The organism is Bacillus sp. ISL-51, assembly GCF_018613535.1.
Classification (GTDB): Bacteria; Bacillota; Bacilli; order Bacillales; family Bacillaceae; genus Bacillus.
Map to the genome: position 1 here is coordinate 1 of NZ_JAGGQB010000007.1, position 57,671 is coordinate 57,671.

General features: G+C 47.5%; 55 protein-coding genes, 2 pseudogenes and 1 other annotated feature (1 of these 58 running past the window's edge). Of the genes and pseudogenes, 14 read left to right on the forward strand and 43 right to left on the reverse strand.

Annotation, left to right across the window (positions count from 1 at the left end; translation table 11 throughout):
- Window positions 1-42 precede the first annotated feature (42 nt).
- Window positions 43-861, reverse strand: a complete 819-nt coding sequence (nadE, locus tag J7E26_RS11610) for an ammonia-dependent NAD(+) synthetase (RefSeq protein WP_214804112.1) — start codon at window positions 859-861, stop codon at window positions 43-45.
- Between the two features lie 131 nt (window positions 862-992).
- Entirely contained in the window at window positions 993-1,589 is a 597-nt protein-coding gene (locus J7E26_RS11615) for a DUF1989 domain-containing protein (protein WP_214804113.1), read from the reverse strand.
- Window positions 1,590-1,711: 122 nt separating this feature from the next.
- Here J7E26_RS11615 and J7E26_RS11620 point away from each other — a divergent pair, with 122 nt between their 5' ends.
- Window positions 1,712-3,043, forward strand: a complete 1,332-nt coding sequence (locus J7E26_RS11620; protein WP_214804114.1) for an amino acid permease — start codon at window positions 1,712-1,714, stop codon at window positions 3,041-3,043.
- A gap of 1 nt (window position 3,044) precedes the next feature.
- On the opposite strand, the gene J7E26_RS11625 is transcribed toward J7E26_RS11620, so the two are convergent.
- The 3 genes from J7E26_RS11625 to J7E26_RS11635 all read right to left on the reverse strand — a co-directional run bounded on the left by J7E26_RS11625 (window position 3,045) and on the right by J7E26_RS11635 (window position 5,028).
- The gene (locus J7E26_RS11625; protein ID WP_214804115.1) at window positions 3,045-3,806 is read right to left on the reverse strand and encodes a YqcI/YcgG family protein; all 762 of its coding nucleotides are present in this window, start codon (window positions 3,804-3,806) and stop codon (window positions 3,045-3,047) included.
- 67 nt (window positions 3,807-3,873) lie between these two features.
- On the reverse strand, window positions 3,874-4,503 hold the full coding sequence (locus J7E26_RS11630) for a LysE family translocator (protein WP_214804116.1): 630 nt from the start codon (window positions 4,501-4,503) through the stop codon (window positions 3,874-3,876).
- Window positions 4,504-4,566: 63 nt separating this feature from the next.
- Complete coding sequence (locus J7E26_RS11635; protein ID WP_214804117.1) at window positions 4,567-5,028, reverse strand: MarR family transcriptional regulator; 462 nt, start codon at window positions 5,026-5,028, stop codon at window positions 4,567-4,569.
- A 114-nt stretch (window positions 5,029-5,142) separates the two neighbouring features.
- Here J7E26_RS11635 and J7E26_RS11640 point away from each other — a divergent pair, with 114 nt between their 5' ends.
- On the forward strand, window positions 5,143-6,675 hold the full coding sequence (locus J7E26_RS11640) for an MDR family MFS transporter (protein WP_214813327.1): 1,533 nt from the start codon (window positions 5,143-5,145) through the stop codon (window positions 6,673-6,675).
- A gap of 40 nt (window positions 6,676-6,715) precedes the next feature.
- On the opposite strand, the gene J7E26_RS11645 is transcribed toward J7E26_RS11640, so the two are convergent.
- The 3 genes from J7E26_RS11645 to J7E26_RS11655 all read right to left on the reverse strand — a co-directional run bounded on the left by J7E26_RS11645 (window position 6,716) and on the right by J7E26_RS11655 (window position 9,976).
- Entirely contained in the window at window positions 6,716-7,669 is a 954-nt protein-coding gene (locus J7E26_RS11645; protein WP_214804119.1) for an L-lactate dehydrogenase, read from the reverse strand.
- A 307-nt stretch (window positions 7,670-7,976) separates the two neighbouring features.
- Window positions 7,977-8,450 carry a DUF6773 family protein gene (locus tag J7E26_RS11650; RefSeq protein ID WP_214804120.1) on the reverse strand — a complete coding sequence of 158 codons (474 nt, stop codon included), beginning with the start codon at window positions 8,448-8,450 and terminating at the stop codon, window positions 7,977-7,979.
- Window positions 8,451-8,542: 92 nt separating this feature from the next.
- Window positions 8,543-9,976: a YfcC family protein gene (locus J7E26_RS11655; protein WP_214804121.1), complete on the reverse strand. Its 1,434-nt coding sequence runs from the start codon at window positions 9,974-9,976 to the stop codon at window positions 8,543-8,545.
- A 133-nt stretch (window positions 9,977-10,109) separates the two neighbouring features.
- Between J7E26_RS11655 and J7E26_RS11660 the strand changes: the two genes are divergently transcribed.
- A complete protein-coding gene (locus J7E26_RS11660; RefSeq protein ID WP_214804122.1) occupies window positions 10,110-11,231 on the forward strand; it encodes a M20 peptidase aminoacylase family protein in 1,122 nt (373 codons plus the stop codon).
- A gap of 30 nt (window positions 11,232-11,261) precedes the next feature.
- Here J7E26_RS11660 and J7E26_RS11665 read toward each other — a convergent pair whose 3' ends face one another.
- The 10 genes from J7E26_RS11665 to J7E26_RS11710 form a co-directional block, all read right to left on the reverse strand.
- Window positions 11,262-12,143, reverse strand: a complete 882-nt coding sequence (locus J7E26_RS11665) for a glycine betaine ABC transporter substrate-binding protein (RefSeq protein ID WP_214804123.1) — start codon at window positions 12,141-12,143, stop codon at window positions 11,262-11,264.
- On the reverse strand, window positions 12,143-12,991 hold the full coding sequence (gene opuAB, locus J7E26_RS11670; RefSeq protein ID WP_214804124.1) for an ABC transporter permease: 849 nt from the start codon (window positions 12,989-12,991) through the stop codon (window positions 12,143-12,145). Before opuAB ends, J7E26_RS11665 begins: the two co-directional genes overlap by 1 nt.
- A complete protein-coding gene (opuAA, locus tag J7E26_RS11675) occupies window positions 12,992-14,248 on the reverse strand; it encodes a quaternary amine ABC transporter ATP-binding protein (RefSeq protein WP_214804125.1) in 1,257 nt (418 codons plus the stop codon). It lies immediately after the preceding gene.
- Window positions 14,249-14,830: 582 nt separating this feature from the next.
- Complete coding sequence (locus J7E26_RS11680) at window positions 14,831-16,036, reverse strand: MFS transporter (protein ID WP_214804126.1); 1,206 nt, start codon at window positions 16,034-16,036, stop codon at window positions 14,831-14,833.
- Between the two features lie 116 nt (window positions 16,037-16,152).
- Window positions 16,153-17,244: a toxic anion resistance protein gene (locus J7E26_RS11685; protein ID WP_214804127.1), complete on the reverse strand. Its 1,092-nt coding sequence runs from the start codon at window positions 17,242-17,244 to the stop codon at window positions 16,153-16,155.
- A gap of 6 nt (window positions 17,245-17,250) precedes the next feature.
- Complete coding sequence (locus J7E26_RS11690) at window positions 17,251-18,873, reverse strand: YceG family protein (RefSeq protein WP_214804128.1); 1,623 nt, start codon at window positions 18,871-18,873, stop codon at window positions 17,251-17,253.
- A gap of 72 nt (window positions 18,874-18,945) precedes the next feature.
- A complete protein-coding gene (locus J7E26_RS11695; RefSeq protein WP_214804129.1) occupies window positions 18,946-19,719 on the reverse strand; it encodes a TerC family protein in 774 nt (257 codons plus the stop codon).
- A gap of 39 nt (window positions 19,720-19,758) precedes the next feature.
- A complete protein-coding gene (locus tag J7E26_RS11700; protein WP_214804130.1) occupies window positions 19,759-20,337 on the reverse strand; it encodes a TerD family protein in 579 nt (192 codons plus the stop codon).
- 32 nt (window positions 20,338-20,369) lie between these two features.
- Complete coding sequence (locus tag J7E26_RS11705) at window positions 20,370-20,951, reverse strand: TerD family protein (protein WP_214804131.1); 582 nt, start codon at window positions 20,949-20,951, stop codon at window positions 20,370-20,372.
- Between the two features lie 22 nt (window positions 20,952-20,973).
- Window positions 20,974-21,573 (reverse strand): TerD family protein, encoded by a 600-nt coding sequence (locus tag J7E26_RS11710; protein ID WP_214804132.1) that lies wholly within the window; start codon window positions 21,571-21,573, stop codon window positions 20,974-20,976.
- Between the two features lie 250 nt (window positions 21,574-21,823).
- Between J7E26_RS11710 and J7E26_RS11715 the strand changes: the two genes are divergently transcribed.
- On the forward strand, window positions 21,824-22,819 hold the full coding sequence (locus J7E26_RS11715; protein WP_214813330.1) for an LLM class flavin-dependent oxidoreductase: 996 nt from the start codon (window positions 21,824-21,826) through the stop codon (window positions 22,817-22,819).
- Between the two features lie 58 nt (window positions 22,820-22,877).
- Here the strand turns inward: J7E26_RS11715 and J7E26_RS11720 are convergent, their stop codons facing one another.
- From J7E26_RS11720 to J7E26_RS11740, 5 genes are all read right to left on the reverse strand, one after another.
- Window positions 22,878-23,717, reverse strand: a complete 840-nt coding sequence (locus J7E26_RS11720) for a metal ABC transporter permease (protein WP_214804134.1) — start codon at window positions 23,715-23,717, stop codon at window positions 22,878-22,880.
- Complete coding sequence (locus J7E26_RS11725; RefSeq protein WP_214804135.1) at window positions 23,675-24,370, reverse strand: metal ABC transporter ATP-binding protein; 696 nt, start codon at window positions 24,368-24,370, stop codon at window positions 23,675-23,677. Before J7E26_RS11725 ends, J7E26_RS11720 begins: the two co-directional genes overlap by 43 nt.
- 55 nt (window positions 24,371-24,425) lie before the next feature.
- Window positions 24,426-25,376: a metal ABC transporter substrate-binding protein gene (locus J7E26_RS11730; protein WP_214813333.1), complete on the reverse strand. Its 951-nt coding sequence runs from the start codon at window positions 25,374-25,376 to the stop codon at window positions 24,426-24,428.
- A gap of 319 nt (window positions 25,377-25,695) precedes the next feature.
- A complete protein-coding gene (locus tag J7E26_RS11735; RefSeq protein ID WP_214813335.1) occupies window positions 25,696-26,475 on the reverse strand; it encodes a glucose 1-dehydrogenase in 780 nt (259 codons plus the stop codon).
- Between the two features lie 115 nt (window positions 26,476-26,590).
- Window positions 26,591-27,712: a response regulator aspartate phosphatase gene (locus tag J7E26_RS11740; RefSeq protein ID WP_214813336.1), complete on the reverse strand. Its 1,122-nt coding sequence runs from the start codon at window positions 27,710-27,712 to the stop codon at window positions 26,591-26,593.
- 108 nt (window positions 27,713-27,820) lie between these two features.
- Here J7E26_RS11740 and J7E26_RS11745 point away from each other — a divergent pair, with 108 nt between their 5' ends.
- Entirely contained in the window at window positions 27,821-28,324 is a 504-nt protein-coding gene (locus J7E26_RS11745; protein WP_214804139.1) for a M15 family metallopeptidase, read from the forward strand.
- Here J7E26_RS11745 and J7E26_RS11750 read toward each other — a convergent pair.
- From J7E26_RS11750 to J7E26_RS11780, 7 genes and pseudogenes are all read right to left on the reverse strand, one after another.
- A complete protein-coding gene (locus tag J7E26_RS11750) occupies window positions 28,321-29,679 on the reverse strand; it encodes a YcdB/YcdC domain-containing protein (protein ID WP_214813337.1) in 1,359 nt (452 codons plus the stop codon). The two genes, J7E26_RS11745 and J7E26_RS11750, sit on opposite strands and share 4 nt — an antisense overlap.
- 197 nt (window positions 29,680-29,876) lie before the next feature.
- A complete protein-coding gene (locus tag J7E26_RS11755) occupies window positions 29,877-31,265 on the reverse strand; it encodes a YcdB/YcdC domain-containing protein (protein WP_214813338.1) in 1,389 nt (462 codons plus the stop codon).
- A gap of 71 nt (window positions 31,266-31,336) precedes the next feature.
- Window positions 31,337-32,269, reverse strand: coding sequence for an aldo/keto reductase (locus tag J7E26_RS11760; protein ID WP_214813340.1), 933 nt, complete (start codon window positions 32,267-32,269; stop codon window positions 31,337-31,339).
- A 145-nt stretch (window positions 32,270-32,414) separates the two neighbouring features.
- Entirely contained in the window at window positions 32,415-33,473 is a 1,059-nt protein-coding gene (locus J7E26_RS11765) for a helix-turn-helix domain-containing protein (RefSeq protein WP_214813341.1), read from the reverse strand.
- 160 nt (window positions 33,474-33,633) lie between these two features.
- Window positions 33,634-34,278, reverse strand: coding sequence for an esterase/lipase family protein (locus J7E26_RS11770; protein ID WP_214813342.1), 645 nt, complete (start codon window positions 34,276-34,278; stop codon window positions 33,634-33,636).
- 426 nt (window positions 34,279-34,704) lie between these two features.
- Complete coding sequence (gene estA / locus J7E26_RS11775; protein WP_214813344.1) at window positions 34,705-35,349, reverse strand: lipase EstA; 645 nt, start codon at window positions 35,347-35,349, stop codon at window positions 34,705-34,707.
- Window positions 35,350-35,543: 194 nt separating this feature from the next.
- Window positions 35,544-35,987: pseudogene (locus J7E26_RS11780) on the reverse strand (L-asparaginase family protein); the annotation flags it as partial.
- A gap of 206 nt (window positions 35,988-36,193) precedes the next feature.
- On the opposite strand from J7E26_RS11780, the gene lmrA reads away from it, so the two are divergent.
- Both lmrA and lmr(B) read left to right on the forward strand, forming a co-directional pair.
- Entirely contained in the window at window positions 36,194-36,760 is a 567-nt protein-coding gene (gene lmrA / locus J7E26_RS11785; RefSeq protein WP_214804146.1) for a transcriptional regulator LmrA, read from the forward strand.
- A 38-nt stretch (window positions 36,761-36,798) separates the two neighbouring features.
- Window positions 36,799-38,238, forward strand: coding sequence for a lincomycin efflux MFS transporter Lmr(B) (gene lmr(B) / locus J7E26_RS11790; RefSeq protein WP_214804147.1), 1,440 nt, complete (start codon window positions 36,799-36,801; stop codon window positions 38,236-38,238).
- A gap of 34 nt (window positions 38,239-38,272) precedes the next feature.
- On the opposite strand, the gene J7E26_RS11795 is transcribed toward lmr(B), so the two are convergent.
- Window positions 38,273-39,403, reverse strand: a complete 1,131-nt coding sequence (locus J7E26_RS11795; protein ID WP_214804148.1) for an aminotransferase class V-fold PLP-dependent enzyme — start codon at window positions 39,401-39,403, stop codon at window positions 38,273-38,275.
- Between the two features lie 69 nt (window positions 39,404-39,472).
- Here J7E26_RS11795 and pcp point away from each other — a divergent pair, with 69 nt between their 5' ends.
- Window positions 39,473-40,120: a pyroglutamyl-peptidase I gene (gene pcp, locus J7E26_RS11800; RefSeq protein WP_214804149.1), complete on the forward strand. Its 648-nt coding sequence runs from the start codon at window positions 39,473-39,475 to the stop codon at window positions 40,118-40,120.
- Here pcp and tatC read toward each other — a convergent pair.
- The 4 genes from tatC to J7E26_RS11820 all read right to left on the reverse strand — a co-directional run bounded on the left by tatC (window position 40,117) and on the right by J7E26_RS11820 (window position 43,558).
- Window positions 40,117-40,842, reverse strand: a complete 726-nt coding sequence (gene tatC / locus J7E26_RS11805) for a twin-arginine translocase subunit TatC (RefSeq protein WP_214804150.1) — start codon at window positions 40,840-40,842, stop codon at window positions 40,117-40,119. The genes pcp and tatC overlap by 4 nt on opposite strands.
- Before the next feature lie 63 nt (window positions 40,843-40,905).
- The gene (locus tag J7E26_RS11810; RefSeq protein ID WP_014469689.1) at window positions 40,906-41,103 is read right to left on the reverse strand and encodes a twin-arginine translocase TatA/TatE family subunit; all 198 of its coding nucleotides are present in this window, start codon (window positions 41,101-41,103) and stop codon (window positions 40,906-40,908) included.
- Between the two features lie 12 nt (window positions 41,104-41,115).
- Window positions 41,116-42,867, reverse strand: coding sequence for an alkaline phosphatase D family protein (locus J7E26_RS11815; protein WP_214813346.1), 1,752 nt, complete (start codon window positions 42,865-42,867; stop codon window positions 41,116-41,118).
- Between the two features lie 262 nt (window positions 42,868-43,129).
- Complete coding sequence (locus J7E26_RS11820; protein ID WP_214804152.1) at window positions 43,130-43,558, reverse strand: cell wall hydrolase; 429 nt, start codon at window positions 43,556-43,558, stop codon at window positions 43,130-43,132.
- Window positions 43,559-43,720: 162 nt separating this feature from the next.
- Between J7E26_RS11820 and J7E26_RS11825 the strand changes: the two genes are divergently transcribed.
- Window positions 43,721-44,104 carry a DUF2512 family protein gene (locus tag J7E26_RS11825; protein WP_214804153.1) on the forward strand — a complete coding sequence of 128 codons (384 nt, stop codon included), beginning with the start codon at window positions 43,721-43,723 and terminating at the stop codon, window positions 44,102-44,104.
- 188 nt (window positions 44,105-44,292) lie between these two features.
- On the opposite strand, the gene J7E26_RS11830 is transcribed toward J7E26_RS11825, so the two are convergent.
- The 4 genes and pseudogenes from J7E26_RS11830 to glnK all read right to left on the reverse strand — a co-directional run bounded on the left by J7E26_RS11830 (window position 44,293) and on the right by glnK (window position 47,470).
- The gene (locus J7E26_RS11830) at window positions 44,293-44,454 is read right to left on the reverse strand and encodes a tryptophan RNA-binding attenuation protein (protein WP_214804154.1); all 162 of its coding nucleotides are present in this window, start codon (window positions 44,452-44,454) and stop codon (window positions 44,293-44,295) included.
- Between the two features lie 90 nt (window positions 44,455-44,544).
- Window positions 44,545-44,792 (reverse strand) — a binding site (T-box leader).
- Between the two features lie 48 nt (window positions 44,793-44,840).
- Window positions 44,841-44,978, reverse strand: a pseudogene (locus tag J7E26_RS18295) (hypothetical protein); the annotation flags it as partial.
- 250 nt (window positions 44,979-45,228) lie between these two features.
- Entirely contained in the window at window positions 45,229-46,176 is a 948-nt protein-coding gene (gene glnL / locus J7E26_RS11835; protein ID WP_214804155.1) for a glutamine utilization two-component system response regulator GlnL, read from the reverse strand.
- Window position 46,177: 1 nt separating this feature from the next.
- Window positions 46,178-47,470 (reverse strand): two-component system sensor histidine kinase GlnK, encoded by a 1,293-nt coding sequence (glnK, locus tag J7E26_RS11840; protein ID WP_311379537.1) that lies wholly within the window; start codon window positions 47,468-47,470, stop codon window positions 46,178-46,180.
- Window positions 47,471-47,715: 245 nt separating this feature from the next.
- Here glnK and J7E26_RS11845 point away from each other — a divergent pair, with 245 nt between their 5' ends.
- From J7E26_RS11845 to mmuP, 4 genes are all read left to right on the forward strand, one after another.
- A complete protein-coding gene (locus J7E26_RS11845; protein ID WP_214804156.1) occupies window positions 47,716-48,699 on the forward strand; it encodes a glutaminase in 984 nt (327 codons plus the stop codon).
- Window positions 48,700-48,723: 24 nt separating this feature from the next.
- Window positions 48,724-50,157, forward strand: a complete 1,434-nt coding sequence (locus tag J7E26_RS11850) for an alanine/glycine:cation symporter family protein (RefSeq protein ID WP_214804157.1) — start codon at window positions 48,724-48,726, stop codon at window positions 50,155-50,157.
- A gap of 120 nt (window positions 50,158-50,277) precedes the next feature.
- Entirely contained in the window at window positions 50,278-51,225 is a 948-nt protein-coding gene (mmuM, locus tag J7E26_RS11855) for a homocysteine S-methyltransferase (RefSeq protein WP_214804158.1), read from the forward strand.
- Between the two features lie 112 nt (window positions 51,226-51,337).
- A complete protein-coding gene (mmuP, locus tag J7E26_RS11860) occupies window positions 51,338-52,753 on the forward strand; it encodes an S-methylmethionine permease (protein ID WP_214804159.1) in 1,416 nt (471 codons plus the stop codon).
- A gap of 40 nt (window positions 52,754-52,793) precedes the next feature.
- Here the strand turns inward: mmuP and J7E26_RS11865 are convergent, their stop codons facing one another.
- On the reverse strand, window positions 52,794-53,861 hold the full coding sequence (locus J7E26_RS11865; RefSeq protein WP_214804160.1) for a branched-chain amino acid aminotransferase: 1,068 nt from the start codon (window positions 53,859-53,861) through the stop codon (window positions 52,794-52,796).
- Window positions 53,862-54,231: 370 nt separating this feature from the next.
- On the opposite strand from J7E26_RS11865, the gene gltP reads away from it, so the two are divergent.
- Window positions 54,232-55,482 (forward strand): dicarboxylate/amino acid:cation symporter, encoded by a 1,251-nt coding sequence (gene gltP / locus J7E26_RS11870; RefSeq protein ID WP_214804161.1) that lies wholly within the window; start codon window positions 54,232-54,234, stop codon window positions 55,480-55,482.
- A 40-nt stretch (window positions 55,483-55,522) separates the two neighbouring features.
- On the opposite strand, the gene trhO is transcribed toward gltP, so the two are convergent.
- The 3 genes from trhO to J7E26_RS11885 form a co-directional block, all read right to left on the reverse strand.
- Window positions 55,523-56,491, reverse strand: a complete 969-nt coding sequence (gene trhO, locus J7E26_RS11875; protein ID WP_214804162.1) for an oxygen-dependent tRNA uridine(34) hydroxylase TrhO — start codon at window positions 56,489-56,491, stop codon at window positions 55,523-55,525.
- Window positions 56,492-56,597: 106 nt separating this feature from the next.
- Window positions 56,598-56,876, reverse strand: coding sequence for a hypothetical protein (locus tag J7E26_RS11880; RefSeq protein ID WP_214804163.1), 279 nt, complete (start codon window positions 56,874-56,876; stop codon window positions 56,598-56,600).
- 41 nt (window positions 56,877-56,917) lie between these two features.
- Window positions 56,918-57,671: the 3' portion of a phosphatidylserine decarboxylase gene (locus tag J7E26_RS11885; RefSeq protein ID WP_214804164.1), read on the reverse strand. 62 nt of this gene lie beyond the right edge of the window; 754 of the gene's 816 nt are visible here — the last part of the coding sequence; the start codon falls outside the window, past its right edge; its stop codon occupies window positions 56,918-56,920.

A 57,671-nucleotide genomic window follows, 5' to 3' on the forward strand; every position in this document is an offset into this window, starting at 1 on the left:
CAAAAACGGGGGTCAGTCCCCAAAAAGGGAGGTTTTTTAGTTCTATTTCCACCAATCATCAAACATAGATGCCGGCACCTGGCGTTTATGCTCAGTGCTCATATAGCGTTTTTCGAGCGCCTCGGATACTTCGGCTGAGACCTCTTTGCCTTCTAAATAGTCATCGATATCATTGTAAGTGATGCCTAGTTCGGTTTCGTCCGTTTGCTGCGGTTTGTCATCCAGCAGGTCGGCTGTCGGTAATTTCAGGTACAGGCGTTCCGGCGCGCCCAGCTCCTCTAATAAACATCTGCCCTGGCGTTTCGTTAAGCCTGTCAGCGGCAATACATCGGCGCCGCCGTCTCCGTACTTCGTGAAGAAACCGGTCACCGCTTCAGCAGCATGGTCGGTTCCAATGACGAGCAAGCCTTCTTGTCCGCCGATGGCATATTGTGCGATCATTCTCGTTCTGGCCTTTACATTTCCTTTGTTAAAGTCAGACAACTGATCTCCGGTTTCTTTTTTGTATTGATCAGCAAATGCGCTGACCGTGGTTTTAATGTCAAATGTCCATGATTTGTCAGGCTTGATAAATGTGAGCGCCATTTGGGCATCATCCTCGTCCTGCTGTGTGCCGTGCGGCAGACGCACGGCGATGAATTCGGCATTTCCGCCTTCTTCTCTGATACTTTCCACAGCCATTTGGGCGAGACGGCCCGCAAGCGTTGAATCCTGGCCGCCGCTGATGCCTAATACAAAGCCTTTAGCACCCGTTTTTTTCACATATTGTTTAAGAAAATTCACCCTGTCCTCAATTTCTTGTTTCGGATCAATTGATGGCTTTACGTGTAGATCGTTCATAATATGTTGTTGCATGCTCATTCCAATCACTCCTCCTGCACTGTTCTTTATCATTCATTTCCCTCTCATGACGAAAATGAATCATGCCACTATGTACGACTCTGTTAAATATAGCACAGGTACTGATTTTAAGTGAACAATACACGCAGTGGTCAGCTGATTTCCACGCGCAGCGCCGTGATGCTTTCTCCATTGCATTTCCCTTTTTCAATCGGGCATGACGAAAACGCAACCACAAGATCCATCTCCGCCCGAAGCCGCACATAATCGCCGGCGTCAGACAGCGGCGTCTCGACAGACAAATTCCCTTTTTCATCAAGCACCGTATTCATAAAGATCGCGAACGGATAATGCATATGCGGCCGCGGCACGCCAAACTGTTCAAGAGCCCCGCTCATATTGTCGTAACACGTATCCTGCAGCTCGTCTTTATGCTTTCCGTATAAGAGCCTGTTCATATCCGGACGGCATGCCGGCAGAAGCAGGTCGTGCTTGCCGACTGTATCTTCAATTAGCGTCAGCATCGGCTTGTACAAATTCGAATAAATATGATTGCCGACTTTTACATTGATGGACTGGTTGGCATCGATGGTCGCGCCCTGATCAAGATGCTCATAAAAGTCCTTGGCATGGTACGCCGTAAAGTCAGCCACCTGCTGTCCTTCCACATCAACTACTTTAATGATTTGCCCTTTATGCACTTTCAGCCCGAGTCCTTTTTTCGGCGGAACGATAAATTGCTGTGTCATCGGCCTGCTCCTTTTTTCTTCTATTATGACCCCCGCCGTTTGTTTCATGTAAAGCAATTTATTGGATGTATATTCTCCTTCCGCTGGCCGCAATCTAATCTTTGATAAAGGGGTTGAACTTCATGGGTAAATCACAGGACCAGCCTAAAGGAAATCTGGACTGGTGGCAGCTGTCCTTAATCGGCATCGGCTGCACAATCGGAACCGGCTTCTTTCTCGGTTCGAGCATCGCTATTGTCAAAAGCGGATTTTCCGTGCTAATCTCGTTTCTCATCGCGGGGCTCGGCACATACTTTGTCTTTGAACAGCTCGCAAAGCTTTCGGCAAAACAGCCTGAAAAAGGATCTTTTTGTGCTTATGCGAGAAAAGCGTTCGGTACATGGGCCGGTTTCAGTAACGGATGGGTATACTGGTCGTCAGAAATGCTGATCACCGGAAGCCAGCTGACAGCCATCTCGCTGTTTACGAAGCATTGGTTTCCAAATGTGCCGCTTTGGGTTTTCGCCTCGATCTACGCGGTTCTCGGTCTGTTGATTATTTTTACGGGGCTGTCCGTTTTTGAAAAAACAGAGCATGTTCTCGCGGTTGTCAAAACGGCGGCGATTTTTATGTTTATCATCATCGCTGTTTTAGCGCTGTGCGGCATTTTTTCGTCTCACAAACCGGACATACATGTTCCGAGTGAATCAAAGCATTTGTTTCCTTACGGAGCGATGGGATTATGGACGGGGCTGATTTACGCGTTTTATGCATTTGGAGGAATTGAAGTCATGGGGCTGATGACGGTTCATTTGAAAAAACCTGAGGAAGCGGCAAAGTCGGGTAAACTGATGCTCGCCGTTTTGGCGGTCATTTACGTCATATCTATCGGCCTTGCGCTGCTTTTAGTGCCTTTACACAAATTTACCGAGCAGGACAGCCCGTTTATCACATCTCTTAAAGGCTTTCATTTGAATGTCGTCCTTGATATTTTCAACGGCATTTTTATTATTGCGGGTTTTTCTACGCTCGTCGCGTCTCTGTTTGCGGTGACGACATTGCTCTGTACAATGGCTGATGACGGAGATGCGCCAAAATGCTTTACGTTAAAAGAAGGAAAAAAGGTATGCTGGCCGGCGCTCGGACTGACGTTTGCCGGGCTTATCGTTTCGATCCTTTTGTCATTGGTGCTGCCGAAAAATATTTATGAGCATATGACCACTGCGGCGGGACTGATGCTTCTTTTTACGTGGATGTTTATTCTCTTTTCCAGCAAGAAGCTAACCGAACCGACAAAGATGGGAAACACGCAGATTTTTGCCGCCATGGTGCTGATTATCGCGGCTGTATCCGGCACGCTGTTTGAGAAATCAAGCAGGCCCGGTTTCTTTGTCAGCTTATGTTTTCTCGCCATCATTGCCGTTGTCACGTGGATTGTGCAAAAAAAACAGGGACAGCGCTCTGCCGGTTCATAATTTATTTTGTCTGTTTAAATAATCCTTTCAAAAATGAAAAGGGGCATTTTGACACCTGCTTTTCATCATCACGGAGGAAATATTGCTTCCATTCTAAATTGTCTTTTCCTCCGTACCATCCTAAATGAGGATGAAGCGGGGCTTCGTCATATGCCTCTAAACGTTTTCTGATCAGCCTGCTCATGTTCCGGCCGAACGCGGTTGAATCATTTAACCCCTCGAACACCCATCTGGGCTGAAACGCCAGCATAAAAAACGGGAAGCTTCTGCTTTGTCTCGCTTCATGCGCAGGCGTCGCGCACAAGATAAAATACGGCTCGCCGTCAAAACAAAATTCCCATTTATAATGTTCAGGATCTTTCGGAAAGTCTTCAGGCCAATCTTTCGGGTCGTGCTCACTCAGCCGGTTTAAAAATGACCAGAACAGCTCCTCATATTCCTCAATTGAGTAATGCTCCGCCAAATCTTCGGGCGTATCAAAGATCACAAGCAGCGACGTATATTTTCCGGTGTTTCTTGATATCTTTCCGTATTCGGACAATAAGAGCCCCAGCTCCTCTGCCGTCGTCTGCTTTCGGGGATCACCCGCAAAGGAAATACGGAGCTGATCTGTTAAAAACCCCTGACGGCCTGGTATGCACGGAAACGTGTCCGCCTCATCCCCCACTTTTTCAGACAAGAGCTCAAAGGCGATTTTCTGCCACTTCGGCAGCTCCAATATTTTTTGCTCGAGGCAACTTTTTGTGTATAACTTGCTTGCCATCGACCCACCTCCAGTATCGTCAAGTTACGATATGACGGAGATAGGCGATGGGTGACAGTCCTTCCCTTTACGAAATGAGCAATTGAATGCCCTGCCATCCGAAATATAAACCAAACGCAATGAGTGACAAGCCCGCAACGGCTGTCAGCCCCCGCAGCGCTTTTTCATGAAGCAGATTTCTGAATGTGCTCGCGGCAATCGCCATGCAAAAATCCCAGATTAAAATGCCGAGAAGTATGCCGGAGCTGTAAATTAGAAGCTGGTTCGCGTTGAAGGATTCGGCGGTTTTGGCGAGGATGCTGCCGTAAATGCCAAGCCAAAATAAAATGCTCAGCGGATTAGAGAGAGAAATAAAAAATCCGGATCCAAACGTTTTGTGAAATGACGGCTTCCCTCTCCCGCCCCTTACATTCATAGCTTCTCTTATATTTCTTAACGTTTCAATTCCCGTATAGGTCAACACAAAAAAACCGAATAGCCACAAAAACGTTTTCACCAGCGGAGCGGTCAAAAAATGGGACAGCCCGAAATAAATTAAGATCATGTACAGTCCATCCGCCATCATGGCGCCAAGCCCGAAAATCCAAGCATGCCAAAAGCCGTTTTTGATGCCTTTGTCAATTTGCGCTGCATTGACCGGTCCGACAGGCGCAGACAATGACAGCCCGAGAACGATGTAGCTTAAAAAGATGTTCATTGGCTTCCCCCTCATTCATGCAACTTGTACAAGTTATTCGGGAATCAGCCGGGCTATGATACATTATTTCAATTTCTCAAGCTCTTTCTCCATAATATCCGTGGCTTTTCCTAAAAAATCAAATATCAGTTCAAGCTCTTCTTCTTTATATTGCCGGCAAAGGCTGACCGTGGACTGGGATAAGGAGCTGAACAGCTGCTTCACATTGGCCTTCCCGGCTGTTAACGGCACAATGATGACCCGTCTTCTGTCTTCGGGGTCTTTTTTTCTCATCGCATACCCCGCTTTTTCAAGCCTGTCGATAAGAGCCGTAACCGAACCCGTGCTGAGTCCCGTTTTCTTTCCAAGCTCTCCTGCGGTCATCGGTCCTAATTCATTTAAAATATCAGCTGATTTCAAATCGGTGGGGAACAGACCGAGAGATTGAGCGGCCGCCTGATGAAAAAGAATCGTCCGGGTGGCCATCTTTCGAAAAAGCTGTACAGCAGTTTCCTCCATCTCACTTCTGGCATTTCTTGTTGACAACTGACAGTCCTCCCTATAAAATCAATTTATCTTGACGATCAAGATAATTAACGGCCAAGTTAATATGATCATAGCAAATCTGATCATAAAAAGTAAGTATGGGAGGAAAAAAGTATGGAACCAAAAGCCGCAAAGGACGCCTCGACGAAATTTGTCGTCCTCGGGCTGCTGCTGGGCATTTTAATGTCAGCTATGGATAATACAATAGTAGCCACGGCGATGGGAAATATCGTGGCTGATCTCGGAAGCTTTGATAAGTTCGCATGGGTCACCGCATCTTATATGGTGGCTGTCATGGCCGGTATGCCGATTTACGGCAAGCTGTCTGATATGTACGGGCGGAAGCGTTTCTTTTTATTCGGACTTATTCTTTTCTTAATCGGGTCCGCTTTATGCGGGATCGCCCAAACAATGGATCAGCTCATCATTTACCGTGTCATTCAGGGAATCGGCGGGGGCGCCTTGATGCCGATCGCCTTTACGATCATTTTTGATTTATTTCCGCCTGAGCAGCGCGGAAAAATGTCGGGCATGTTCGGCGCCGTTTTCGGCCTGTCCAGCGTTCTCGGACCGCTTTTAGGCGCACTCATCACCGACTCCATCAGCTGGCACTGGGTGTTTTATATCAATGTGCCGATCGGCGTTTTATCACTGTTCTTCATTCTTCGTTATTATAAGGAATCACTTGAGCACAAAAAGCAAAAAATCGACTGGGCCGGCGCTATTACTTTAGTGGTGTCCATTGTATGCCTGATGTTTGCGCTTGAGCTCGGAGGCAAAACGTATGACTGGAATTCCGTTCAGATCATCGGCCTGGTCGCCGTATTTGCGGTTTTCTTTATTGCCTTCTTTATTGTAGAAAGAAAAGCGCAGGAACCGATTATTTCGTTTTGGATGTTTAAAAACCGTTTGTTTGCCACGGCGCAGATTTTGGCTTTCCTTTACGGAGCCACGTTTATTATTTTAGCCGTGTTCATTCCGATTTTTGTACAGGCTGTGTACGGAAGCTCTGCGACTAGCGCAGGCTTTATTTTGACACCGATGATGCTCGGTTCGGTCATCGGCAGTATGATCGGCGGAATCTTCCAAACGAAAGCGAGTTTCCGTAATTTAATGCTGATTTCGGTTGTCGCTTTCTTTATCGGAATGCTGCTGCTTTCCAATATGACACCGGATACTGCGCGGGCGATGCTGACAGTGTTTATGCTGATTTCCGGATTCGGCGTCGGCTTTAACTTCTCACTGCTTCCGGCAGCGTCTATGAACGACCTTGAGCCGCGTTTTCGCGGAAGCGCCAATTCAACAAACTCTTTTTTGAGATCATTCGGCATGACTCTCGGCGTTACGATTTTCGGAACCATTCAGACGAATGTGTTTTCGAATAAGCTGTCAGATGCCTTCAGCGGCATGAAAGGAGCGGGCGGCGCGATGCAGAATATGGGCAGTCCCCAGGAGATTTTCCAAGCCGGCACGCGCTCTCATATTCCGCCGCAAATTTTAGATAAGATTATTGACGCGATGTCTCAAAGCATCACATACGTCTTTATGCTTGCATTGGCGCCGATTGTCATTGCAGCCATTACCGTTTTGTTTATGGGAAAAGCGAGAGTGAAAACCTCTCAGGAAATAGCGAAAAAAGCGAATTAAAAAAGCAGTACATGGCATTTGTCATGTACTGCTTTTTCGTTTACTCAGCAAAATGCGGGGCAAGAATATCCTTCAGCACATTTGCGCTGTGAGTGAATTGCGCTTGTTCCTTTTCATTCAGCGCAAGCTCTGCCACGCCGGCAACACCGTCCCGATTGACGACAGCCGGGACGCCGATATATACATCATCGGTTCCGTATTGGCCGTTTACGTACGTGCTGACAGTTAATATGCTGTTTTCATTACGCAAAATCGCTTTCGTAATACGGGCAAGGCTCATCGCCACTCCGTAATACGTCGCGCCTTTTTTCTCAATGATATGGTAAGCCGCGTTTTTTACATCATCGACAATTTGATCAAGCTCTTCCTGCTTGTACGCTTCATTTTTCTCTAACAACTGCTGAACGGGCACTCCGCCGACATTGGCATGGCTCCAAACCGGAAGCTCCGTATCGCCATGCTCGCCGATAATGTGGGCATGTACGTTTTGCGGCGCCGCGCCGAAGTATTCGCTCAGCATATAACGGAATCTTGCAGAATCCAATGTTGTGCCGCTGCCTATCACACGTTCCTTGGGCAGGCCGCTGAATTTCCAAGTCGCATATGTCAGAATATCAACCGGATTTGTGGCGACAAGGAAAATGCCGTCAAACCCGCTTGCCATCACTTCACTGACAATGCCTTTAAAAATAGCCAGATTCTTTTCAACCAGTTCAAGTCTTGTTTCGCCCGGTTTCTGGTTTGCCCCGGCACAGATGCACACAATATCGGCATCTTTACAATCTTCATATGTGCCGTAAGATGTTTTCACCGGATGAGGCGCAAATGCCTTCCCGTGATTTAAATCCATCACATCTCCCATGGCTTTTTCTTTATTTACATCAATGATCACGAGTTCATCCGTGATCCCTTGGTTTATTAACGCAAACGCATAACTGCTTCCAACAAAACCTGCTCCGATTAATGCTACCTTGTTCACTCGTTCGTTCATCATGTATGCTCATCCTCCAGCGTTTCGTGGTGTCGTTTTACTTGTGAAGTATTTCACATTTATATTGTGCAACATTTCACAAACTTTTGCAAGAGAAAAGTTTTGCTTTTTTATAAAAGTCGGCTGGAAGGAATATTGCGATCGTTCTTTTTTTTACTTATTAGAAAATAAGAAAATGTACTTAAAGCTGAATTGGCTTTTGTCCTTTACCCGATGCTGATGCCGCTCATACATACATTGCGAAAGCAAACAGAAAAGCCCTTAAGGGGTAAAAAGCCAGACCCCGCTTGAAAGAAAGCAGGGTCTTTTTTCAGCTTTTTTTGCGAGATCTTCTATAAATCAGCCTTACTGCAACATAACGGATCAGGAAAATAAACATGCTGCATACGAGAAACAAAGCGATCAATTTCAGCCATCCTGTTAAGTGATGCGGGATTCCTTGGTCGTACATAGTAATCAGCGTAATGATCACGGAAACGGCCAGCGTTTCCCCCATTTGCCGCCTGATTTGTTTTTTCAATGTTTCTTCAGAATGAATAACCGGCAGCAAAATCCCCGATGCAGCTGCTCTGATGCAATAATAAACGATGATAATGAAGAAAACCGCCAAGCTTCCGGCCCATTCTCTAAACGGACAATCTAACACAAGTCCGCGTACGATGATGTCGAGCAAAGACAGGGTGCCTATTAGCATTCCGACTTCTGACCAGATAATTCGTTCTTTCTCTTTCACACTCTCACTCTTTCCATTCACGCTTGAAAGTCTGTTATGCTGATTATTCATGACTTCCTCCCGTATTTTTATGAATGGCTTACACCTCTCATTATATCTCGCCGGTTCACAATGATAAACTGAAATCCTCGGCAAAATGTTCTTTAATAAGGTCCCCATTTGATCAAAACGCCTATACAGATGAACACAAGGCCGATGACAAACCAAATCAGCGCAAGCGGGACCATGAAACGGAGCCACTTCACGTATGGAATGCCGCTTGCCGCCAGCACCGCCATCAGGACGCCCGATGTCGGATTCACACAGTTCACAACTCCTTCCCCGAGCATCACCGCTTCAACCGCTACCTGTCTTGTAATTCCCATCAAATCAGCGAGCGGAGCCAATATCGGAATAAACACAACAGCCTCTCCCGACCCCGATGAAATGAGAAAATGCAGCAGGGCGCTGGCGACATACATTCCGATCGCGCCGGCCATCGGGCTGAAGCCGTGTAAAAGAGAAGCAAGCCCATTGACAACCGTATCAAGCAGTTTTCCGCTTTCCAGAATAACAGAGATGCTTCTCGCCATTCCGACGATCAGCGCTCCGTATATCAGGCCCTGGCAGCCCGTGATAAACGTTTTTGCGATATCGTTTGCCGCCATTCCCCCTATCAGTCCCGAAGCGATCGAGATAAAAATAAACACGGCGGCCATCTCCGAATCGGACCAGCCGAGCGTAAGGGCGCCATATAAAAAGCCGGCAAGCGACAGGGCGGAAACAGCCAAAATCAGCTTATGGCGAACTGTAAACAGGACGGGCTTGTCCGCCGTTTCAGAAGCTTGCGGAGCGGGGCCCGATGCCGGAAACCAATTGCTTCCCAATAAACTGCCATCTTTTGATTTCTTTAATTTTTTTGTATACCGGTAAATGTATAAAATAGAAGAAAGCAAAAAACATATGTAGATGGCTGTACGCAATCCAATGCCTGAGAAAAGCGGCAGCTCAGCAATACTTTGTGATAAACCAAGCGGCGATGGAGATAAAATCGTGGCATTAAATCCCGCATAGCAGCCGATATAGATGACGGCCGCGCCCGCCACGGCATCCCATTTCAGCGAACGGGCGACAATCAGACCGATCGGAATAAAGCCGATCACCGAATTCACGACGATTCCGGTCGTGCCGAGAATTGAAAATAACGCACCGACGATCGCGATAAATAGCAGCTGTTTTGTGCGGAACGTACTGATGACGTTATTGATCAAGCCATTAATGGCACCCGTTTTTTCTAAAATCGCAATGGTGCCTCCGGTAAACAGAATTAAAAAGATAATGGGCGCCGAGCTTGTCATTCCTTCCTGAATAGCGGTAAAAAAGCCGATCGGGCTGACCGGAGATTGATCAAGCGAATGATAGCTTCCCGGCACCGCGGACGTCACCTCACCCTTTGTCACCCTGTCAAATTCCCCCGCCGGAACGACATACGACGCAACCGCGCATAGCAAAGCGACAATAAACAGCAAAACATAGGCATCCGGCATGGTAAATGATTTTTTCTTTTTCAATACAGGTTCAGCCTTCGGCACAGTCATATGTGTCACCATCCCGTTCTAAATTTATAAACTATTCAGAAAATACAGATATGTGCTATATTATAAACAGACCTATATCTTGTTTCAATATAAAAAAATAAAGAAATCAAACATTCGAAGGAGGACATATGGCATGAACAGACTCACAGACAATGAAAAACAGACGATTATGGATATATTCGGCCATCTGCACGCCCATCCTGAAGTGAGCTGGAAGGAGTATAAAACGACTGAGTTTCTGACAGAAAAATTAAAAGAGGCTGGGTGCCGGATTCGCACTTTTTCTGATTGCACAGGGGTCGTCGGCGAAATCGGAGAAGGCTCTCCCGTCGTGGCGGTTCGGGCGGATATCGACGCGCTTTGGCAGGAGGTGGACGGCACCTTTCAGGCAAACCATTCCTGCGGACACGATTCCCATATGACGATGGCGCTCGGCACACTGATGCTATTGCAAAAACAGCCGCAGCTTCCGAAAGGCACCATCCGCTTTATTTTTCAGCCGGCCGAAGAAAAAGGCGGAGGCGCGCTGAAAATGATCAAAGAAGGCGTGCTTGATGACGTTGATTTCTTATACGGCGTGCATGTGCGCCCCATACAGGAAACGGCGAACGGCCGCTGCGCCCCTTCCATACTGCACGGTTCCAGCCAGCATATCGAGGGACTGATTATCGGGGAGGAAGCACACGGAGCGAGACCGCATCTCGGCATCAACAGTATTGAAATCGCTGCGCTTCTGGTCCAAAAGCTCAGCTTCATTCATATTGATCCGGCCATCCCCCATTCCGTCAAAATGACGAAGCTTCAGGCCGGAGGGGACAGCTCCAACATCATCCCAGGAAAAGCATCCTTCAGCCTTGATCTGCGCGCCCAGACGAATGACGCAATGGAAAAGCTGACTGCAGAAACAGAAAGAGCCTGCGAGGCGGCGGCCGCCGCCTTTGGAGCGAAAATCGAATTACAAAAGGAGCACAGCCTCCCGGCGGCTACACGAAACAAGGAAGCGGAAGCCGTCATGGCCTCGGCGATCCGTGACATTCTCGGTGAAGAAAACCTGGATAAACCGCTTGTGACGACCGGGGGCGAGGATTTCCACTTCTACGGTGTTAAAGTACCGAATCTCAAAACCACTATGCTCGGACTGGGCTGCGGACTTCAGCCCGGTCTTCATCATCCGCACATGACGTTTGACCGAAGCGCCATATATACCGGCGTTGAGATTTTAACGGCCGCCGTGCTTACATCGTTTGATACATAAAAAAGCAGCCCGTCATCAGGGCTGCTTTTTTTACTTCTTCAGATCTTCTATTGAATTGACGTTTTTCATATATTGAGGAACGACCAGACCCATCTTCACGCCTGTCAAGCTTGTTCCTATGTCATCAAATTTCCCTTTATATTTGGCTGCATAGGCTTTATGGGTATTCGGAAGCCATGCAGACAGGGAAGCATCCGCACTGCCTGTAGCGATCGCAGTCCACATCGGGCCTGCTTCAACTTGAGTCAGCTTTACGTCGTAGCCAAGGTCTTGAAACACCTTTCCGACTACATTCGTACTCGCGATCTCACTGTCCCAAGCCACATAAGCAAGGTTGATTTTATCGCCCTTCACTTTATGAGCGCCTTTAGTCCACTGAGCCACTTGGTCCTTATGTTTTTTCACATAATCAGCGGCCACTTTAGACGGCTTTTCGCCTTCTTCAACGGCAATCATGACTTCCCCCATGTCGTCCTGCGTCCATTTAAACTGGCTGAGAACTTTTGCCGCGTTCGGCTGTTCCTTACTGAAGCCCGTTCTTGTAATCGTATGAATCTGCTCGGCAGTACCGTACGTTTTTTTCGGATCATCGAGGAATTTCAGCTTGTATCTGGAGAACATCCAGTGCGGCGTCCAGCCCGTCACGATGATCGGTTTTTTCCGGTCATAGGATTTCTTTAATGTCGCTGTCATTGCCGCACTTGACGCTGACACGACATTCCAGTCTTTCAAGCCGTAATCCTTCACAGCCTCATCAGTCAGAGCCATAATGCCTGAACCCGGGTCAATACCAATAATGGTCTTGTTGACCTGGTCCGCAGCTGATGCGTTGCCATCAGCCTGCGAGCCGCAGGCAGCCAGAGAAAGAGCCAGTGCAGCGGTAACGCCGACACCGATGATTTTCTTAAGCATCAGGCATTCCCCCTGCTCTTTTTCTTCACTTTAATGTTTTGCGTAATACGGTCAAGCGTAATCGCCACGATCACGATCGCGATACCGGCTTCTACGCCGATACCGGTTTTCAATTGTGTCACGGCGCTGTACACTTCAGAACCGAGACCCGGCGCACCGACCATGGCCGCGATAACAACCATTGATAACGCCAGCATGATGCTTTGGTTAATTCCGGCCAGAATGGTTTTTGTAGCAAGCGGAAGCTGAACTTTAAACAAACGCTGGGACGTCGTTGAACCGAACGCTTCTGTCGCTTCAATCAGATCAGCCGGAACCTGTTTAATACCGAGCACAGTCATGCGGATCGTCGGAGGCATCGCGAAAATAACTGATGCTACGACTCCGGGCACAACCCCGATATTAAAGAAGAAAATCGCAGGCAATAGGTATACGAAAGCAGGCATAGTCTGCATTAAGTCTAAAATCGGTGTAACAATTCGGCGGACCGTTTCTTTTTGAGATGCCCACACCCCGATCGGAACCCCGATAATAATTGAAATCAGAACAGAGGTCACAACAAGCGCCAATGTCTGCAGCATCGGTGACCAATAGCCTAAATAATCAATGACAAGGAATCCGATTAATGTAAAGAGTGCAATTCCTCTCGTGCTGATCCACCAAGCGAGAGCCGCAAAAATAACAGTTAATAAAATAGACGGGATGTAACCCAAACCGCTCACAATCGCATTTACAAAAGCGGCCAAACCGTTTGAGATTCCGTCAAAGAAACCTCCGAACGTTATGGTAAGCCAGTCAACAAACCGGTCAACGATATCTGCTAACGGAATTCTAGGCAATCTGTCCATTTACTTCACCCCCTGAACAGAAGAATCCTGTGCTTGTTCAGCAGAATCTTCAACATTGATATAATCGTTATTGCCTGAAAGCGCGCCGATTAATGCGCCTTTTACGACAATGCCTTTCATACGCTCTTTATCGTCTGTGACGGCGATCGGAATGTTCGCGTCAGACACAACATCGAAAATCTCCGTCAAGTATGTGCTTTCGTGCACCGTCGTGAATTCTGTGTTTAAAATATCCTGCAGCGATAAATCGGATTCAACCGCTTTTTTCGCATCCGCCGCATGAATGACGCCGAGAAGCTTCTTTTGTTTATCAACGGCGTAAATAGACGAAATACCCAAGTTCTTCATGAGCTGGAGCGCTACGCGAGGCCCTTTGTCAATCCGCACGGTTTCAGCGCGCTTCATGATATGGCCCGCTGTCAGGACTTTCGATAAATCAACGTCTTCAACGAATTTTTCAACATATTCATTGGACGGGCTCATCAGAATTTCTTCCGGTGTCCCGATCTGAACGATGTTACCGTCTTTCATCAGCACGATTCTGTCACCGATCCGCAATGCTTCATCAAGGTCATGCGTGATAAAGATGATCGTTTTGCCGACAGAGTCATGAAGATCGAGCAGTTCATCCTGCATATCTTTACGGATCAGCGGATCAAGCGCACTGAAGGCTTCATCCATCAGAAGAATGTCAGGGTCGTTCGTCAGCGCACGGGCAAGACCGACACGCTGCTGCATTCCTCCGCTGAGCTGATCCGGATATTGATGTTCAAATCCTTCAAGGCCGACAAGCTGAAGCGAGTCAAGGGCTTTTTGCTCCCTCTCTTTTTTGTCAACACCTTGAAGCTCCAGGCCGTATTCCGTATTTTCAAGAATCGTTCTGTGCGGAAACAGCGCAAATTTTTGAAAGACCATGCTGATTTTTTTCCGGCGCACTTCCCGGAGCTGGTCTTTTGACATATTTGTTATCATGTCACCATCAATATAGATATTCCCGGCAGTCGGTTCAATAAGCCGGTTTAACAGCCGAACTAAAGTTGATTTACCGCTCCCCGATAGACCCATGATGACAAATATCTCCCCATCATAAACATCAAAGTTTGCTTGATTGACACCAACGGTTGACCCGGTTGCTTTCAGGATCTCTTTTTTATTTTTTCCGCTGGACAGCATCTGAATGGCTTTTTTTGCCTGCTTCCCAAATACCTTAGATACATTTTCGACTTTTATCTTAATTGGTTTCTCATCCGAATTCATATTTTCCCTCCATAATAAGCAATCTTTAATACCGTAACATGTTTGTAACAAGTCAAACAAACGGCATAATCCCTTCTATTTTGTATCATTACTTTAAAAACATCCCTGTGACTTATTTTCCTCTGTTATGCTTCTAAATACTCTCTAATCCTCCTTAATTAATATAAATTATGGGGAAAATTGAGCGTTTATCAGGTTTGAGAGCGTTTTCGCTAAATGTGTCGGCAACTGAATTTCCAACCTTATTTTACAAATAAAAGAACTTTTTTGAGATACTGTCCCATAAAGAACCGATTTTACCCTCTTTAAAAAGGGATTCATTGGAAATATTTAGACCGAACAATAAAAACCGGGCACCGCCCCAGGCTTTAATTTCCATATTAAACCATCTTTATTTAGAAAATTAGTCTCCGCGTCCTCCATGCCGGGCGAATTCCAATTCGTTTACTTTTCCCTTTACGGCAGCAAATTGTTGATTTTATTGATCTTAAATTCAGTAAGCCTTGCTCTAATGAAGAGGAGGAAATAGAAGCCCCCGTTCACAGCAGATTGTTCACATAAAAAAGCACCCAAAAAGGATGCTCAGTCCGCAAGCTCTGTCTGTTTCGTTTCTTTTCCAAAGACCAGTATACAGATGACCGCGATCAGAATCGCCGCGCAAAAGACGGTGAAAATGGCGGTAAACGAGACGTTCCGGGCTGCAAGCGAGCCGACGAGAAGCGGCCCGAATATGCCGCCGATTCTGCCGACGGCTGCCGTTGTGCCCGAACCGGTCGCACGAATCGCCGCCGGGTATTGCTCAGGTGTGTAAGCATAAAGCACACCCCACGCGCCGAGGTTAAAAAAGGATAACAGCATGCCGGCCGAAAGCAGCATTCCCAATGAGTCCGCCGCTCCGAAGAAATAAGCGCTGCCTGCCGTTCCCAGCAAATAAATCATTAAGATGCTTTTCCGCCCCGCTTTTTCAATCAGCCATGCAGCTGAGAAATATCCCGGAAGCTGGGCTAGTGTCATCAGCAGCACATATTCGAAGCTTTCAATCATGCTGAAGCCTTTCATCAGCATGACGCTCGGAAGCCACAAAAACATGCCGTAATAAGAAAAAACAACGCAAAACCACACGATAGACAGCATCGCCGTCGGGCGCACATATTGTTTCGTCCAAACACTTTTGACTTGGGCCCTCACGCTTTTCTTTTGCGCCGATAATGGCTGTTGCGCCGGTGATTCCGGCAGGCTTTTCCGCAAATAAAGCGCGTAAAATGCGGCAAGCGCCGTAATAAGAAGCGCTGTTTGCCAGCCGAACGCCGGGATCACGAAGTAAGAAATGAGAGCGGCAAGCAGCCAGCCGGCTGCCCAAAAGCTTTCAAGCAGCACGATGATCCTTCCCCGCTTCTCAGGAGCAGACGCTTCCGACACAAGCGTTGAGGCTACCGGAAGCTCTCCGCCAAGACCCATGCCAATCAGAAAGCGCAGGATGAGAAAGGCGGTTAAGCCCGTCGCGAAGGCGGAAATGCCGCTTCCGACAGAAAACAATAATAGCGTGATCATGAACACTTTTTTCCGCCCGATCCTGTCCGCCAGCATTCCGAATAAAAAGGCGCCCGCCGCCATCCCGATGGAATTGACACTGCCGATCCATTTCATTTGTTCAGGCGATAAGTTCCAATCGGCGTGAAGCGCCGCGATAATAAACGATAAAATTCCGACATCCATAGCGTCAAACAGCCATCCCATTCCGGCAATCGCGAGAAGCTTGCGCGGAGAAACAGGGGGTTGTTTTTTCATATTCAACACCTCAAATCGAAAATGATTACCGCCTAAGTTTACACTTGTCTTTACACATTGTCATTATATTTTTTTACGCAAAAAAACCCGCCTGCGCAAGGCGAGCGGGGTGCCGTTTAATTCTTTAAAACGGCGTTTTTAATATTATCCTGAAGCTGGAGAATCCGTTTCGCGCCGTCTTCTCTGAGGCGTTTGTTTTCTTCCTCGATTTGTTTGGTTTCCTGCATGCCGCTGACAATTGTATTCCATGAAGATTCAATCGTTTCAATATCAATGCTCGGGCGGCCGGCCATCCGGGCAATCTCAACGCTTTGTCTGGATATATTTTCCGCATTGCGTTTCAGCATTTCATTCGTGCGGCGGTCCAGCTCGCTCATTGAATCAGCCACAAGCTTTTGGCGTTTTACGGTGACGGCTTGAATAATGCCGTTTTTAAAGATCGGAATCGTGATGACGAAAGCGGAGTTAATTTTTCCGATCAGCTTCGTATTCCCGCGCTGGAGCAGACGGATTTGCGGGGCGGTTTGCAGCGCCACCATCCGCGCCATGTCTAGATCATATACGCGTTCTTCAAGCGCCTGAAGTCCGTTGCGCAGCGTATCAAGCTGCATTTGCGCAAGCTGGTTGCCTCCCGCCGCTTTTTCTTCATAGGAAGGGATAAGCGCCTGCATTTCCTCAAGCTTCATTTGGCCGGCAACAACATACTTTTCAAGCGCCATGTAGTAGTTAATGTTGTTTTCATACATCTCATCAAGCGTCTGATTCGTTTTCGCCATTTCATCTTTGTATTTCGAAATTTCAACGTGGATCTTTTCAATTTCTCCGCCAAGGGTGCGGTATTTTTGAAAGATTTTTTCAATCATGCTGTTTCCGCGTTTGAACATTTTAGCCAAAAATCCTTTCGGCTCGTCGAAATCATTTTTGTCAAAACGGTCCATGATTTTTCCAAGCTGCGTCAGCATTGTGCCTGAATCCGTGACGCTTGTGGTTTTCATCATATTTAAGATGCGGTCGGAAAACTTCGAGATTTCAACAGCGGGCTCTTTCCCGTACTCGAGCAGCTCCATTTGGTTTTTCACGTCAATTTGCTGCGCTATGTGCTGCACCTCAGGATCTTGGCGCAGCTGCAGTCTGATATCGTCAGCTTGTTGTTCAGAAATCTCTTCATTTTTATCAAGAACAAGCGGATTTTGATTTTCTGTGGTCATGTTTATTTACTCTCCCTGCTTTTGCGTAATGGTTCTAAACAGCTTCCTTACAAGTGACGGCTCCTTATATTCCTGCTGAAACACCATGTCCTCCAGCCAGTGGACGTCATATTGGTCTTCTTTTATATAATGCTCAATGTCCTGATGCCCCGGCGGATTGTACAAGATGATGTCGACGCCGATTTCATTCAAAAACAAAAGAGCGGCCGCGTCCGAACGCGTCAATTCTCCGCTGTGTTCCGTGTGATACAGAAGCAGCTTCGGAACGGTCTGCACGTAATCAAATGTTTGGATCAATTGCAGCAGTGAAGCGGGAAGGTTTGCCGCTTGGCGGAACAAATAAATACTGACATCCTTTTTCTGCTCCTGAGGCAAAGCCTTCAGCCCGGGATTTCTGCACATGTCAGACATCACATTGGCGATAGCGGTCTGCACGCCAGACGGCAGATGTTTATACTGCCAGATGTTGCTTTTTTTGAGCCTGTCCGCGTCAATGGCTCCGTCTTCATTTAAAACCTGGCTGTAATGGTATTGATAATTGGATTTGACCTCTTCTGTAAACGGAAACCGGCGGATCATGTGAGTTTCCTGATAATCTGCGACCGTATGCAGCCTGCTCCAATATTCTTTTGTATCTTTTGAGACACCCATCACCTTAGCAAAAAGGTTCGGAATCACAACCTTATCTCTGCCCGCCTTAAATTGCGGACGGATGAACGCCCGCTCCTTCGCGATGAGAAACAATTCATCATACGTTGTTTTTAATGTCACGGACTGCGGGGTGTGTTCTCTGAACTGCCACGGCTTATACATCATGGATTCTTCATGGTTCAGCACGTGCTCAAATTCTTTCGTCGACCGATAAGCAACCGTGGACGTCCTGTCCGGCTTTTCTTTCGGAAAAGGCTGGAGGCTGTTTACAGCGGGAAGCCTGATCGTGAAGCTGAGCTTCTGATCAGGGTCAATCATGCTGAACTGGTCCTCTGCCGCCGGGTGAAACAAAAGCACATCACAGCCGATCAGCATTACATAATAGAGAAAATAGAGCTGGCTTTTCGTCGCGTCTCCGTACCACACCACCTTCGGCATCTCACGCTCTATATCGGCCTGTTCGAGCCAAGGATTCAGGTGGTTCAGCGAAAACTTCGACACATCCAAAAGCACCCGGCGGAAATCGGGATCGTTCAGTCCCTTTTCATGCCGGTTTGCAAAGGTTTCCAAAAGCGTCATAAATGCAGTTCTCAGGCGGCGGTGCATCAGGGGATTCGTATGTTTTGCAAGCAGCCGGCCTCCGTCTAGAAACGCGACAAATCGGGATACGGAAAGCCCTTTTTCTTTTTGATTGATCATATGAATGTTTTGAAGCGCCTGAAACGTTTCCGGCGCGATCGTTTTATCAAGCGTTTCGCTTAAGACATGGATGTTTTGATGAGATGACAGCTCGTAAAGCTTATTGTAATACTCCGTTTCATCAAAAGGGGTGCCCAAAATCCGGCCGGCGAGCCGTGTAAAGGCCAGTCCGTTTTCCCGTTCATACGCGGGGCGTTCCGGCAGCGTCTGAAACAGGATGCTTTCCCAGTCATCGTTTTCCGGCTCAGCCTTATGGATCGCCAATTCTTCTTGCTTCATCATCTTCCTCCTTTCCTCTCTGTCATTCCGGTACAAAAAAGGAAGGAAATGAACTCTCCCTCCTTTTTTGTTTTATTCTTCTTTAGATGCAGCAGTTTGTTCCTGAACCTGCTTTTGTTTGTTGAAATAGTGAATGATAAACGTCACCACAAACGCAGCGATAATAATCAGGAAGAACAAAGCGTGCGGCATTTCATAACCAAAGGCGCTCCCCGCCATTTTTACGGCAATAATCCCGATTAACACAAAAGCCGTGTTCTCAAGCTCAGGAATCTTATCAATTAAAACGAGGAATACTTTTGCGACTGTACGCATCATGAGTATGCCGAGCATACCGCCGATCAAGAGCACCCATACTTTTTCCGATACCGCAAATGCGGCCAAAATGCTGTCTACAGAGAAGGCGAGATCCATTAATTCCACTGAAATAACAGTGGCCCAAAAAATCCCGAACGTACGGACCATCCAAGAATTTTTCTTCATGCCTTCCGTATCGTCGTCCCCTTCTCCGATCCAGAAATGCTTAATGACGAGCCAAGCCAGGTACAGTGCGCCAAGCACTTTAATCCACCAGAACTTAATGAGCAGCATTCCGATCCCGATAAAAATGAAACGGAAAAGGTATGCCCCGAACAAACCGTACGTTAATGCTTTTTTCCGCTGTTTTTCAGGCAGATGCCTTACCATAACCGCAAGCACTAATGCGTTGTCGGCCGACAGCAGGCCTTCTAAAAGAACCAAGGAACCGATCAGGCCCCACGATACAGGGTCAGTCAGCACCTCTCCCCACATTTTCCAATCAAAAAAGGAAGCGTAGGTCGACATAATATGATGTAAAAAATCCAAGTTTTTTCCTCCTATTTAGTAAAAACGGTAATTTCTCTATTACACTTGCAAGCCGTAATTCCGGCAAAGTGATGCCAAACCGCCGGAAAATCCGCTGCCGATAGCGTTAAATTTCCACTCGGCGCCGTGGCGGTACAGCTCACAAACAACAACAGCCGTTTCGATGGAAAAGTCCTCGCCTAAATCAAAACGGAGCAGTTCATTTTGATTGGCCTCATCAACGACGCGTACGAACGCGTTAGAGACTTGTCCAAAGTTTTGGCTGCGCGCTTCCGCATCATGAATCGTAACGGTGATGCCGATTTTTTCAATGTTTGCGGGTATATTAGAGAAGTCAACGATAATCTGCTCGTCGTCTCCTTCCCCCTCCCCCGTCCGGTTATCACCCGTATGGATGACGCCGCCGCTCGGGTGCTCCAGGTTATTGTAGAAAACAAAATCAAGATCATTTACACAGTTGTCATTGGCATCGACCAAAAAGGCCGACGCGTCAAGGTCAAAATCATGCCCTCCGGAGTACTTATTCGTATCCCAGCCTAAGCCGATCACCGCTTTTGTAAGCCCCGGATTCGTTTTTGTCAGATCAACACGCTGTCCTTTCGCCAATTGAATAGCCATGCTGCATCTCTCCCTTCTGTGTTTTGTATCTTTTAACCGATTTGCAGACCGTAGTCTGTCGCAATACGGGCCAGCCCGCCTTGGTAGCCTGAGCCGATCGCTGAAAATTTCCACTCGCCGTTATGTCTGTAAAGCTCACCCGCGATAATGGCTGTTTCAATTGAAAAATCTTCAGCCAGATCGTAGCGGATCAGCTCCTCATTTGTTTCTTCATTTACAATGCGCACAAACGCGTTAGACACTTGTCCGAAGTTTTGGCCGCGCGCTTCCGCTTCATGAATCGTGATGACGAATGAGATTCTGTCAATGCCGGCCGGCACCGCGCTCAAGTTGACTTTTACGCTTTCATCATCGCCCTCGCCCTGTCCTGTCAGGTTGTCGCCTGAATGTGCGACAGAGCCGTTTCCGCCTTCAAGCTGATTATAGAAAATAAAATCGTCAGGTGACGCGCATTTTCCTTCCGCATTTAAAAGAAAGACGCTTGAATCTAAATCAAAATCGTGTCCGCCGTCGTATTTATTCGTATCCCAGCCAAGACCGACAACGACTTTAGACAGGCCCGGGTTTGTTTTTGTCAAATCTACTTTTTGTCCTTTTGCCAATGAAATTGCCATGTTCACACTCTCCTTTTTCGGTTTATGCGTATCGGTTGACGATATCGCCTATTTTTGTATCATTTGTGCCTTCGCCCACAGCTGCGAATTTCCATTCGCCGTCCTGGCGGTAAATTTCAGCCGCGATCAGGCTTGTTCTGCCTGAATAGTTATCTCTTAAATTATAAGTGACTAGCTCTTCGCGGTTGGCCTGGTCAACGACGCGGATAAACGCGTTTTGAATCATCCCGAAGTCCTGTTTTCTTCTGACACAGTCGTAAATGTTGACGACAAAGACAAGCTTATTAATATGCGCAGGCACTTTCGCCAAATCTACGAGAATTTGTTCATCATCGCCGTCACCGTCGCCCGTCAGGTTATCACCCGTATGTACGACACCGCCGCAGCGGCTTTTCAGACTGCCGAAATAGATGACGTTTTTACTGTCTGTCATTTTATCATTTTCAAGCATCAGTACTGAAGCGTCACAGTCGATATCAGCACCGCCTCCGCCGAACAGCTTTCCAAAGAAACCGCCGCCTGATGACACCGGATCCCAGCCAAGACCTACTAACAGTTTTGACAGGCCGGCTTTTCCTTTTGTTAAATCAATCCGCTGTCCTTTTTCTAAAGAGATCGCCATATGATTCACTCCTATTCTTAAAGGTGCCTATAAGCACGTTACGTGTACGCAATTTTACGATTTTCCGGGACAAGAATCCCGGAGTTTAATTATATATACGTCTTTTATTATAGCAAAGTTTCATAAAACATCAGAAATTTTGACGAAAAACCGCGAAAAAAACCGGCCTAAACGGCAGACAAAGAAATTGACGGCGGCGAATGATTTTTCCTATCCTTGTATCAATACGATTTGAGAAAGGGGCAGTCGATTGATTGAATTAAGCATACTTGATCAGGCGCCTATATCCAAAGGAAACGGGCCTGCCGATACGCTCCGGCATTCGGCGGAGCTCGCCCGCCTTAGTGAAGGCTGGGGCTATAAGCGGTACTGGTTTGCTGAGCATCACAGTACAAGAGGGCTTGCGAGTGTTGCCCCGGAAATTATGATAGCCCATATTGCGGCTTGCACGAAATCGATCCGCGTCGGCTCAGGAGGTGTTCTTCTGCCGCAGTACAGCCCATATAAAGTTGCGGAAACGTTCCGGCAGCTTGAGGCGCTGTATCCGAACAGGATTGATCTCGGAGTCGGCCGCTCCCCCGGCGGCACGACAAAAACCCGGCTCGCCCTGACTGACGGGGTCAAGAAAAGCATGACCGAGTTCAGCAGGCAGCTTCAGGATTTGTCTTACTTTCTGACAGATTCGATCCCGTCAGATCACGCTTACTCAGGAATCAAAACAGCGCCGCTTATCGAAACGGCGCCTGAACTATGGGTGCTCGGCCTCGGAGAAAACAGCGCCAGACGCGCGGCTCAGCAGGGGGCGGGCTATGTATTCGGCCATTTCATCAACCCGGAACGCGGGGAGAAATTCTGCCAGGTCTATCGGGACAGCTTTCGGGCCTCCGCCCATTTCGCCGCTCCCGCACTGCTGTTTGCCGTCTTTGTCATCTGCGCAGCCACGGATGAGGAAGCCGAGGAGCTTGCATTAAGTCAGGATTTGTGGCTGCTCCGGGTCGGGAAAGGGACGGACAGCCGCGTGCCGGACATCGCAGAAGCCAAAGCATATCCGTATTCGGAGGCTGACCGTAAGCAAATAGAAGAAAACAGGAAGCGGATGGTAATCGGTTCGCCGGCGACAGTAAAACGCCGCCTGCTTGAGCTTGCAACACGATATGGCACAGAAGAAATCATGGTGCTTTGCAACGTTTTTGATGTCGAAGCGAAAAAAGAAACGTATGAGCGGCTTGCAAAGTTGTTTCTATAAAAAAGGCCGTTAAAAACGGAGCAGCAGTTTCCAGAGAAAGATAAACTGCTGCTCCGCATTAACGGCGGTTTTTTCGTTCTTTTCCTTTTTTAAACGCATTCCAAATCCCCTGCAGCGTAAAGCCGAGCAGAAGCAGAATGATTAACAGCAATGTGATCGACGGCCCCGGAGGCGTTCCGAGCTGGTAGGAAGAAGTCAGCCCCGTGAACACGCTGAACAGAGAAATGATAATCGCTGCCGCAAACACCCATTTAAAGCCTTTGGCGATACGGATGGCAAAGGCTGCGGGCAATACGAGCAGCGCGGAAACGAGCAGCACGCCGATAATCGGGATAATAACCGAAATCGCAAGTCCCGTCACGATGCTGAAAGACATCGAAAGCAGATTCGTATTAATGCCGGACGTCTTAGCGGTCGCTTCGTCAAAGGTGAGCAGATACAGCGGCCTGTTCAGAATAATGAAATAGAGCAAAATCAACAGGGTAATGCCGCCGATAATATACACTTGCTGCTGGCTGACCGTCACAAGCGAGCCGAATAAGTATTGGTCTATGCTCATCGCCGACCCGCCTTTTGACAGGCTGATCAGAAACATCGCAAATGACAGGCCGGCCGCCATTAAGATTGCGATAGACACCTCTGAATATGTACGGTATGCCCGCCGCATGTATTCAATGCCGATCGCCCCGATGGTGACGACGACGATACTGGCTGCCGTAATATTCGTACTGAGAAAAAAACCGATGGCAACACCCGACAATGAAATGTGTGACAGCGTATCCGCCATCAGCGCCTGTCTTCTCAGCACGAGATATACACCTAATATCGGCGCGATAATGCCGATCATACTTCCCGCTAGAAAAGCTCGTCGCATGAATTCCAAGTCAAACATTTCCATCCGCCTTTTTCCCCCCTCTCAAGTCTTATCACTTTATCTAAGTATTTCTGTACTTCGTTTTGTTCGTGTGTCACCATCACGACGGTGCGGTTGTGGTTTTTCACCTGATGATGCATAAATTCGTAGAAGCCCTGTCTGCTTTCGTAATCAACTGCTGTTGTCGGTTCATCAAGCATCAGCAGATCAGGATTGCTCGCAAGCATTCTCGCAATGCAGATCTTTTGCTTCTGCCCGCCTGAGAGATCTCCGATTTTCCGGTGGCGAAGCTCCCACATTTCCACCATTTTCAGCGCATTTTCCACTTCATGATGATCCGTTTCATTCAAGCGCTTAAACCATTTTCCTTTCGTATAGCGGCCTGACTGCACAAGCTCGAGGACCGTACTCGGGAATCCGGCGTTAAATGAAGAAATCTGCTGCGGAACATAGCCGATCGTCAGGCGTTTGCCAGCTTCATTTTTTTTGCTGATCTCGGCCGTGCCTTCCCAAGGTCTGAGCATGCCGAGCATCACTTTCATCAGCGTCGATTTTGACGCGCCGTTCGGGCCTGTAATACCGACGAATTCGCCGCTTTCAATTTCCAGCGACACGCCGTCAAGCACAGGTGTATGTGAATAACCAAAAACGATATCCTTTAATGTAACGAGATTCATGCTGACCTTCCTTTCCCGCATAGAAATAGTGTGCACCCTGCGGCGCACACTATGTTTATTTAACCAATAGCGAATCTTTCAATGCATCAAGGTTTTTCTCCATAATGTCGATGTAACCTATGCCTTTATCCCGTTCTTTTTGGCTTAAACCTTCCAGTGTATTGAGCACTTCCGTTTTCGCGCCAATTTCACCGGCAAGTGTATTTGCAACTTTAGGCGAGGCGACTTCTTCAAAATAAATGATCTTCACATCATGCTGTTTCGCAAACGTTTTAAGCTCGGCTAATTTGGCTGCGCTCGGTTCCTCTTCAGGAGAGAGGCCTGCAATCGCAACCTGTTTTAAACCGTATTCCTTAGCAAGGTAGCCGAATGCCGCGTGCTGTGTAATCAATTCTTTTTTCGCCGCTTTATTTAGTGTTGTACGGTATAGTTTATCAAGATCTTTCAGTTTTGCAATATATTCTTCACTATTTTTCTCATAGTATGCCCTGTTCTTCGGATCTTGTTTGACGATTTGCGCCGTAATGTTTTTGACTTCTTTTTGCGCAAGCACCGGGCTGAGCCATACGTGAGAGTCCATGCTGCGGCTGTGGTCGTGCCCCTCTTCCTCTTCATCCGATCCTTCTATTAAATCAATGCCTTTTGACGCCTTTACAAATGCCGCATGGTCGGCGCCCATGCTTTTTTCCGCTGACGGAACCCACGTTTCCATATACGTGCTGTTATAAACAAAGAGATCGGCGTTTTGAATGCTCGCGATATCCTTCGGGGTCGGCTCCCAATCATGAGGTTCAACCGAAGACGGAATAAGCATATCTACATCGCCTTTGTCCTTTACGATTTGTTTCGTGAATTCGTACATTGGATAAAATGTCGTCACGACGTGCAATTTGCCGCTTTTTTTATCTGAGGACCCTGATGAACCTTTTGACGATGAGCTGCCGCAAGCTGCAACAACTAAAAAGCATGCCGCAATGATCATAAAGCCGCTCCATTTTTTAAACATGATGTATCCCCCTATTCCACAAATCAGAATGATGACGATTTTCGAACTGTACTTACGCATTCATTTCTTACCTATACCATAATAAAACGAAGTAATTACGTTTTGCAAGATATTTTTTTCAAAAGGGGAGAATTTCCGGGCGGATTCAATCTATTTATATTGGGCCCCGCAAAGCAAAAGGAAGCGCCCCCCGTTACAAAAAATCGGGGACGGCGTCCTTCCACCGTCATTTGCCGTTACGTGTTCCCCCCTGTTTTTTAAAGGCCTATTTCCTTTGTCACCCTTATCCAAACAAAAAAGAGAAGGTTTCCCTTCTCTTTTATCGTTCAAGCTGAGACGGATAAAGCGTCATGCCGCCATCTACAAAAAGCGTCGTTCCGGTGACATAACTCGCTTCTTCCGATGCCATCCAAGCGGCGGCGGCCGCGACTTCCTCCGGTTTTCCGAAGGCGTTCATCGGAATTTTTTTCAGCTGGGCTTGTTTATGTTTTTCTTCTTGAAGATCCGTATTTGACTCCGTGGCGATTGTGCCGGGGGCAATGGCATTCACCCGGATGCCTTTGTCGGCGTAATTGAGCGCCATTGTTTCTGTCATCATTTTCAATCCGCCTTTTGACGTTGCGTACTGCACGTTTTCAGGCCGCGGGATTTGCTGATGGACGCTCGATATGTTTAAGACCGTTCCTTTTTTCTTGCGGTCCATCATATGTTTGAGGGCGGCTTTTGCCCCAAGAAAGGTGCCGGTCACGTTGACGTCGATGACCTTTTGCCAATCCTCTATGCTCATTTCATGAGGCATCGCTTCAGCTCCGTTAAAGCCTGAGTTATTCACCATGACGTCTACATCGCCGAAATGCTCTGATGCCGCATCAAAAAGCGCCTGAATTCCTTCCTCAGAGGATACATCGGCTTTCACTGTGACCGCCCGGCCTCCCGCTTTCTTAATCGCGTCTGCGGCTTCCTCCGCACCGGCTGGATCGCTGCGGTAATTCACCACAACATTCATCTTTTCTTTGCCGAAGCGTTCGGCGATGGCTTTTCCGATGCCTTTTGAAGAACCCGTTACAATTGCTGTTTTTCCTTGTAAATCCTGATACATCGTCTTTCCTCCCTGCCGTTTATACAGACCATGTACCCGGTTTTTTTTGCATGAAAACAAATGAGATCATAAAAAGAACGCTGAAAGCCTGAGCTCCCTGCGTTCTTCCCTGCCATTACGCATAAGTGTTCATTTGCAGCCTCTTTTGCACATCCACAAGCCTGCTGAAGAAATAAGATGCCGCTTTGTAGTTTTCCCGTTTATGAAAGAAATGGGCCGCGTCCTGAAGAAGCTCCTCTGTATCAGCCAATAGCTGCTTTGACTCCAATTTATCAAACAGCTCTTTCAGCAAATCCTGTCCGCCGTCTCCGCCATACAGTTCCTTAATCAGACAGAATTTCGTCAAGTAAATGTCATCGCCCCAATCGGCTGCGCTTTTTATACCCCGTTCATAGCTGGCAGCAGCTTCACTGTACTTTTCCGCTTTAAAATAAATATGTGTGAGTGAAAAAACAGCTTGGATGACCTGCTGGAAGCTGTGCGCTTCAAAAACGGCGGCCGCTTTTTCAAAGTAATCCGCCGCCTTGCAAAAGTCACCCAAACTGTACATACAGTGCCCGATGTTATAATGGGCCGCAGCGATCATATAATCATCATCAAGCCGCTCCGCGTGCTCTAAGGCGCATTCGAGGTACTCCAGCGCTTTTTCATGCTGCTGGGCGTCCATCAAATTTCCGGCAATGATAAATTTACACTGCACCCTTCTCATTCCGTATAATTCATACTTCTTATAAATATCAAGCGCCTGCCCCGCATAATTCATAGAAAAAAAAGTCTGCTTGATATGGTAGTACACCTCAGAAATTTTATACAGAAACTCGGCCTTCTCTATGTCATCTTCCACATATTCAAGTTTTTCCTCAGCATGCTTATAATGAGAAATCGCTGAGATGAAGTTTTTTTGCTTAAATTCATACATTCCCCTGAAATAGTAAAAATAATATTCCAATAAGCCGGTGAGCTTTTGCTGGTTCATCTCAATCTCAGTCAGCATATCAGAGAACGGAGGCTGGCTGTCGTTTTCTTTCATCGGTTTTAATTTATCCAGCATGATACGGTGCCGGAATTCCATTAATGAAAAATACAATAGTAAATCCTGATTCTCTTCCATGTCTTCCAGTTCATATTCGATCTCCCGCTTTAATGTTTCGGCTTTATCAGCTTCAAACGCGCGGATCAGTTTATACCATTCATTCATCTTTACTGCTACTTCTTCAGATGGAATCTTGGATTTCATACATCTGCCCCCTTCCTCTGGCTACTAATTATGTTATATTTTATCATAGCAAATTTAATACAGAGAGCAAACACAGATTTTAACCGCTTAAGAAAGAGAGTTTTCATCATGACATTACCAGTTAAAATAGCAGTACTCCTGATGGCCTTCTTTTCAGCAGACCTTTGTTATTCTTATGTGCAGAAGGAAATGAGGCCTCAAACTGCATTAAAAGAAAGAGACGTTCCGGCCGCTCTTCATCCGCTCGTTAAGCAGAATGCGGAGATATTGCAGACCGCCGCTGCGAAAAAAGGCATAACCGTGGTCATCACAGAGGGTTTCAGATCAGTTGAGGAACAAAACGAATTGTACCGCCAAGGACGCTCAAAAAAAGGGAAAATCGTCACCTGCGCAAAAGGCGGGGAATCATATCACAATTACGGCCTTGCCATTGACTTCGCCCTGCAAAAAAAGGATGGAAGCCTTTTATGGGATATGACGTACGACGGCAACCATAACGGCACGCCGGATTGGCTTGAGGTCGTGTCGATTGCCAAAAAGCTCGGTTTTCAATGGGGAGGCGATTGGAGAAACTTTAAAGACTATCCTCATTTACAAATGATCCCTGGCTAATAAAACCTTTTCTTTTTCCGCTTTTGTGCGTCAATATACGGAGGATACACGGGCCTGTAGACAAGCTTATACCCTTGTCCGCCGGCCGGCGTGAACTCGCGCTGCCATTCCAGCTGCAGGTGAAAGTCAGATAAGAACGCGGCTTTTGCTTCTTCTGGTGAAACGGCCGGTATCGGATTAATAGATTCTAGTTGCTCCGGGTCAATATCCGGCGCCATATAAGCTTCCACAAGCCCCGTCACGGGACTGACGAGAATTCGCGCAGCGCCGAATCGGAGCGGAATGCCTTGATGCCATACAGAAAAATGGAAGCGGAACCTGCCCCTTCCGTCAATCCGAAGCGGATTCAGTTTAAAAAACTCGACTGCCCTCGGATAGAGCGCATATAAAAATTGAAGCGCGACGGCCTCACACTCTTCTTCGGAATAAAAAGCCGGGCCCTGAGGCTCAATAAAAGATTTAAAGGCTGTCATCTTCCCGGTTTTTTTGTCCGTTTTCATCTTCATTGTGTTTTTGTTGCTGCTTTCGAAATAACTTTCAATGCTCAAATCTTTTCGTTCCGGAACTGATCCTTTCCGCCATGTTGTACCGATCTCATCTCCGAGATCCCGCTCGCGCGTTTGGATCATATCAGCGGTAAAACCCATCATTTCATACAGGCTCATTTCCCGCTTTTTTTTCAGCTCCGGCAGCGGTTTCGCCTTTTCGACCCTTTCATCGCACAGATGCTGATCCGGAACGATATCGTCCTCTCCGGCAGGATAACTGTATGCAGGCAATATCGGTTCATAGACAAGACGGGGCGTTTTTTCAAAGTTAACAACGTCATACACGAGCTTAAACGTAAGCTCGCTCATATAGTGGGAAACGGCTTTCTCCTGATCAACAAACTGCTCAGGAATAAGGGCCTCTCCCTTCTCTCCGTAATACAGAAATTGAACGACGAAGCCGCTGTTCGTCAAATCAACGAAAAAACCCGAATCGGGAAGCGGCCGATCAAGCACTTTTTTTGAATAAATAAAACGAATGCGCCCATTTCGTTCTTCCCTCGTCTGAAAGGTGAATTTCATAAAGGTAAGCGGATGGTGCCCGGCCGCAAACCGAAGAGCCGTCAGCTTTAATTCCGCGTCTGACAGCTGGATGTCTGAACTCGGACAGTCCGTGCGTGAATACGTAAGCAAAGATCCGTCCTCTCCCAGTTCAATCGTTACCGTTTTGTCTGAATAATAAGGGTCTTTCCATATAAAATAGGCTTTCGTCTTTTGTTTTTCGTCATAATCTTCTATTTCAAGCTCATAGTACGGCGGTATATTCCCGATCTCCAGCGCTTTTTTTCTCAGATGTTCTTTCAGCAATGAAGTCATCCTTTCAAAAGAGTGTACAAAAAGAACTGTGTTTTATTATATAAAAATGCCCTTCTTCTTTTAAAGGGAAGAAAGGTCCTTTTATGTGTCTATTTTTAGCAGAGCGGGAAAAGTTTCGAGCTCAGGACGGCAGTTTCTGATTCGAATTTCACGCACAGCATGATGCCACAGGATCAAAGATGCGACTTTCAGCCTATCGAACTCGTAATGGCTCTGCCTGTATGAGCCTCTATAAAGTGAGGGTAAATCGGCTTGTATACGAGACGGTATGTATTCTGACCGCTGCCGTCATTATACCTGTCCCAAGCCAGTTCCACCCTGATCGCTTCCAGAATGGCCGCCTTTGCCCCTTCCTTCGTCAATGAAGGGACCGGGTCAATGTGCTCAAGCTTTGCCGGGTCTATTTCCGGCGGCATATAACATCTGATGCGTCCCGTCTTTTTACTGACACAGATTCTCGACTCTCCGAAGCGGAAAGAAACCCCGCCCGTCTCTGCTTTGAATGTAAACCCAGCATTCTCCTGCTCATCGTCCCATTCATCATATTGAATTCGGAAATACTGATCCGCTTCCGGAAACATCGCAAACAGAAACCGAAGTGCAGCGTTCTCACAATCCGCTTCTGAAAGCACCGGTTCGCCTTCTTCACGGATAAAGGACATCACTCCGGCAAGCCTGCCGGATTCTTTACCATATATTGTTTTTAATACATGTTCAGTCCGGTGCTTAAACAGACTCTCTAAGCTTTTACCGTCCCGGGCTTCTTCTGTTTTATCAGGACGCCAGACGATGCCGATTCGGCCGTCCCCAAGATCTGTTTCTCTATCTTTATAAAACCCGGCATGCAGCCCGATCATGTCATTCACACTGATATTTTCGGTTACATGTTCAGGGCGTGAAAGCGGAACATAAGGTCGCGTTTCGGGTTCTATTTCATCACACTCTTCTTTTTCTTCATCCAAGTCGGCCGAAATCGGACGGAGCGGAATTATTGGTTCATAAACGAGATGCGGCTTGTCATCCCCCTGCTCATAAACGGTATGATTCAGAACGGTGAAGAGCAGCTCAACATCAATATCTTTCACAAAATGAGCCAATGCCTTCTGTTTGTCCGCAATATGCCCGGGTCTCATCAATTGATCCGCCTTCCCCTGATAACAAAAATCGGTTACCTCCCCCGTCAAAGACAGATTGACGTAAAACCCGGTCAGCGGGAGCGGCAGACCGTCAGCCATCTGAACATATGAATATCTCACTTTATCATCACATGCAGGGCTGTTCTCTTCCCGTTCAAATTCAGCTGCCGCCCCCGGATAATGTGTCTCTGTAAATTCAAGCATCCGTTTTTCAATTTCCCGATCGGGGAGGGGAGGCTGATCGGTTTGGGGAGCTGGACGGGACAAGTATTTCAGCTTTCCGTCCGGGTCTAACTCCACCATGATACCGCTGTCTTCATCCCCCTTATTACTCCACCAAAACAGCGCACGTTCCTCATCATAATCCTCCGCGTCCATCTGATAATGAGCCGGAACGTTTCCAATCCGGGCTGCCATCTGTTGTAATTTCTCTCTCTTCATATGAACACTTCCTTATCTGCGAAAAAAGAATAGTTAAAAGGAAATAGCCCGTGCTATTTCCTCTTTTTGTTTTACTGGAAAATGTCACTGATATACTGCGTCTCATCCTCGGTTAATTGAACGTCGAGGGCGTTCAGGTTGTTTTTCAGCTGGTCAGAGCGTTTGGCGCCGGGAATGATCGCGTCAACCGCCGGCCTTGATAACAGCCAGGCAAGGGCGATATGCGCCGTTTGCGTTCCTTTTTCTTCGGCGACGGCTTTCAGCTTGTCGACTTTCTCCAGATTTTGAAGAAACGTCTCTCCCTGGAATTGCGGATTATCCTTTCGGATGTCGTCAAATGCCGCGTCTTTTGTGAACTTTCCTGTCAGCAGGCCGGACGCGAGCGGGAAATACGGGATAAAGGAGATGCCGTTCTTTTCACAGTAAGGCAGCAGTTCCTTTTCCGCGTCGCGGTGGATCAGCGAGTATTCGGATTGAAAGACCTCTAAATAGCCGTCGGCGTTAAACTCCTGCAATTGCTGAAAATCAAGGTTGGAGGCGCCGATCGCTTTAATTTTCCCTTCATCCTTCAGTTCTTTTAATGTGCCTGCCACCTCGGACATCGGCGTTTTGCCGTCAGGGAAATGGACATAATACAAATCAATCACATCCGTCTTCAGCCGCTTGAGGCTTTTTTCCACTTCTCCCCGAAGAAATTCGCGGCTGTTGTCCAGTTCGATTTGTCCGTTAACCTCTTTATGCGCACCCTTTGAGGCAATAACCAGCCTGTCCCTGGCGCCGCGTTCCTGCACGACCTCTCCGATTAACTCCTCAGAACGCCCTAAGCCGTATATAAAGGCTGTATCAATAAAATTCACACCGCCATCCAAAGCGGTGCGGACGAGATCTTTCCCCGTCTCATCATTCAGATTCGGAAACAGATTATGTCCCCCGACCGCATTCGCGCCAAACCCGATTCGCTTCACCTGTAAATTTGTCCTGCCCAACGCACGTGTCTGCTCCATTGTTCATTCCCCTTCCTGAAAGCATCTCCTTTTATTATTAGATAGATGGAATTTATTATCCTGCCTGCGGAAGAAATCAGCATGTCAAACCAACAGAAAAAAACCTTGAAGAGTTTTCGCCCTTCAAGGTTTTTGTTTCGCTCTATTAAGATGTCAGCGCTGCCGCGAAGTGATCGGCTTCGTCTTGCAAAGCACTTTCGATTTCTTTATAGCGGCTGGAGATGGTTGAGGCGCTTACGCCGTATTTCTTCGCCAGCTTAGCTTGTGAAACAGAAGCCCCGCTTAGAGAAATGCTGTTCACATAATACTCGACCGCCGCCGCAAAGGCTTCCGGCTTTCTGATGGTCGGCGTTTTTTTGTCACAGAAGGACTTCCACAGGCCGATGACAGCCGGAATAAGGTCTGCCGGATATTCATCGCCGATCATGCCTTTTTCAATGGCATCCGCTGTCTCCTTCTCCATGTCATTCGCCCACTCTGTACGGTTTTCTTCAGTGCTTGGCTTCGGCTCTTTTGCATTTCCTAAAAGAGCAGCCAGAACAGTGTCGAAGTCTTCCTCCATAAAGCGCTCAGGCGATTTTCCTTGTACCGCCGCCTTTTTCACTTTGCTGATCAGGTCGTCCGTCCGCTTCACAGGGAAGATCGTGAACTGCATAAAGAATTCCGCTTTTTCCGCTTCGTGAATCGGGTAGCCGAGAATCAGGCTCCCCACAGGCGGAAGATCCTGCTGGTTTGCATCCATTTCCACCTTGAACTGTTTTTTCGTCATTACATCTTCAAAGTGGATCATACCTTCTTTGATGTCCTCAAGCAGCATGAGCGCCGGTGTCATGCTTTTCCATGACTCCACGATTTCACGCGTTTTCGGGCGGTTGATATTGCCGCCTTTTTTCTGAAGGTAATCTTCGAAAATCGTCTTGCCGTCTGCAAGCTGACGGAAGAAAATTCCCCAGATGCCGAGATTGAATACGCTGATGTCCTTTGTCTGCCTGTCCATAGAAGACATGAATTCATGTTTGTTAATAAACGATGATATGCTTTCTCTATGTACGGTAAAGGCATACTCCATCAAGTTTTCCTGAATCTGCTTCGCTTCTTTTGCTGCGATGTCTGCCGGAATATCAACTGCTTTACTTCCGCAGCATTTTTTATATTTCTTCCCGCTGCCGCATGGACAAGGGGCATTTCTTTTCACTTTTCCCACAATAAACCCTCCGAATTCTGATATAACTATATTATTTTAACAAAAATAACTTCTGAGGGCTTGGTTTACGGTGAAAAAAGAATATGGAAACCACCTGCCGGCTGCCGGAGAAGACAAAAAAGAGCCTTGAAGACTTGTATTCTCTCAGGCTCTGACTCTATCAATTCAAGTTTTCTCCGCCGCCGCTGAGACCTTCTTTAATCAGCCTGTTTACTTTGCCGCTCATCAAAAGGCCGATATGGCCGACACCGCGGACTTTCACATTTTTCGCGCCGTGTAATTTGGATAGTCCGTTGATGACAATCAAGTCAAGTGAACCGTAAATGGATGTGTACAAAATCTTTTGATTCGGGTCTGTGCCCGGCAGCACTTTGTTTGTGACCAGGCGGTTCGCTCCGCCCAGCGTCACGACGTTTTCAACCTTGTCGCCGCCGTCTAAGTTTTTAATATAATAAAGCGTGTTTGCGCCGCCCATGCTGTGCGCGACAATATCGACTTTGCCCGCTCCCGTTTCACTGAGCACTTTTTTCACATATGCTGATAGTCTTGGCGCATTTCTTTTGTTATGCCCCGTTTTATCCCAAAAGTCAATCGCATACAGGTCTGCGGAGGACCATCCTTGGGAGATTAGATAGGTTTTAATGCCGGTGAAGTTAAAAGATGCCCCGCCTATTCCGTGCACCATGACCACCGGGTTGTGTCCCGAGACGGCTTTGGTGACGGCTGGCTGCGGCGCAAATACGGATACGATACTCAGCATGCAGATCATCAATACCGCCAGACATTTATTTTTCACTGTTTTCATCATGTTCCTCCTCTTCTGTAATTAATGATCAATCTTTATCATAGGGTAGAAAATAATGTATAAACAGTGTTTTTATTCCTCTTTTCATCAATAAATGTTGTCGGTGAAAAAGGGGCATTCAGACCTTCCCCCTTAGGCTTTACGGGGTAAAGCCCCATTCCTATCTACTTAAAAATAGAAACTAACTAAACTTTCGTGTGCTTTTCGCTGAATACATAATCCTCTTTTTACTTTCCGTATACACCTGCTTTTTTTCTGCGCTTATGAAATTCGATACCGGCACTTACTTAAAGAACCTTAAATTACGCAACATATGTCATCGGAACCCATTTTCAAGATCTATTCGTGACGCCCGCGTTTAATCTATCTGCCGGAGAAGACAAAAAAGAACCTCGAAGATATTGATTCTCCGAGGTTCTGACTCTATTAATTCGTATTTTCTCCGCCGCCGTTAAGCCCTTCTTTAATCAGCCTGTTTACTTGGCTGTTCATCAAAAGTCCGATGTGGCCGACACCATGAATTTGCACGTTTTTGGCTCCGATTAATCTGGACAGCGGATTCATGACAATCAAGTCAGCTGAGCTGTAAATGGAAGTGTATAAAATCTTTTGGTTCGGATCGGTGCCCGGCAGCGCTCTGTTTGTAACCAGGCCGTTCGCTCCGCCAAGCGTCACGACGTTAGCGATTTTGTCTCCGCCGTCCAGGTTTTTAATATAATAAAGCGTATTTGCGCCGCCCATGCTGTGCGCGACAATATCGACTTTGCCCGCTCCCGTTTCACTGAGCACTTTTTTTACGTATGCTGACAGCCTTGGCGCATTATTTTTATTGTTCCCTGTCTTGTCCAGGAAATCAATGGCGTACAGCTGTTTGCTTGACCAGCCCTGAGATACTAAATACGTTTTTATTCCCGCGAAGTTAAAGGACGCACCGCCGATTCCATGGACCATTACCACAGGGTTGTGTTCAGAGGAGGCTTTCGAGACGGTTGGCTGCACGGCAAATACGGAGACGACAGACAGCATACAAATTGTGATGAAAGCGAGAAGTTTACTTTTTACATGTTTCATGATTTTCCCTCCTGAATTGTAATAAATTCACAATATTCATTCTATTGGAGGGAAAAAGGAGAAAATAGTGCGTTTTTTACTGTTTTCGATAAAAATTAAGAGACTGAAAAATAAGGAAAATGCATCTTTCATTATCACGCACTGATGCTTTAATACGGCAAATGGAAAAAATGAGGGCATTCGGCCCTCTTCTTTTAATACTCATTAAAATAGGTTTGAATGCGTTCGGGATTTTCTGTTTTTGTCAGTGCGAGCATCAGCAGAATACGTGCTTTTTGAGGGTTAAGAGAATTTGAAGCGAGCAAATGGTCTTTTTCAAACTCACGGTTGGGTGTAACGGCGCCAGTCCCCGTCCTTGTTGACCGGACGACCGCCAGTCCGTTTTTGACTGCCTTTACAGCTCCTTTTTTGGCCGTGTCAGACATAGACCCGTTCCCCGCCCCCGCAAACACAATGCCTTTCGCCCCCGCTTTTGCGGCGGCATCGAAGAGATAGCCTCCGTCATTTTGATAGCCGTAAATAATATCAACCTGAGGCAGTTTTTCCAATTTATCTATATTAAAATCGGTATTCTTCGTATGCTTTCGGGTGATGATATTGTTAAAATACACGTCATCGGCGATCGTTCCGACATCCCCCTCGTTTTTTCATTATTCTCTCTCCTTTTATCATGGGGTTAGTATTTATTAATGAATGATTTTTCATACTTCGTCAAAAGGCGCGGCAGGCAATCTTCCGTACAAATTATCCGGATAAAAATCCTTGACACCTCGCCCTCAAGTCAAGATAATAGACCAGTCACTATATTTTTCAGCTTGTCATTTATCAGTAAGGTGGGAACGTTATGAGTTATGGAGATTCTCGAGAAAAAATACTTGCCGCAGCAACTAGGCTGTTTCAGCTGCAAGGGTATTACGGGACGGGACTGAATCAGATTATTAAAGAAAGCGGCGCGCCGAAAGGTTCTCTTTATTATCATTTTCCGGGCGGAAAAGAGCAGCTTGCGATTGAGGCCGTGAATGAAATGAGCGGTTATATCCGCTCGAAAATAAAAGAAAGCCTTGATGCCCATCCTGATCCGGTAAAAAGCATTCAATTATTTTTAAAGGATTTGTCAAGCCAATTTACATGTCCGGAAAACTTTGAAGGGTTTCCTGTCGGTTTACTTGCGGCCGAGACTTCGTTAACAAGTGAAAATCTGCAAAAAGCCTGCCAGAATGCTTATCAGGAATGGGAAACCTTGTTTGCCGGCAAATTAAGATCAGCCGGTTTCTCCGAAGAGAAGGCCGCGGAAATCAGCACCGTCCTTAATGCCATGATCGAAGGCGGCATCATTTTGTCATTGGCTAAAAAAGACAGCATGCCGATCATCCATATTTCAAAACAAATCCCTAAACTGCTGAAGACATAAAAAATACGAGAGACATCTTTCCGTAACTAGAGAGGAGAATGATATTGGAAACCGCTCAAACTTCCAAACAATACAAAGTGATGCCGATCATGATTTCTTTGCTGACAGCAGGATTTATCGGTATGTTCAGTGAAACGGCGCTGAATATCGCGTTAACTGATCTCATGAAGGAATTACATATTACTCCTTCTACCGTCCAATGGTTAACGACGGGCTATTTGCTCGTTCTGGGCATTCTTGTCCCTGTTTCGGGGCTGCTGCTGCAATGGTTTACGACAAGACAGCTTTTCATCGTCTCACTCGCTTTTTCCATTATCGGCACTTTCATTGCCGCGCTTGCACCGAGCTTTCCGTTTCTTTTAGCGGCGAGAATCGTTCAGGCTTTAGGAACGGGGCTGTTATTGCCTCTTATGTTTAATACCATCCTGGTCATCTTCCCGCCGCATAAACGCGGAGCGGCAATGGGAACGATCGGGCTTGTGATCATGTTCGCCCCTGCCATCGGGCCGACTTTCTCAGGACTTGTTTTAGAGCATTTGAACTGGCATTGGATTTTCTGGATTTCTCTGCCGTTTCTCGTATTGGCTCTTTTATTCGGCATCGCCTACATGCAAAACGTGTCAGACATTACAAAACCGAAAATCGACGTGCTTTCTATTATTCTGTCTACGATCGGCTTCGGCGGTATTGTCTTCGGATTCAGCAACGCGGGAGAAGGATCAGGCGGATGGTCGAGCCCGACGGTTGTCGGATCACTCACTGTCGGTGTTGTGGCGCTGATCTTGTTTTCTATCCGCCAGCTGAAAATGAAGCAGCCGATGATGAACCTTCGCGCATTCCGTTACCCGATGTTTATTCTCGGCGTCGTGATTGTTTTTATCTGCATGATGGTCATCTTATCAACGATGCTTCTATTGCCTATGTATTTACAAAGCGGCTTGATGCTGACGGCCTTTACGTCAGGACTTATTCTTCTGCCGGGCGGAATTTTAAACGGCTTTATGTCCCCGGTTACCGGGCGGCTGTTTGATAAATACGGTCCGAAATGGCTTGTCATTCCGGGGTTTATCATTGTTGCGGCTGTGCTTTGGTTTTTCTCAAACATCTCCGTTGCTTCAACGGCTGTTTTGATCATCGTGCTTCATACTTTTCTGATGATCGGGATTTCCATGATTATGATGCCGGCGCAAACGAATGGCTTAAACCAGCTTCCGCCGGAATTTTATCCGGACGGCACAGCCATTATGAATACGCTCCAGCAGATGGCAGGAGCGATCGGCACTGCGGTGGCTGTGAGCATCATGGCAGCCGGACAAAAGAATTATATGAGCACCGTCAAAAATCCCGCTGACCCCGCCGTCTTTCCGCACGCGCTGACTGCGGGCGTCCAGCACGCCTTTATCTTCGCAATGATTGTGGCCATTATCGGTCTGATCTGCGCCTTCTTTATGAAACGCGTCAAAGTTGATCATTCATAAAAAACAGCAGGCTCCCTTTGAGTCTGCTGTTTTTTTATATACGGTGTTTTGCAATAGCCAGTTGATCTATCGCATATGCCAATTCATCCTTTGTATTATAAAAATGAGGCGCGAGACGAATGACATGATGCCGGGGTGAGCATATAATGCTTTGCTGTTTCAGGAGCGCCGCAGTTTCGGACGCTCTTTCGTCATAAATCGAAATCATGCCCGGCCTGTCTTCGCATGATGGCGGGCACGGGAGGTTCAGCCCCTTTTCCGACGCGTATTCATATGCAAACGCGCTCAGTTCTTTTACTTCTTTATGGATACGGGCTGTGCCAATGCCGTTAAGAAGAGACAAAGCCGCCTGCGCCGCATACACGCTGATAAACGCCGGGGTACCGGTCTCAAAGCGTTTCGCTCCGTCTGCATAAGAAAAACGGGTCAGATCAAACGCTGCGTCCTTTTGCTGTCCGAACCATCCCGATGCTTTCGGCTTCAGCTGCTCTGCCAGCTCCTTTCTGGCGTAAAGAAATGCCGTTCCCGGTATACCGAGCATATACTTTCTCGCGCCTGCGGCTAACATATCAATGCCCCATTCCTTCACATCAATCGGGACATGCCCAGCCGATTGATAAGCATCCACAAAAAGGAGCGACCCCTTCTTTGCGGCTATCGCGGCAATTTGTTTCACATCCTGAATAAAACCGTTCGTATAGGAAACATGAGGCACACAAGTGACCAGCGTCTGATCAGTGATAAACGTTTCGTATCGCTCTAATGGGATCATCCCTTCACGGGACGGGATAACTGAAAGCGTAACATCAGCTTGCGCCTTCCAGACGTGGGCAATCGCCGGGAAGTCCAAGTCTGTATACACAACTTCTTTCTTTTTACAATCGGATAAAGCAGAGGCGACGGAGACCGCGGCATCCGTTACTGAAGGCAAAACGGCAATTTCCTCAGGGTCAGCGCCGATCAGCCTTGCAAACCCATTTCTGGCTTTCTCCGTCCTTTCGATGGCTTCCTCCCAGTTCCCGCCTTGCTGTAAAAGGCTTTCTTGATAGTCAGCGATCGCTTTCGAAACCGGTGCAGCCACAGCGCTTTGAGAACAGCTCGCGAGCATCGTATGTGTTCGAAGCGCCGGGAATAAATTGCGGTATTGCTTTAGTAAAGAGTCCAAGGGATGTTCCTCCTCCGGCAGGAATATATGTCAATTATAGAGTATGTAAAAGAGAAAGGAGGGTTTGTTATGGAAAAAAGAGTATTGTTCACAGGCTTTGACCCATTTGGCGGAGAATCGGTGAACCCTTCCTGGGAAGCGGTCAAACAGCTTAACGGCTGCACTGAAGGCTCTGTCACCATGGTATCCGAGCAGGTGCCGACCGTTTTTGGCAAGTCACTCACAGTTCTGCGCCAAGCCATCAAAAAGCATCAGCCTGACATCGTCATTTGCGTCGGACAGGCAGGCGGCAGAATGCAGATCACGCCGGAACGGGCAGCAATTAATTTGAATGAGGCACGCATACCGGACAACGAAGGAAATCAGCCCATTGATGAACCGATTTCACCTGACGGCCCCGCAGCTTATTGGACCGGACTTCCGATTAAACGGATCGTTGAGGAAATAAAGAAAGAAGGCATTCCCGCAGCAGTTTCCTACACGGCGGGAACTTTTGTATGCAATCACCTCTTCTACGGACTGATGGATGAGCTCAGCCGTCTGACGGCGCACATTCGGGGCGGGTTTATTCACATCCCGTACATCCCCGAGCAAACACTGGAGAAAGCAGCACCGAGCCTCAGCCTGAACCTCATGGTGAAAGCGCTCAAAATCGCTGCGGTGACGGCCGCAGCGCATGAGGATGACATTCATACTGGCGGAGGCGAGCTTCACTAAGCCGCTGACGGCGCCTCCGCCCATTTCTTTCTATATACGATCCGTGAAAGCGTTACACTGATTTCATACAGCACCAACAACGGAATCATGACGAGAAAGTCAGACATAAAATCAGGCGGCGTGATCAGCACCGACACGACAATCAGCAGAAAATACGAAAGCTTCCTCGCCTTTGCCAGACGGACGGGATTCACGATGCCGAGCCGCGTCAAAAACATGACAGCCAAGGGCATTTCAAATAAAAGTCCAAACGGCAATGTAAGGTTAAGCATAAAGGTAAAATACTTGTCCGCCGTAAACACCATGTCAAAATGGCCGGCCGATAATTGTGTCAAAAAGCCGAGCACGATCGGAAATAACACAAAATATCCGAAGGAGATTCCGATGATAAACAAAACGGATAAGCCCGGAATGTACAATAAAGCGGCACGGCGTTCAAATGCGGTCAAGGCCGGCGCCGTAAATCGCCAGAGCTGAAAAGCCGCAACCGGAATCGTCGCCGTAATGGCGCATATTCCGGCAATCATCATGTACACCCATAGGATTTCACTAGGGCCTAATACAGCCAGTTTTCCGTTCAAATCCTTAATCAGCCAGTCATAAATATCCTGCACAAACCAAAACGCGCCGATTAAAAACACGAGAAAGGCGAGCAGCGTTTTTATGAGGCGCTGCCGGATTTCCTCTAAATGCCCGATCAAGTGGGTTTCTTTTTTATCCAATCCGTACATCCTCCTTGTATATGAAGAAAGGGGCAGAAGCGGATCCGTCTGCCCCATCAGGATTCACCCTGCCGTTTTGTCTTTTTCAGCCGCCTGCTTGTCCGGCTCTTCATTTGAAACCAGTGTCTTTGCGGCGCTTTTGAATTCAAGCAGTGTGCGGCCGGCGGCACGGCCGATTTCCGGAAGCTTCGACGGCCCGAAAATGATTAGGGCGATGACAAAAATTAAGATTAACCCGGGAATTCCTATGTTTGAAAACATGAGTGTCCCTCCTTATTGTGAGATTTTGGCCCGTTTCTTCCTCATTTGCTTTTCATGGGCATTGTTATGGGCAAAGAAGCGATCCTCCTCTACCTCATCCGATTGCTTCAAGCCGCCTGCAACCGCTGCTGCCGAAACCTTCCGAATCCCGGTCTGGTCTTTTTGATAAATGAACGATGCCCGCGTCGACACCTCGGCCCCCGGCTCAGTCACGTACGGCACCACTCTGTAGTCCGCCTTCCATTGTGCAGGCGTCACCGTACAGCGGACATAACCGCGATAGTCATTGAAAAATTTAATATGAGGATTTTGTTTTAAAATTTGATCCGTATCGGCTCTTTTATCCGCACCGTTTCCCCCCGATGTGATGGAAGTGCCGACGAATTCCGCTCCGAAAATCTTCGAATTGGTCTGATTAAAATCCGTGTGCAGATTTGACGCCCAGCTCGCATGGACATCACCCGTCAGCACGATGACATTGTTTAGGTTTTTACTTTTTATAAAATTGATGACCCGCTCCCTTTGAGCTGGATAGCCGTCCCAAGAATCCATGCTGAAAATCGGGCTCGCGGTCGTCCCGAAATTCCATTGCGCGAAAAAGATTTGCTGCGCCAGCACATTCCACTTCGCCTTGGAGGCCGCCAAATTTCCGAAGAGCCATTGCTCCTGCTCTGTCCCCATCAATGTGCGTTTCGGATCTCTCCATTCATCAGAAGGCGGCTTATTTCCGTCGCCATTCGCCTGATCGTCTCTGTATTGTCTTGTATCAAGCACATTGAACGAGGCTAAATCGCCGTATGAAAATTGGCGGTACAGCCTCATATCAGGGCCATTCGGCAGTGACATGCGCCTGAGCGGCATATGCTCATAATAAGCCTGATAGGCAGCCGCGCGCCTGAGCACAAACGCTTCAACCGATTGGCCTTTCTCGGGGATGACATTGGCGTAATTGTTCTCCACCTCGTGGTCGTCCCACGTAACGACCCACGGAAACGCGGCATGTGCCGATTTTAAATTGGCGTCTGAACGGTATTGGGCGTGGCGGTTGCGATAATCATCAAGCGTATACACCTCAGCGCTGCTGTGTGTCCTGACATTTCCCGTTTTTGACACATATTCATTAGGACCGTATTCATAAATGTAATCGCCAAGATGGAATACGAGATCAAGCTTTTCCTTCGCCATGTGCTTATACGCCGTATAATAGCCGTGTTCATACTGCTGGCATGAGGCAAACGCAAACGTCATGCTCGATACTTTATCACCGGGCGCCGGCAATGTTTTTGTCCGGCCGACAGGACTGAGCTCGTGTCCGCTTTTAAAGCGGTAATAGTACACTTTATTAGGCTTCAGCCCATCCGCCTCGACATGGACGGAATGTCCGAGGTTTGGCTTGGCCATTTCTGTCCCGCGATTGACGATGTGCCGGAAGTGTTCGTCGCTTGCAATCTCCCATTTTACAGGCATGGCCTGTTTCGGCATGCCGCCTCCGTTTAGCGGGTCAGGAGCGAGCCGCGTCCAGAGCACAACGCTGTCAGACAGCGGATCGCCGGACGCCACGCCGAGTGTAAACGGATAACTTGAAAACTTTGGAGCGGCATTTACTTCAAATGCGCTGAACGATTGTGCGATCGCTAATCCGAGAGAGAGACCGGCGATTTTCCCGGCTCCTTGAATAAATTTACGGCGGTCAAACGTATTGTTCTGAAAGCTTTTCTCCTCTAACTCCTTGATCCATTCATCTAAACGGCCGTCATGTGTCATGTCAGTTCCCCTTTCTTCTCATTGATCGCCCTCATTATAGAAAAGAAATGTTAAACCGCTATGAAGAACTGTGAAGGGTTTGTAAGCATGAAATCAAACGAAGGGAGACATTTTTCACATTGTTTCGACAAACGATGGCGGCGGCGTAAAAAAACCCGTCTGTTTCTTTACGGCGCTGCATCCGTCAAGCGCACTTTGTTCCTATTTTTCTTCACATGATTTTAAAAAAACACCGTTCAATAGATGAACGGTGTGTCCGGCCTCAAAATGTGTTGTACACGTTTTCGCACGTTTCGCCTGTCGGCTGATAGAAACAATGGGACTTGTATCTGGCCACAAACGGCTGATTATACCAAGTCGGCGGGCAGTTTCCCGGCGGTTTAAAATACCACAGGCTGAATTTTGCCGGCCAAAACCGTTCTCCGTTAATATTCCGCCGTGCGAGCCTCCGTTCGGATTCACGCGGCCTTTGGTAAAAGTATCCGTGAGTCACCGCTTCAAACGCGTGCGGCTGATACACCATCTGTCTGATGGTGCGGAGGCCTTTAAAATCAGAGCAATTCGCCCTCAGCCGATTGACTCCCACATTGCCGACCAGAAGCATTCCCTGCTGTCCTTCGCCTTCTGCTTCCGCCCTGAGCAGCCTTGCCATCAAATCCACATCGGCGCTCGACGCTTTTACGACTGCCATCATGACACCTCCCGTCTTTTCTCCCTTCATCATATTCAGCGGCGGCCCAGTGATGACAGCCGGCAGGCAGAAAACTTATTTAAACGTTTGTTTTAATAAAAAGGTTTATATTTCTCAATATGAGGAAACATACTAACATGATTTCCAAAAGGAGGAATACGTATGGCGCATATTAAAGCACTTGCCATTAAAGGCATTATGACCATCATTATTCTGTATCTGGTACTCGGCTTAGGCTTTAACTTTACATTCGGCGACGCGCTGCTGATGACCATTGTGTTAGGGGCCGTTTCTTACTTGACGGGGGATCTTTACGTATTGCCGAGATGGAACAACATTACGGCGTCGTTAGCTGATTTCGGACTCGCGTTTCTCGTCGTGTGGCTGGTGGGAATGCCTCTGTCAATGGGCATCTCCGGAGGAAAGCTTGCATTTGCGGCTCTTATTTCTGCCATTATTATTGCTGTTGCGGAATATTTTTTCCATTTCTATATCATGAGAAAAGACTTGGGCAGCTCCCGTTTTTTAGAGCCCCGGTCTGAATAGCGCAAAAAGGCCGGATGACGGCCTTTTTTATACGGCATCCTGCCGGTCAGCTTTACGAACCGCCCAAAAAGCGGAGGCAATGCCGATTATCGCAAGTTTTTTCTGCATCATCTCACCAGCCTAAAAAACACACGTTTTTGTTACATTACTCGTAATCAAAAACATGTGTTTTTATCTCATATATTTTTTCAGTTCAAATGCTTTCTTATAAAATGAAGCAGTGTGTTGCCTTGCGCCGTCAAGATAACGCCCTTTGCGCTGCATTTCGGGCAGGGTGTTCCTTCCTCTTCCGCACCCGTCCCTTCACAATGCGGACATGTTACTTCGAGATCGTCTGTAGCGATCACCATGAGAATCCCTCCTTTTTTGTTTATTTGTCCTGCTCCAATCAGATTCCATGGCCATCACCTCCTTTACGCCATACAAAAAAACCCCGTCCATCAAAGGACGAGGTTCTCGCGGTGCCACCTTTATTAACGGCTGAAAAGCCATTCTCTCAAAAAGTACAGAAACATCCGTTTCGATACTCCTTTCTTGATAACGGGGAAAGAATCCCGGCACCGCCTACTGTCTTTCAGCGCAGCAATTCAGAAGCCCATTCCGTACCGGCCGGGGATCGGTTTACAGCAGCCACCGACTCTCTGAACCCCGTACGCGATACGTACTTACTCTTCCTCAGCATTGTTCATCCGTTCTTTTATTTTAAAATGTATCATACGCTGCCATCCGGCGGAAGTCAATAGCTTTTCGGGTCGGACAGACCGAGCATTTCCCGCGCCATTTTCATATGTTCTTCTTGCCCCGTCTGAAGCGCAAACGCGGCTGTTTCCACAGGATAAGCCGCCTGCAGCTCTGTCACATGCTCCTGCAAGCGGAGGAGAAAGAGATGTGTGAAGACGCCAAAAAGAGGGGCGGCGTAATTGCCGCCCCCCTTTTCATTACACTGTCAGGGTTCTGTATTAGGCAGATCAATCCCGGTTTCCTCCGCGCTCAAGGCAGAGACATTGACACTATTTCATTAGTGCGAAAACCGGATTTGATTTTCCATCAGGACCCCTCCGTTCTTTATTAGGTTAACATTATTTCACACATGAACCCTATATAAGTAAACCGTATTTATCAGCCTATCGGCTGCCGCCGTTTACATATTTCGTCCCCTCATGTAAATCCTTTGCTTCTAAAAAGAAAACGTGAATAAACTTTTTCATATTGACCTTAACCGGTGAAAGCGGCACGGTTTCCTTAGACTGCATTTCCTTCATTCTCTTGCTGACGGCCGGGAAATCAAAGAATTTTGAGGCGTAGTGTTCAAATTTAGGATTTGAAAAATCAGTTGTGCCTAATGAAGCGAAATGGTTTAACGAATGAATGATAGCTCTTCTGATCCGCTGTTCCGAGGCTTTGATTTCTCTGTTGACCTCTGCTTGTGACGCCGCAGGTCCAAGCTTCCGTATTGCGACGTTTGTAAACATCTGTTTTAAAGACGGCATGTTTTTTTCCGCCTGTTCATCCTCAAATAAATAGTGAAGGACGGCCATGAGGTCATGCGCGCCGCTTTCTCCCACGATGCCCAATTCCGCTAAAAGAAATTTTCCGGTTTCTTTGATTGATTTCTCGTGCGCATCCCGCGCCCGGTTTTGTTTCGGCTCATTCCGCTGAACAAGCCGGCTTAAAGAGTTTTGAATGTCGCCGATCGAGGTTTCCAGCTCGATCCGCTCTTTTACTTTTCGCAAAACGGTGACGATCTCGATTTTGTTGATAGGTTTGTGGATAAAGTATTCAATGCCGAGGGAATACGCTTCTCCCACCATTTCCTTCGCCTCCACTTGCGAAATCATCACCGCTTTTCCATGGTAAGAATCCTGAAGACGGCGTATCGTCTCGATCCCGTCCCGTCCCGGCATCAATAGGTCAATTAATAAAATATCCACCTGTTTCAAATGCAGGTGATGCCCTTCGATTTGGCTTCCGTCCTCTGCCTCTCCGGCCACTTCCCCCAAGTCTTCATCTTCTATGATCTGTCTTAAAATGGAACGGATCGCCCGGTCATCATCAGCTATAAAAAAACGCATATTATGAGCTCATCCTTTCTGCAATCAAATGCCTCATCGGCAGCTTGATCGTAAATATCACGCCTTTGGGTTTATTGTGAAAAGAGATGTCTCCGTCAAGCTCAGTTACGATTTCCTTCACATAAGAAAGCCCGATTCCCGTTGAGGGGGTGCCGAATTCGTCATACTTGGACGTAAATCCCGGGTCATAGACGATCTCTCCGATTTTCTCCGGGATGCCGGGACCGTTGTCTTCTGCTTGGAATTCTGCCATATCTCCTTCTGCCTTACGCAGTCCGAGACGGATCTCTCCTTTATCACCCATGGCTTCGACGGCATTTGCCGCGACATTATTCATGATCGACAGTACGGTAAACACGTGGTAATCAGGATGATCTCCCTCGATCGTGCACTGAAAGGCGATATCCTTTCCTAATGATTCCGCGTATTTTTCATTGATTCGGATCACAAGTCCGATTAAAGCCGCGGCATTCATGTAATCTCGAAATCTTTCATTTGAGATCAGCTTGGACAGCCCGGCAAAAATGCGTTGATTGTCTTTTTTCACCTCGTGAATCTCCCCGGCCAGACGCAGCATTCTCTTTCCCAGTTCTTGATTGTCCCCGCTTACTTCCCGGTAAAGCTGATAGGATTCGTTTGTCACATGCTCCGTCGTTTTCAGCGTCTTTTTCAAATGAATCGTTTCTTCATATAAATTAGATACGATCATCAGCATATGCTCATGCTGTTTCCTCGTTTGTTTTTCCCTGACTTGAGTTTCGTACAGCTTCATCACATTGAAAAAGCTCAGCACGATAAATGTGTGAGACACGGAGATGACCGCGATATCCGTCAGCTTTTCCGGCGTAATCATCGTTTTGTCATCAGAAAACTGAACGGCCAGTTCAATGACATCCGAGGCAATTTCAATGAGGAAGCCGAGGAAGCCGATCATAAACGGCCGATCGCGAAAATTCCCGACTTTCAGCACATGAAACAAACAAGCATATGTAAAGTAAAAAAAGAAGCTTGAATATTGGCTGTAAAAAGCATCCATAAACCCGGCATGCCCTCCGCCTAAGCACTCCAAGCCGATACGAAATAACACAACGGCTGCGCCTGTCAGCAGCCCCGACAACACCGCCGGCACATGCCTTAACAGCAGCAGAAAAAAGAAAAAAGCCGGGGCGCCGAAGCTGATTCTGAACGCTTCATTTAAGGGATAAAATTTCAGTTCGCCGGCAAGCGGCACGGTGATCAGCATAAGGGCGAAAAGATAACCGTCTTTTTTCAAAAAATAATCGAACCTGATCACAATCACTTCCTTCTCTTTTCTATTTTGAATAAGACCGGGGCAGCCCGCAAATTTCTTTAGACCCGGTATGGCCATTCGCTCTGCCATTTTTATAAATCTATCGGCTTATTTTAAGATAGATTTTGTCGTATTTTGTATGATTCTGTAGATGTCATTATACATTAAATCTACGCACGCTATATATGAAAACGTTTTCTAAGTCCCGATTCCGTTTATGAACAGAAATGAAATAGAGGAGGAATGTTATGAAAGATATGATCAGGGAGCGCCTTGAAAAAGAGGAATTGGCTTCGCTATTACAAGAATGGGTAAATCATTACCGCCCATTTTCCGCAAATGGAAAAAGCGCGAATTATATCCCCGCCCTCGGAGAAATCAATGACTCGCAGCTGGGCATTTGCATATTAGAGCCGGACGGCGCAATGATTCATGCCGGTGAATGGGATGTTCCGTTCACATTGCAGAGCATTTCAAAAGTCATCAGCTTTATAGCAGCCTGTATGAGCAGGGGCATTTCTTACGTGCTGGAGCGTGTTGATGTGGAACCGACCGGCGATGCGTTTAACTCCATCATCCGGCTTGAAATCCATAAACCCGGAAAACCTTTCAACCCTATGATTAATGCCGGGGCCATCACTATCGCTTCCCTTCTTCCCGGTGACACAGCGCATGATAAATTAGAATACCTTTATTCCGTTTTTGAAAAATTGATAGGAAAACGGCCTCAGATCCATGAGGAGGTATTCCGCTCCGAATGGCAAACCGCTCACCGGAACAGAGCGCTTGCCTACTATTTAAAAGAAACAAATTTCCTGGAAGCAGATGTGGAAGAAACGTTAGAGGTTTACTTAAAGCATTGCGCCATGGAAGGCACGACCGAGGACATCGCTTTAATCGGGATGATTCTGGCACATGACGGCTATCACCCGATCCGCCAGGAACAGGTCATTCCTAAAGATGTCGCAAAACTGGCCAAGGCTCTGATGCTGACGTGCGGCATGTACAATGCATCAGGCAAATATGCGGCCTTCGTCGGCGTACCGGCCAAAAGCGGAGTATCCGGCGGCATTATGGCATTGGTTCCTCCGAGCGCCAGAAGAGAACAGCCCTTTCATAACGGCTGCGGCATCGGTATTTACGGTCCGGCCATTGATGAATACGGCAACAGCCTGACCGGCGGCATGCTGCTGAAACATATCGCACAGGAGTGGGAGCTCAGTATTTTTTAATCAAACGAACCAAGAGGTGATAGGATGCAGGAATTCCTTCAACATATAATCGGCTCAGTAAATGATTTTTTATGGTCAAAGCTTTTAATTGTAATGCTTCTTTCTCTGGGACTGTATTTTACGTTCCGGTCAAGAGGCCTGCAAGTCCGCATGCTGAAAGAAATGGTTCGGGTTTTAAAGGAAGGCGCCGCCAACCGGTCAAAAAACCATATTTCCCCCTTCCAGGCGTTTTGCATCAGCATGGCCGCCCGTGTCGGAACCGGGAATATTACCGGGATTGCCATTGCGATTGCCCTCGGCGGACCGGGCGCGATTTTCTGGATGTGGATCATCGCGGTTATCGGATCTGCTTCAAGCTTTGTTGAAAGCACACTCGCTCAAATTTATAAAGTAAAAGATCAGAACGGCTTCCGCGGCGGACCGGCCTACTATATGGAAAAAGGCCTGAAGAAACGCTGGATGGGCGCGCTGTTTGCCGTTTTAATCACGCTGTCATTCGGAATCGTATTCAATTCCGTTCAATCCAATACGATCAGCCTCGCATTTGAAAACGCGTTCGGAACCAATCGTCTTACATTAGGCATCATTTTAATTACTGTGTTTGGCGCGGTTATTTTCGGCGGCGTTAAACGAATTGCGAAACTGGCGGAATACATCGTGGTTGTCTTGGCTGTTTTATATATCGGCATTGCATTCTTTGTCATTCTCACAAACATTACCCAGCTGCCGGGCGTTTTGGCGCTTATCGTCAAAAATGCATTCGGAATCGATCAGGCGGCGGGCGGCGCTTTGGGCGCCGCATTAATGCAGGGTGTCAGACGCGGCATTTTCTCGAATGAAGCAGGGATGGGGAGCGCGCCGAATGCGGCTGCGACCGCCACAACAAGCCACCCCGTGAAACAGGGTCTGATTCAGGCATTCGGTGTACTGACGGATACCCTGGTCATTTGTACAAGCACCGCGCTTATCATTTTGTTTTCAGACGCTTATCAGCAGCCGGGCCTCAGCGGCATCGCGCTTTCCCAAGCCGCACTGAGCACGCACCTCGGCTCGTGGGCGTCAGGATTTCTTGCTGTCTTGATGCTTTTGTTCGGCTTCAGCGCATTAATCGGCAACTATTATTACGGAGAAACCAATATCGGCTTTTTGAGCCAAAATAAGAAATGGCTTTTCATCTACCGGATTTGCGTGCTGGCGATGGTCATTTTCGGATGCATTTCAAAGGTTCAGCTTGTCTGGGATATGGCCGATTTATTCATGGGTTTAATGGTTGTCGTGAACTTAATTGCGATCTTCCTGCTGTCTAAAAAGGCATTTGCCGCCCTTAATGACTATGTGCGGCAGAAGAAGGCAGGAAAGGACCCCGTCTTTTATAAAGATGTGCTGCCTGATGACGACCAGATAGAATGCTGGGAGTACTCAGACATCGCCAAAAATAAAAACAAACATATCTCTTAAGAAAAAAAGGTGTTCAGGCAGCTCGTCCTGAGCACCTTTTTTATATTAACGTTCATTGACAAATATAAAGCTGTCCATTACCATTTTCATATATTTTTAAAAAGTCAGAAAGGAATGGCTATGAATCTCATTACACGAATCTTAGACGAGTTTCCCGTTATCATTTTAGATGGCGCGATGGCCACTGAGCTTGAACGCATGGGCTGTGATTTGAATGACAGCCTCTGGTCGGCCAAAATCCTGATGGAACAGCCTGATCTGATCAAACAGGTGCACAGCGATTATTTTACCGCCGGCGCTGATTGCGCGATCACCGCCAGCTATCAATCAACGATTGAAGGATTTGCGGCGCGCGGCGTGACCGAAACTGAAGCGATACAGCTCATTCAGGCATCTGTAGAGCTCGCTGTACAGGCACGTGATGAATTGTGGGCGCACGAAGAGAACAGTTCAAGCCGCCCAAAACCGATTATTGCGGCTTCAGTCGGCCCATACGGCGCAAGCCTTGCCGACGGTTCCGAATATCGCGGACATTACGGGCTGACGGAGGATGAGCTGATCGACTTTCATCGGCCGCGGATGAAAGCCCTCATTGAAGCAGGCGCAGACATATTAGCGTGTGAAACCATTCCCTGCCTGTCAGAGGCAAAAGCGATCACAAGGCTGCTGGAGGAATTTCCCGGTATATATGCGTGGATCAGTTTCAGCGCCAAAGACGGACGGCATATCAGCGAAGGAACTCCTGTTTCCGAGTGTGCGGCCTGGCTTGATCAGCACAGCCAAATCGCGGCTGTCGGCATAAACTGCACACCGATGCAGCATATTCCGTCTTTAATAGCAGAAATAAAACAGGAAACAGACAAGCCGATTATCGTCTACCCGAATTCCGGCGAGCAATATGATCCTGTGACAAAAACCTGGAAAGGCTCAGCGTGCTCCATGTCTTTCGGAAAAAGCGCGCAAAGCTGGTACGAAAACGGTGCAAGACTGATCGGCGGCTGCTGCCGAACGAAGCCCGAGGACATTCAGGCGATTGCCGATTGGGCCAGAAGCCTAAAAACCACTTGACTTATCGGAATAGTTTGTATATTCTATTCAAAAAGCCGGTTCGCCGGAATCTCGTGCCGCCCGCCGGCATGAGATTTTTTATTAGAACGGCCCTGCAGAAAGTTGGAAAACAATGAAACCCTCGCACGACAAGAATGAGAAAAATTTTCAGAGAAGTATGAAAAGCAGGCACCTCTTTATGCTGTCATTAGGAGGCGTCATTGGAACCGGGCTGTTCTTAAGCTCAGGCTACACCATTCAGCAGGCGGGACCTGCGGGAACCATCCTCGCTTACCTATTGGGCGCTGGCATTGTGTACCTTGTGATGCTTTGCCTCGGCGAGCTGTCCGTGGCTATGCCGGTGACGGGCGCTTTCCATACCTATGCAGCGAAATATATTGGGCCTGCGACTGGCTTTACGGTGGCATGGCTGTACTGGCTGACATGGACCGTGGCGCTGGGCTCTGAGTTTACGGCGGCTGGGCTCTTAATGCAGCGCTGGTTTCCCTCAACCTCGGTATGGATGTGGAGCGCTGTATTCGCCCTGCTCATCTTTTTATTAAACGCCTTCTCCGTCAAATTTTTCGCTGAATCGGAGTTTTGGTTCTCAAGCATTAAAGTATTGGCCATTGTACTGTTTATCATATTGGGAGGAGCTGCGATGTTCGGCATCATCCCGATCGAAAGCGGTGAGGCTGCGCCCATGCTGTCGAACTTCACGGATGAAAAAGGCGGCATTTTCCCGAATGGCTTTTTTCCTATAGTAATGACGATGCTGTCGGTGAACTTCGCTTTTTCAGGCACGGAATTGATCGGCATTGCCGCCGGAGAAAGCGTGAACCCGGAAAAAACCGTCCCGCGCGCCATTAAAACCACGGTATGGCGGCTGGCGCTTTTCTTTATCGGAACGATTTTTGTGCTGTCTGGCATGATCCCTATAAAAGAAGCAGGTGTCATTGAAAGCCCGTTCGTTGCGGTGTTTGACAGAGTCGGTGTTCCGTATGCGGCCGATCTGATGAACTTTGTCATTTTGACGGCGCTTCTCTCAGCGGCCAATTCCGGGCTGTATGCGTCGTCCCGTATGCTCTGGTCTTTGTCAAAGGAGGGGGAGCTTCATCCGTCCTTTGCGAAGCTGACATCTAAAGGCATTCCTTTTAATGCCTTGATTTTCAGTATGATCGGGGGCATATTGTCCTTGTTGTCGAGTGTTTTCGCGCCTGATACCGTTTATCTCGTTCTCGTCTCCATCTCCGGTTTTGCGGTAGTGGCGGTTTGGATGAGTATTGCCGCAGCACAGTTCATGTTCAGAAGGCGGTTACTTGCAGAAGGGCGTCAGCTTTCGGATTTGAAATATCGGACGCCGGGGTACCCGGCTGTGCCGATTGCCGCCTTCCTTTTGTGTCTCGCCTCTTGTATCGGCATTGCGTTTGATCCGAATCAGAGCATCGCCCTTTATTGCGGAATTGCATTTATGGTCGTCTGTTACGCCGCTTTTCACCTGAAAAACCGGAAAAGCCGCGCGTCCGGCCAAACGGCTAAATCCCATTAACCAAAAAAGAACCCTGCCTCACGCAAGGGTTCTTTTTTATTTAAATTTCAGTCACCCATCTGAAGGAATCCTGCTCCTTCCCGCGCTGGATGTTGGTAATCGTTTCGTAAAGCCTTTCGGACACTTCACCGATCAAGCCGTTATGAAACTCAATCGTTTCTCCGTGAATATGAAGCGCACCGACCGGCGAGATCACAGCTGCCGTCCCCGTTCCGAATACTTCTGACACTTCGCCTCTCATTGCGGCCTGATAAATGTCATCAATTGAAACCCGTTCCTCCCTGACGCGCATGCCCCAGCTTTTTAACAGTTCAATGACCGATGCGCGTGTAATGCCTCCGAGAATGCTTCCGTTTAACGCCGGCGTCACGGCTTCCCCGTTTATAATAAAAAAGATATTCATACTGCCTACTTCTTCGGCATATTTCTTTTCCACCCCGTCAAGCCACAGCACCTGGTCGTATCCCAGTTCCTCCGCTTTCTGCTGGGCCTGTAAGCTGGCCGCGTAATTCCCGGAGGTTTTGACATCGCCCACTCCCCCGCTGACGGCCCGCACGTACTCATCTTCTACATAAATACGGATCGGTTTCAGCTGATTGCCGTAATAGGAACCGACCGGCGTCAGCACGATCATAAACTTGTATTTCTTTGAGGGCCTGACGCCTAAGGACGGCTCTGTCGCAATCACAAACGGACGGATATATAAAGATGTTCCGTCTTCTCTCGGAATCCAGTCCTGCTCTAATTCAACCAATTGGATCAAAGCTTCCAGCGCCAGCTCTTCGTCAAGCGGCGGCATGCTCATCCGGCGGCATGATTTGTTCAGCCTTTTTACATTTTGGTCCGGTCTGAACATTAATACCCGTCCGTCTTCCGCCCTGTAAGCCTTTAATCCTTCAAACACCGCCTGCCCATAATGAAAAACGGACGCGGACGGGTCGATGGTAAACGGTTCATACGGCGTAATTCTCGGATCATGCCAGCCTCTGCCCTCTTCGTAATCCATCACAAACATATAGTCTGTGAAGTATTGGCCGAACCCCAGTGAAGCGGAATCCGGTTTTTCTTTTCTCGCTGCGACCTTGATTCTTTCGATCAGTTTGTTCAACAAAAGCACACCTTTCTTTGAATTGTTTAAATTTTCAGTCTTTTATGAGCTGCATGTTTCCTCTGTCCGAATCGTTTATGCACAGATAAATGAGAATGCAGTTGAAAGTATCATAACAAATATACCACTGTTAATAGCATTATCGGCAAAATTATTAATATTTTTTACCAAAATTCTTTTCTTTTCATATAACCTTCCTTTTTTTTACACAAGGACTTTCTGTCATATTCAATGTTTGCGCTTACATAATCTAAACCATCCTCTCTTTTCATTTTGGCAATCTTTGTGACAATTTTGTGGCAGAGAGGAAGGTGGTTTCCGCTTGCTTAACGAATTACGTAAGAAATGCGTAAGTAAAAGGGGGATTCGCTTGAAAAAATTTATCGCGTTCCAAATTTTAATCGCCTTAGTCATCGGGGCAGTCATCGGCCATTTTTTCCCGGATTTCGGGATGGCGCTGCGGCCCGTCGGAGATGGATTTATCCGCCTGATTAAAATGATTGTTGTGCCGATCGTGTTCTCAACCATCGTAATCGGAGCGGCCGGCAGCGGAAGTATGAAAAAAATGGGCAGCCTCGGCATCAAAACGATTATTTGGTTTGAAGTGATTACGACGCTTGTGCTGGGCCTCGGCTTATTGTTAGCCAACGTGCTGAAGCCGGGAGTCGGACTTAACCTCTCGCATTTGGCCAAGAAAGATATCCATGAGCTTTCAGGCTATACGGAAAAAGTAGTTGATCTGAAACAAATGCTTCTTGATATTATCCCCGTTAACATCATTGATGTCATGGCAAAAAATGATCTTCTTGCCGTCATCTTTTTCGCGATCTTATTCGGTGTCGCCGCCGCCGGCATCGGCAAAGCCTCCGCCCCAGTCATGAATTTCTTTGAATCTGTCGCCAACATTATGTTCAAGCTGACGCAAATGGTGATGGTCACTGCTCCGATCGGCGTGCTCGCTCTTATGGCTGCCTCAGTCGGCCAATTCGGGATCGCACTTTTGCTTCCGATGCTGAAGCTGATCGGCACCGTGTTCCTCGGACTGTTTCTGATCTTGTTTGTCCTATTTCCGATTGTAGGCCTTCTCTTTAAAATCAAATACTTTGAAGTGCTGAAAATGATTTGGGATCTGTTCCTGATCGCTTTTTCCACAACGAGCACTGAAACCATTCTGCCTCAGCTGATGGACCGCATGGAGAAATACGGATGTCCGAAACGGGTCGTCTCCTTTGTGGTTCCCTCAGGTTTGTCGCTGAATTGCGACGGCTCCAGCCTGTATTTATCCGTTTCATGCATCTTTTTAGCCCAGGCGTTCCATGTGGAAATGCCGCTTTCCCAGCAGCTGCTCATGATGCTTGTGCTTGTGATGACAAGCAAGGGCATTGCCGCCGTTCCGTCAGGCTCACTTGTCGTGCTTCTGGCAACCGCAAACGCCATCGGGCTTCCGGCAGAGGGCGTGGCCATTATTGCCGGTGTGGACCGTGTAATGGATATGGCGAGAACGGGCGTGAACGTACCGGGCCATGCGGTCGCCTGTATCGTCGTGTCAAAATGGGAAAAAGCTTTCCAATATAAAGGCCCTGTCACACGAGAGCAGCTGGCCCGAACAGAAAGTATGTAAACAAAAAAGACCGCCTGTGAGTCAGGCGGTCTTCGTTCTATTAATCAATCGCCGCATGGTCTTCCTTCTCAATGAGAGCGAGTCTTTCATTGATTTCTTCCGGCGTCATGCCGTGCTCTTTCACATACATGTTGCGTTCGTTCGTACGGCATTCGTGACTGCAGCTGCGCATGTATTTGTATTCGTTTTCCGGTGTGCAGATCATCTTTTTATTACATGCCGGATTTGCGCAGTTCACATAACGCTCGCACGGTTCGCCCGTGAAGTAGTCTTTTCCGATAATCACATGTTCTACACGGTTGACGGGCACGCTGATTCTTTCATCAAAAACGTAACACTGTCCGTCCCATAGCTTTCCTTGCACTTCAGGGTCTTTACCGTAAGTGACGATACCGCCGTCAAGCTGGGATACGTCTTCAAAGCCCTGCTTCAAAAGCCAGCCTGAGAATTTCTCACAACGGACACCGCCTGTGCAGTACGTCAGGATTTTTTTGCCTTCGAGCATGTCTTTATGCTCTTCAATCCATTCCGGCAGTTCGCGGAAAGCCTCAATATCAGGTCTGACCGCTCCGCGGAAGTGGCCAAGATCGTACTCGTAATCATTTCTGGCATCAATGACGACCGTATCAGGATCCTGCATCCGCTCATAAAATTCTTTCGGCTTCAAATGTTTTCCCGTTGTTTCATTCGGATCAACGTCATCCTCCAAACGAAGTGTGACAAGCTCCTTTTTATGGCGGACAAACATTTTTCGGAACGCGTGGCCGTCAGCCTCGTCAATTTTGATCGGCATATCGGCAAATCGCGGATCAGCTTTCAGCGCCTGCATGTACTTATCTGTTTGTTCAATCGTGCCGGACACCGTACCGTTAATGCCTTCCTCAGAAATCAAAATACGCCCTAACAAACCGAGCTCCTTACAAAACGCCAAATGCTGAGCCGTGAATTCTTCAGGCTCTTCAATCGTTACATATTTATAATAAAGTAAAACTCTATATTGTTTTTCCATGATTTATACACCCTGTTCAATTATATTAATGATGATGCACACTCTACTATATCATACAGGAAAATGTGTGAAAGATGAACATTTCCGTCTGTACTCTTTCTTCCAGTCACACTTTGTCTTCTTTTAGCACCTTTTGAAAATAAAACCGATACGTATTGCGTAAAAAAGTCTCTATCGGAAGCCGGACAGCGGTTTGATACTTGCTGATGATAAACGGAAAACGGGCACGGCCTTTTTCCCGCAGCAAATCGGCGCTGTCTCCATCCAATTCTAAAATAAGCGCCTCGACCGCAGGCCAGCAGGCGTTGCGCACTTCTTCAAGCAGTTGTTTATCACCCGTGCGCTGATACTCTTCGATCTGCTTTGCCACATCCTTTTCTTCCACAACGTCACCTTCCTTACAGCATATAAAAAAGAGGAGCAGCTTTATAAAGCGGGCGCCTCCTCATGTGACTCCGCATAACCTATGCTCTGGCCGACCTGAATCTCGCGGCCTTCTGTCAGGTTATCCGAAGGGGTAAACATATCCTTCTCGAAAACTAAAATAACGGTCGATCCAAACGAAAAATATCCCAGCTCCTCGCCCATTTCCAGCCGGTTTCCGGTGCTGGTCTGAACGATAGAGTTAATATTCATCGCGCCTACCGGAATCATGAGCATCTGTTTATATTCCCGGGTCAGCTCATACACACAGCGGTAGTTTTTTGAGAGAACATCTTTTCCGTACTTTAATCCCATTTGATTGACGGGATAGGAACGTTTTCCAAGCTCGGCCAGCTTCTGATATGTACAGCTGATCGGCGAATGAAAACGGTGGTAATGCCTCGGGCTCAAGTAAAGAACGGCGAAATAGCCGCCGTTATATTTATGATCGGCGCTTTTAAACCCCGTCAGTTCGGCGAACGAATAATCTTTTCCCTTCACCATGAAGGTTTGGTTCGGGTTAATTTTCCCCACTGTCTGAACGACGCCGTCCACCGGGCTGACAATGGCGTTTGACTCCTTTGCCACGGGGCGGAGATGCAGATCAATATCGCGGATGAAAAATGCCGCCAGCGAATCAAATTCAGAGGCTGTGCGCTCCGTTTCATTCCAGTTGATACGATAATGTTTAGAAAACAGCGGAATCATCGGCTTGCTCAGTTTCGATTCACAGAAGCCCTTAATGAGATAAGACGTA

What these genes read in the sequence shown, in the direction of transcription:
- J7E26_RS11770 (WP_214813342.1), bottom strand. Translation starts at nt 34,278, where the DNA reads ATGAAAACAGTGAAAAATAAATGTCTGGCGGTATTGATGATCTGCATG.
- J7E26_RS11700 (WP_214804130.1), bottom strand. Translation starts at nt 20,337, where the DNA reads ATGGCTATTCAATTGGCGAAAGGACAGCGTGTTGATCTGACAAAAACG.
- glnL (WP_214804155.1), bottom strand. Translation starts at nt 46,176, where the DNA reads ATGCGTTTTTTTATAGCTGATGATGACCGGGCGATCCGTTCCATTTTA.
- J7E26_RS11850 (WP_214804157.1), top strand. Translation starts at nt 48,724, where the DNA reads ATGCAGGAATTCCTTCAACATATAATCGGCTCAGTAAATGATTTTTTA.
- J7E26_RS11735 (WP_214813335.1), bottom strand. Translation starts at nt 26,475, where the DNA reads ATGTATCAGGATTTACAAGGAAAAACAGCAATTGTAACGGGTTCTTCA.
- J7E26_RS11845 (WP_214804156.1), top strand. Translation starts at nt 47,716, where the DNA reads ATGAAAGATATGATCAGGGAGCGCCTTGAAAAAGAGGAATTGGCTTCG.
- J7E26_RS11630 (WP_214804116.1), bottom strand. Translation starts at nt 4,503, where the DNA reads ATGAACATCTTTTTAAGCTACATCGTTCTCGGGCTGTCATTGTCTGCG.
- J7E26_RS11820 (WP_214804152.1), bottom strand. Translation starts at nt 43,558, where the DNA reads ATGGCAGTCGTAAAAGCGTCGAGCGCCGATGTGGATTTGATGGCAAGG.
- J7E26_RS11705 (WP_214804131.1), bottom strand. Translation starts at nt 20,951, where the DNA reads ATGGCAATTTCATTGGCAAAAGGACAAAAAGTAGATTTGACAAAAACA.
- J7E26_RS11690 (WP_214804128.1), bottom strand. Translation starts at nt 18,873, where the DNA reads ATGAAGCAAGAAGAATTGGCGATCCATAAGGCTGAGCCGGAAAACGAT.
- J7E26_RS11815 (WP_214813346.1), bottom strand. Translation starts at nt 42,867, where the DNA reads ATGACACATGACGGCCGTTTAGATGAATGGATCAAGGAGTTAGAGGAG.
- pcp (WP_214804149.1), top strand. Translation starts at nt 39,473, where the DNA reads ATGGAAAAAAGAGTATTGTTCACAGGCTTTGACCCATTTGGCGGAGAA.
- J7E26_RS11625 (WP_214804115.1), bottom strand. Translation starts at nt 3,806, where the DNA reads ATGGCAAGCAAGTTATACACAAAAAGTTGCCTCGAGCAAAAAATATTG.
- J7E26_RS11720 (WP_214804134.1), bottom strand. Translation starts at nt 23,717, where the DNA reads ATGGAAATGTTTGACTTGGAATTCATGCGACGAGCTTTTCTAGCGGGA.
- J7E26_RS11640 (WP_214813327.1), top strand. Translation starts at nt 5,143, where the DNA reads ATGGAACCAAAAGCCGCAAAGGACGCCTCGACGAAATTTGTCGTCCTC.
- nadE (WP_214804112.1), bottom strand. Translation starts at nt 861, where the DNA reads ATGAGCATGCAACAACATATTATGAACGATCTACACGTAAAGCCATCA.
- mmuP (WP_214804159.1), top strand. Translation starts at nt 51,338, where the DNA reads ATGAAACCCTCGCACGACAAGAATGAGAAAAATTTTCAGAGAAGTATG.
- lmrA (WP_214804146.1), top strand. Translation starts at nt 36,194, where the DNA reads ATGAGTTATGGAGATTCTCGAGAAAAAATACTTGCCGCAGCAACTAGG.
- J7E26_RS11830 (WP_214804154.1), bottom strand. Translation starts at nt 44,454, where the DNA reads ATGGTGATCGCTACAGACGATCTCGAAGTAACATGTCCGCATTGTGAA.
- J7E26_RS11740 (WP_214813336.1), bottom strand. Translation starts at nt 27,712, where the DNA reads ATGAAATCCAAGATTCCATCTGAAGAAGTAGCAGTAAAGATGAATGAA.
- estA (WP_214813344.1), bottom strand. Translation starts at nt 35,349, where the DNA reads ATGAAACATGTAAAAAGTAAACTTCTCGCTTTCATCACAATTTGTATG.
- mmuM (WP_214804158.1), top strand. Translation starts at nt 50,278, where the DNA reads ATGAATCTCATTACACGAATCTTAGACGAGTTTCCCGTTATCATTTTA.
- J7E26_RS11620 (WP_214804114.1), top strand. Translation starts at nt 1,712, where the DNA reads ATGGGTAAATCACAGGACCAGCCTAAAGGAAATCTGGACTGGTGGCAG.
- trhO (WP_214804162.1), bottom strand. Translation starts at nt 56,491, where the DNA reads ATGGAAAAACAATATAGAGTTTTACTTTATTATAAATATGTAACGATT.
- opuAA (WP_214804125.1), bottom strand. Translation starts at nt 14,248, where the DNA reads ATGAATTCGGATGAGAAACCAATTAAGATAAAAGTCGAAAATGTATCT.
- J7E26_RS11760 (WP_214813340.1), bottom strand. Translation starts at nt 32,269, where the DNA reads ATGGAGCAGACACGTGCGTTGGGCAGGACAAATTTACAGGTGAAGCGA.
- J7E26_RS11825 (WP_214804153.1), top strand. Translation starts at nt 43,721, where the DNA reads ATGGCGCATATTAAAGCACTTGCCATTAAAGGCATTATGACCATCATT.
- J7E26_RS11650 (WP_214804120.1), bottom strand. Translation starts at nt 8,450, where the DNA reads ATGAATAATCAGCATAACAGACTTTCAAGCGTGAATGGAAAGAGTGAG.
- J7E26_RS11710 (WP_214804132.1), bottom strand. Translation starts at nt 21,573, where the DNA reads ATGGCGATCTCTTTAGAAAAAGGACAGCGGATTGATTTAACAAAAGGA.
- J7E26_RS11745 (WP_214804139.1), top strand. Translation starts at nt 27,821, where the DNA reads ATGACATTACCAGTTAAAATAGCAGTACTCCTGATGGCCTTCTTTTCA.
- J7E26_RS11685 (WP_214804127.1), bottom strand. Translation starts at nt 17,244, where the DNA reads ATGACCACAGAAAATCAAAATCCGCTTGTTCTTGATAAAAATGAAGAG.
- J7E26_RS11730 (WP_214813333.1), bottom strand. Translation starts at nt 25,376, where the DNA reads ATGTTTAAAAAATGGAGCGGCTTTATGATCATTGCGGCATGCTTTTTA.
- opuAB (WP_214804124.1), bottom strand. Translation starts at nt 12,991, where the DNA reads ATGGACAGATTGCCTAGAATTCCGTTAGCAGATATCGTTGACCGGTTT.
- J7E26_RS11725 (WP_214804135.1), bottom strand. Translation starts at nt 24,370, where the DNA reads ATGAATCTCGTTACATTAAAGGATATCGTTTTTGGTTATTCACATACA.
- J7E26_RS11680 (WP_214804126.1), bottom strand. Translation starts at nt 16,036, where the DNA reads ATGAAAAAACAACCCCCTGTTTCTCCGCGCAAGCTTCTCGCGATTGCC.
- J7E26_RS11810 (WP_014469689.1), bottom strand. Translation starts at nt 41,103, where the DNA reads ATGTTTTCAAACATAGGAATTCCCGGGTTAATCTTAATTTTTGTCATC.
- J7E26_RS11615 (WP_214804113.1), bottom strand. Translation starts at nt 1,589, where the DNA reads ATGACACAGCAATTTATCGTTCCGCCGAAAAAAGGACTCGGGCTGAAA.
- J7E26_RS11665 (WP_214804123.1), bottom strand. Translation starts at nt 12,143, where the DNA reads ATGCTTAAGAAAATCATCGGTGTCGGCGTTACCGCTGCACTGGCTCTT.
- J7E26_RS11645 (WP_214804119.1), bottom strand. Translation starts at nt 7,669, where the DNA reads ATGATGAACGAACGAGTGAACAAGGTAGCATTAATCGGAGCAGGTTTT.
- J7E26_RS11660 (WP_214804122.1), top strand. Translation starts at nt 10,110, where the DNA reads ATGAACAGACTCACAGACAATGAAAAACAGACGATTATGGATATATTC.
- J7E26_RS11655 (WP_214804121.1), bottom strand. Translation starts at nt 9,976, where the DNA reads ATGACTGTGCCGAAGGCTGAACCTGTATTGAAAAAGAAAAAATCATTT.
- J7E26_RS11755 (WP_214813338.1), bottom strand. Translation starts at nt 31,265, where the DNA reads ATGAAGAGAGAGAAATTACAACAGATGGCAGCCCGGATTGGAAACGTT.